We start from the raw sequence: 50030 nt of genomic DNA on the forward strand, positions 1-50030 counted from the left end.
CTGATAACAGTTAACCTGGCAACTAATAAGTATTGGAGATGGTGCGAAGTAAGATTGATAAAAAATGGATAAAGGATTAGATTTAATACAATGTCTTATCACGATTCTAATGATTTGATGAGAGTGTAAAATATTTTGTGTAAATAGAAAAAAGGAAGTCCCTTCTGTAGAATAGAGTTACCACAACACATTCACAGAAAAGAGGACTTCCATATGAACGATTTTACTACAGAAATTCTAAAGACTCTAGCGAACAAAGGCGATTTGAATGAATTATTCCGTGTCCATTTGGAAAAAGCTGTCAATACGCTTCTCAAAACGGAGTTAACGGCTTTCCTCGATTACGAAAAGTACGATCGCATTGGTTTTAACACGGGTAATTCTCGTAACGGCTCCTATGACCGTACGGTCAAGACCGAGTACGGGGAACTTCATCTCCAGATTCCGCGCGACCGCAACGGCGAGTTCAAGCAACAGACTGTTCCTGCTTATAGACGGACGAATGATACCTTAGAGGAGACCGTCATTCACCTCTTCCGAAAAGGTATTACCATGTCGGAAATCGCAGACTTGATTGAGAAAATGTATGGGCATCACTACACGCCCCAAACCATGTCCAATATGACTAAATCATTTACGGAAGAAGTCACTTCATTTAAGGAACATGAGCTTCATGACCGTTATGCCGCTATTTATTTGGACGCAACCTATATCCCTTTAAAGCGGAAAACCGTCGCCAAGGAAGCCATTCATATCGCAGTTGGCATTTGCCCGGACGGTTCAAAGGAAGTGTTGAGCTATGCGATTGCACCAACTGAATCTATCACGATTTGGGAAGAGATTTTAATAGACCTCCAGGAACGTGGCGTGAAAAACGTCCTCCTTTTCATCACGGATGGCTTAAAGGGGATGGCAGGGGCCGTGCAGCGGTTCTACCCCAAAGCCCGTTTTCAACATTGCTGTGTGCACGTTTCCCGTAATATCAGTCACAAAGTGCGTGTCGATGATCGTAAGGAAGTCTGTGATGATTTTAAAATGGTGTATCAAGCGTCATCTAAAAAGGCGGCATTGGAAGCACGTGGTGCTTTTGCGGAAAAATGGAAAACCAGCTATCCAAAAATGGTGGAATCGATCCTTTCGAACGATTACCTGCTCACTTTCTATGATTTCCCATTAGCCATACGCAAGACTATTTACTCTACGAACTTGATTGAATCCTTTAATAAGCAAATCAAGAAATACAGCCACCGCAAGGAACAGTTCCAAAATGAAGAGTCGATGGAACGTTTCTTAGTCTCGTCTTTTGATACTCACAACCAAAAATTCCTAGGTCGCAGTCATAAAGGTTTCCAACAGGCCGAAGGCGAGCTCGAACAAATGCTGAGTCAACCGATGGAGAATTAGAAACAATTTACAGTAGGGAAGAACCATTTACACAAAATTATTGACGCTCCCTGAATAATATCAACTTGACTCTTTTCCTTAATCGAATATTTGTTAGATAAACTTTGATCCGGAATAAGAAAAACCTTTAATTGAGCTTTGGTTGCTGCTGTTCCTCCTATAATTGAATCTTCAATAGCAAATACTCGATCAACATTAACCTTAAGATTTTCTATACTTTTCAAGTAAACTTCCGGATCAGGCTTCATGCGAACTACCTCATCTCCGGTAACAATAGAATCAAAAAAATCATGTAATCCATGTGGCTTAAGTATATTGGTTGCTTGTCTTCTAAATGAAGAAGAGGCTAGCCCTAGTTTGAGATTTTGTTCTTTAGCTTTAGTAAGAACTTCTAACGCATAAGGTTTCAGTTTAATTTCATGTAAATGAGTCTCAATATATTTATCCAATTCTTCAACAAGGAGCTCAAACTCTCTTTTACTTGACAATACAGACTTCAATAAGATCTCTTGAATCCCGGTTAATCCTATACCGTTCCATTTCTGTGTTTGTTCCATACTTAACTCAATATCAAGATTTTTGGCTGCAACGATCCAGCCTTTTTGGTAAACATATTCTGAATCTACTAGAAGACCATCAAGATCAAAAATCAATGCTTCAATCATCCTATCACCTCGAATTTTTGTTATAATTACATAATATTCACTATAAAATTTATTTTTTATTCTAGCTTTAAAACTGATTGACTTCCTGCAGTTTCATTAAAATATTGAATGAATTCCTTTTCACTAAATAACGGGAAATTTTTGGATACATAAATATTTTTAGGCAGTTCTATAATATTACATTCCAATAAAATATCTGAAATAATTTTTATTAATTCTTTTAAAATTCTATCTGCACTATTATCTCCAGCCTTTTTAGAATTGATCACATCCTGAATTTCTATCTCTCTACCATAAAATTTCATTATAGAGAAGTAGACATTCTCAGAATTTAAACTCTGAAACAATACAGATTTTCTAATCGGTTGATAAAAATTTCTTGTAAGTATGATTTCTTCATTTTCTATTGTACATAAGTTAATCCCTTCAGTTCCCCACTTTAAAATAGTAGCCCTTTTCAGAATTTTGAGACTTCTTTCTTAAGAAGAAAAAAATACATGAATGATTGTTTTCTTCTATGGCTATTAAATCATATACATTTTGAATTTTTGGTTTCAAATCATACAACACTTGAATGCCACAGACTTCTTTTGTTTCAAAAATAAATTCAATAGGAAAATTTTGAGAACTTAATTTTTTCAAAATATTATTGACTTCAATCATACGATGTCCTATTTCTATGAATTTCGTCTCAATAGAACGACTAGTTATAAGCTCCATTTTTACAGTTTCTCTCATTACTAAGATAACTAGTAAGATCATACTCTTCTCCTTGTCGTCCTAGCTATTCTTTTACTGCAAAAAAGTATGTCAAAATGAAGGATGTCCCCATACTGATTGCTATACCTATTAAAATATGAATAGTATTCATTGAATTGGCTGCATCAATAAATAATGGTAAAGCAGCGATTCCAGGAGTTGCAAATGCAAATGCAATAACGTTGGTATTCATAACATAAGCCCCTCCTAATCCTGCACCAATCAATGAAAAATAAAATGCGCGTTTATTTTTTAATGTAACTCCATACATTGCTGGTTCAGTTACTCCAAATAATGCTGTGATACCTGTTGAAGCAGCTAAGACTTTAGTATCTTTTTTTCTTGTTTTAATCATAACCGCCAATGTTGCTACCGCTTGAGATAAGTTAGATACTACGCCAATCGGCATAAAGAAATAGTCAAATCCAGATGTTGCGATACTTTGAAGAACACTTGGATAAAAAGCATAATGCATGCCAGTAATAACGATTGGTGCTAATGCAAATCCAAATACCGCTCCAGCAATTGTTCCGTTTGTCGCGAATAACCAAGCAATCCCTCTTTCTAAATAGATGCTGGCATATGAAGCAACAGGTCCTAAAGCAATCAATTGAAGAGGAGCAATAATTAACAAGGTAATCATTGGAACGAGAATCATTGTTAACATGGTGGGAATTCTTTTTTCAAAGAAATTATAAATATGACTTAAGAAATAAGTTCCCACAATAATCGGAAAGAGATTCTTTAAGGATCAGTGAGTAAAAGTGGTGCAAGCGGGAAATCTTTCAGGAAGCCTTTTAGGCTATGGCCGGTAAAAGAGGCTTTCAGCCGAAGAACAAACCTCCAGTTCACACTGGAGGTTTTGATTAGAAAATATTTTAAATGAAAGATGACTACAAGACACATCTCCTTTGTTTCTCAATGATAGGATGTACTAAAAATTTCTATATCCTCTCTTTAAAAAAAGTTAAATCCAAAATTGTGCAAGAACTTTTGAGCAATATGATAAAATTGTTCTTCTTCCATATTCTCAACAAACTGAATATTTCTACCAGCTCTTTCTGTATAATCCAAAGAAAAAACTTGATTTGTGTTCACTTTACTGGAAGCAGAAGGTAAATCAACTGATTGTACAGGAACTAAAAAGGGCCTTTTTTTATCAGTTGTTGTTATCGGACAAACAATAACCATATTAGAACTTATATTATACTCTGTCCGACTTAAAACAAGTGCTGGACGTCTTTTTTTTATTTCGTAGCCTTTAGAAGGATCAAAGTCTATGAATACAATATCTCGTTGCTTGGGACTATATTTCATCAAGTTCTCCTTCTGCTGGCACATAACCTACTTCTAGCTCTGGCATATAGTATTCTCCTGGTTTCACATTTGCAAAGTGATCTTCTACTTTCGGAATAAGCGTAATTGCACCGTTGTCTTTTTTAATGAAAAAAAACTCTTCACCTTCTCGGACTCCTAAAGCACTAGGAATTGTTATCATTATTGAGTTCCCTTGTTTTCTGGCTTTTATTGCTGACATAACATCTCCTCCTCCCTTATATTATACCATGTAATTACTACCATGTACAAAGCTAGACCATTCTTTTTATCAATCCTTCTGCCAGTCAATATACACTACTGAATCCTTACCCTTTTTCAACAACTCAATAATAGTCCCTAGTATCTTAGCATCCATAAAATGATTCATTTATGACGAAAAAAGAACACGGATCCGACGTCAACGACTGTCTAATCCATGTTCTTTTCAAATTCTTTATCTGGCAGCAGCTTCATCTGACTTTTGTCTAAAAATCTAAGGACTTATTTCAATGTGTTTTTCATCATTGCCAACAGTGCTTTGACATCTTCGGGTTTCGTTTCGCCGGTTGCCGAATCAATGATCGAGCTATAAACATGAGGGATGATCTTTTTCACTCCAGCATCGACGGCAATCTGTACGATTTCTTCAAAATTTTCTAAATCGATGCCGCCAGTCGGTTCCAAGTAGAAATCATTGCGCGCACAAGCTTGAGCTACTTCAATGTACTCCTCTTTATGTGTCAGTCCTTTCATCGGGAAATATTTGACAGAGCTTGCGCCCATATCTTTCAGCAAGGCGATCGCTGTGTCTACGGGGATTTCTGCCGCTGCTTCTTTTGAACTCAATGGTCCAGTGGCAATATTGACGTAGCCGACTTTGCCAGTTGGGGAAACCAGTGCATTGACGATCGTTTCTTCTTGTTCCAAGACCGCCCGCGAAGTTCCTGCACCAGTAAAGACTTGATTGACATGCTGTGGCTGTAAAACAGCAGAAAGACGAGAAACCATCGCACTTTGATTAGGATCTCCTGCTCCTAGACCGACAGACAAGGCATTGTTTGTCGCTTCTTGATATTTTTTCATGTCTTCAATGGCTGCTTCATCGCTGTCATAATTTTTAGACAGAACACCTAAAACGACATGCCCTTCTGCTGCCTCGTAGCATTCTTTGGCATTTTCCACGGAATCAGCTAATACGTTTAGACAGATCCGATCTTCTAAATAATTGGGGGTTAATGACATAGTTATTCTCCTTCTTTTTCCATGATTTGTTCAAGTCTTTTCACAATTTTATCCATTTCTTCCGCATTGACCGAACGGACATCGAACTCGATGATGCCATTATTGGCTTGGTATTCTCTAGTATACACCGCAGGATCTTCCATTTTTAATTCCGCAATGACCTCTTTAGCATTTTTCTTACCAGTCACTTTGACACTTGCACGATAAATGTCACGACCAGCACCATCCTGTACGATCACTGCAGACAGTCCATTGATCGTATTGACCGAGTCGATCATTGGTTGCAATCTTTTTTTCATAGATTCTCCGTCTTCACTGCCATTCATCAGATAGTCTTCTACTGCTTGTGTGAAACCTAAAATGTTGTCTTTGCCGATCTTCATCGCACGACCGATCCCTTTGCTTTGTAGGCGAACCCATTCAATGTACTCTTTTTTACCGATAACTAGTCCGGCACTAGGGCCTTCAATGGCTTTCGCTCCAGAATAAATGACTAGATCTGCACCGGCATCGATATATTTGAAGAGATCCTCTTCAGCAGCAGCGTCTACGATCAAAGGTAGCTGATGACGTTGGGCAACTTCTGCAGCCTCTCCTACTGTCAGCATACTTTTTTGGACGGTGTGATGGCTTTTGATATAAAGGATCGCCGCCGTTTGTTCGGTGATCATGATTTCCAGATGTTCGGCCGAGCACATATTGGCGTAACCAGCCTCGACAACAGTCCCACCACCTTGTTCCACCATCACTTCCACTGACGTTCCATAATCAACATTGTGCCCTTTGGGTAAAAGGATCTCTCTTTTTGTGCTCTTCTTTGTATAAGGGTGATACGCATGGTACAAGTCTCCTTGACCAATCACCGCTGCGACTGATTGAGCGATCCCGGCAGAGGCCGAAGAAACGATTTGAGCATCTTCCACTTTTAATAATCGAGCTAAATAGGCCCCTGTCTGGACTGCTAGCTGCTCCATTTCGAAAAAGTGTTCGCCACCAAAACGCTGAGCCGCCAAAACTTCTTCAGAAACTTTGGAGACACCTAAGATCGTCATGCGTCCGGAAGCATTGATGACCTCCTTCAAATCAAATTTTTCGTAGCTAATTGTCATAAAGTCTTCCTCCAATAATTGTTTTTACTGGTTTGATCAGTTGTATAGCTGTCCGGGTATTGCCATTAGAATCTACCAATTCCTTTGTACCCTCGACCAATTCAAAAACGGTGATATCTGCATCAAAACCAGCTGCTAATTTTCCTTTATTTGTTAAATGGAAATTATCTGCAGGAACAGTCGTGACTTTTTCTAAGATCTCTGCCCATGAATAACCGACGACATGTAGTTTTTCCATGGTTGTCGCTAAATCATAGACAGGGCCATTGGTGCGATTGCGAATATAAATATCGGTACTGATCGATGTTGCCTTCATTCCTTCCGCCAACGCTTGTTCAGCCACGTCGAAATTGAAGCTGTCTGTTCCATGTCCAATATCAAAAATAACACCTTTTCGATAGGCTTTCCAGACAAAATCCTTGATCTTGGTGGTTTGCTGATCTACGATCCCATTTGGTTTTCCATTAAAACAATGAGTCAGAACATCACCTTTTTCCATCATGTCCAAGGTTTCAGCCAATTCGGGTGGCGCAGAGCCGATGTGGACCATTAAAGGTAGCTGATTATTTTCTTCTTGTATTTTTTCCGCTAATTCCAGTGGTGTAATACCATTTTCTCCGATCACCGTTTTACTCATACGTGCTTTGATCCCCACGATGAATTCCGGTAGGTCATGGATCGCTTGAGCCACTGATTCCTCCTGAATCTTAGTCAGATCCGCCAATTCATCCTGCTCGACGATTCCCCATTTGGAAATATTTAGTAAAGCATAGACATTGGTTTTGGCCACTTCCGCCAGCTGATGAAAACGTCGAATATTTTCCGCACCTGTCGTGCCAGCATCAATCACGGTGGTCACACCTTTTTCCACACCGATTTGGTCCGGAAAATCATAATATAGACTCATTTCTTCAAAGCAGTGAACATGATCGTCGATCCAACCGGCAGAAAGATACTTCCCTTCGATATCGATCACTTCTTTGTTATCAATCTCTACTTCTGAGGAGACCTCAACGATCTTACCTTCCTGAAAAACAACATCGCAGCGTTCACCAGTGATCAATTTTCCACCTTTTAAAACTGTCTGCTTCATCCTTGCTCCTCCTAATGAAAACATCCTTATCCTCAAAGTTGAGTTTAAGGATGTTTTTATTTATTTGATCTATTTTTATGAAACTGCTACTGGGAAAATTGCGCCAAGGACCATCGCCCCTAAGATCGCGCCCCCAGCAATTGGTTTCTCCCATTTGTAAAAAATGATCGCACCAATCGTTGCGCCAATGCCGATCGGGATAGACGCAGAGGCTGCACTAATAACTAATAAAGGTCCTAAAAACCGTCCCGAGGCATTTCCGGCACCCATCATGATATCAGCTCCGAACGTAGAATTCGACTGATTGATCGTAAACTTACGGATCAGTACAATGATTCCACCTACAATAACACCTAATAAACCACCTGTTAACAGCGCCAGCGGAAAACTTTCTAAGGGAGCTGTTATACCTAAACTTAATAAAATCGCTGGAATCCCGATTCCTAGTCCAGTCAAAATCGAACCACCTAGATCCAAAATACCTACAAGAGATCCCTCTAAAATACGAGCAAACAAGAAGCTAGCACCAAAAGCTGCCGCAGCACCATAAGAACCGCCATCCAATCCAGCTTTCAGCATTGCTACGATCGACACTTCATTGAACGCACCTACGCCATACTCCATATACATGTGGGTCCCAGTAAAGACTGCCGATGCCATCAAACCAACCAAGATTGGAAACGACCAGTCCGCAAACCAAAAACTTTTTGCTTTTTGTTCTTCTGTTAATTCTACTGTCTTCATTTTATGCCCCTCCTTAATTCACTGTGAATAGTTCGTGTAAATTCTCTAACCAGTTCGGAATACCTATGTTGAAGCTTTCGAGCATTTGTAAGTCGAAGCCTCGGAAGAAGCCACTGAAAACAAAGAGTAAGATTGCTGCCGCCAGAATGACTTTCGTCGTACGAGTCCAGCCAGAATCATCGACTCCTTTTCCTACTAAGATTCCCAATACGACACCAGGTACCGCATTGCCCATGATCATTTGCGCAAGTGCTCCAAAAAGTGTTCCCCAGAAACCACTTCTTTTCCCAGCATCGATCGCCGCCAACCAAAACAAAACTGGCATGACGATATTGATCAGTGTCGTAGCAGCGGGTACTAAGACCGCAACTGCTGTTACTTGTAGCGCTTCTGGGATTGCGGCAGCCGTCGTATTCAAGAAGGCAACTAAAGCCATACCCACTACAGCACCCGTGATCCCCATTTTTTGGGGATTATGCATCGTCTGCTCAATATTTTTATTCTTAGTCAGCAAAGCCGCTGCTGCCCAGTTAGGTACCACGCGGTGCGTCACATCCTGTGTAAAGGCTCCCGCTCCTACTGCAGATGCCCAAGCATTGAAGAAAAAACCTAATCCAAATGAAAAATGTGAAGCCGGGTCTCCCTCACAGGCATTCATTTCTCCCAGTGTACGAAACGCACCTAAGCCTTGTGTACTTGGTGCATGGAACATTCTGGCTGCTCCGGCTCCTGCAGCAAATCCCAGCAATCCTCCAATAATCAATGATTTAACCAGTATAATAACAAATTCCACGTTCTTTCCTCCTTTATTTAGTCAAGCGTTTAGAGACAAAGGGAATATCCACGATATCAGGTGAAGCTTCCCTGACTGCTTTAAAGTCGATCGTCTCTGCGTCGATCTGCAATATTTCCACTGTGATACACAACTTCACAACATATTTTTTTCTTTCTCTCGGCATGAAGAAAAAGAAAAAACGTTCGGTATAACTTTTTTCTTCGGCAGAAAGTACAGTGACTGCCTGAGGTTCGATCCGCAGCGTCACATCTGGGCTATCCTTTAAAATCTGTTTTTGAACATTGCCCAAAGCTGTTGAAAATGCAACGACTTTCGTATCCCCTTCTCCTGACACAATCACTTCTTTGATTGATTTTACTGCTGCATTCACAAGACTTCCTCCCTTCTCTTATTGCTTATTCTCCGTATTTTTTTAGATAGGCTTCTGTGATGCGTTTTCCTAACTCTTCTTGGTCCATAAAGCCAAAGCCCAAGACTGTTTTGCCATCACCGACCGCAGTCACACCTTCATCGATCGAACGCATTCCATGACGTTCCGGGTAGCCATACTTTGTCGCTGCTGTCAGCGCACCTGCGCCGCCGCTGCCACAAAACGAAATGCCCAAATCTGCATTTTCCTTTTGCATCACGTCTCCTAAACGCATGTCCGCGCCCATCCCAGGGACCACGATCGCACGCCCACCGGCTGCCTCAACACCTTTTGCAACATTTTGTCCTTTACCTAAACGATCTGCGATTACTACTGTCACCATATTTTCGTCCTCCTATAGTTTTATTTAATTTTGTTTCGCACTCTCAAAATGGATCGATAAAACATACATCTCATCAATGGGAAGCTGCCCCACCGCTTTGACTACTCCATCAGCGATTTCCAATGCCTCTGAAGAGACCTCCGCGAACATTTCAGGATCGACAGCCGGGATCGCATCGACTTCCCTTTCTCGCCGAATCATCTCGTTCAGATGATTGATCAAGACCGTCCACTGTAATTCTGTCGGAAAAATGTTACGCTCTCGTGTGGCTTTTTCGGTATAAAAGATCACCGTTTGCAGCTCGTCGCTATATTTGCTATTGTCAATGAGCTGCTTTGCTTCTTCACTTAGTTTCATATCGCTTCCTCCTTGTAGGTCATAATTCCACATACTGCAACAACGCAATCAGTTCTGCGTGATTTACCGACAGTTCATTTTCTGAAAAAAGCTGCTCTATTTTGATCAACAGCTGATCATTTTTTAAAAGAATCTCCTGATCCACATTGCCTTCCAGCGTGTATTGCGTTTGAAAAATGATACGATGGACCATCAATAACACATGAAGTAGAAATGATTTCTTGTATTCTATTTTCAACTCTCTTCCAAAAATGTTTCGTAATTCTTCATAAATAATATATCCTTTGACGATCGTATCCCGGCTAAGTTCTTCGGAACACTCTGCTGCCCGATCCTGGCGAAAGGCATTGTGGTAACTGATGTGTCCACCTTCCTTTGCCAATAAATACTGCACTGTCGTCTGAATCGTACTGATGTCTTCCTTCGAAGGAATCGCATTGACCTTGATCACTGGACAATGAATGCCCTCGATCGGGAAAATACTAATCACCAAATTCGGTTTTTTCTTACGAATCATCTCTTCGGCATTGAGCACTGAGGCAAAGCCAACGATCTCAACATTAGGAATTTCTTCTTGGATCCTCTGCTGAATCAGATTCGTCACGCCTAAACCTGTCGAACAAACGTAAACGACTTGAACGACTTCACGCTTCTGTTTTTCAAAGGAAACGAGAAAATGCAAGGTAATATAAGCAATGAAGGAATCATTGATCAGGTGATTCAAAACCAAATCTTCCTGCTGGCAAGCATAGCTGATCGCTAAAAATAATTCATTATGCGTTTTGCGAATATCCTCGACAAAAGGATTGTATTCATTGACAAACAAATAGGTTTTTCCTAATCTCAGGGACAGGTGCGCAAACAAATTGGTGAGTAACTGATGATCCTTATCAAAGGGAACCCCTAATTTCTGGGAGACTTCTCGAATCAGTTCCATCGTCAGCTGTAAAATGTCCTGCTGATCATTTGTTTCCATTAGATTGCTTGAAATGAACGTGTATTCATCTTCTAGCAATGGTAAATCGTATTGCTTAAAAACTGATTGCATCAATAGAAAAGGAATATCTCCTATTTTCAGCAGCTCTTCTTTGTATTTCAATAATTTGAAGGAGCCAATGGCATGATTCAACGTGAGGCGGCAAACAGCGATCGCTGTCCGCAAAGAGATCGACAACAGCTCGGCATAATTGAATTGGTTCAGCAAAACGGGGTTTAAAATTTGGGAGAGGGATTGAACAACGTTTCGGTAAATACCTTGAAACTCGGTTCCTTTCCCTATCGAAAATGCTTCTTCTTCCTCTAAGGGATTCAGCAATTGATTCATGATCTTATAAATATCGTATTCGGTTAACTCGATCTGGATCAAATATTCCATCAACAAACGACAATCTTTTTCTTGTCCGACCAAAAGCAGACCTTGTCCACTTCGTCTTTCCAAGACTACCTGGAATCTTTTTAAGAAGATATCGACTTTCTCCAAATCATAAACGATCGTATTCTTGGAAACGTCCAAGCGATCGGCTAAATGAGAAATAGTCAAATACTCCTCGGTCATCAGCAATTCTAAAACGATTCGCTGAGTTCGAGCATCTTGATCTGCATAGATCTCAAAACGTTCTACTTCCAACAATTCATTTTTCAACGTGATTTTTTGGACATTGTTCAGTTCAAACCAGATCCCTTTATTTCGCTGAGAAAACAAGTCGATGTGTTTACGTTTCAACCATTGCCGAATATTATCCAAATCATATTTGATGGTACGAATGCTGACATCAAAAGAATTGGCCAATTCTTTTATCGTAATACTTTTATCCTGTTCAATTAGCTTTAATAGTAGTTGAATCTCTCTTTTTGATAACTGCATTACTTTCAATCTCCTTATGTTCCATACTATACATTTCAATAAAAAGCCTAACAATACAAACTTCTTGCACTTTTTTTAGTGCAAAGCCCTTTGTTTTAAGCACCTTTCTTTTTTGAGAATAAGTGCAGATTGTCTACAATTTTTTAAACAGCTCCCTCTTATTCCCGGTAATCCCTTTAATATCAATGTTATAAAACCTAACATAAACAAAGCGGAAAATCTAACTTTTCTCTAAAAAGTGCAACTATTCTGAAAATAATCATTTTTCATGTCATTAAATATAACATAAAAAAGACGAATCCTCATAGATTCGTCTCTTACTTCTATTTTTTTAGCTCGTCCACTGCTGATAAAGTTGCTCTGCCAATTCCACCGTCTGCAATGTTATTTCTTTTTTCATCACCGGACTCTCTATCAAACCTTTTGCCAAGCAGTCGTTGATATGATCGACTTCATAAACAAATTCGCTGGAACGAGGCCTGTTGATCGTCTCAACTTCCTCTCCTAAGAAAAGTTGAGCAGACTCTGCTTTCCAGAAATCAGGTACAACGATCTTTCCTTTTTCGCCAAAGACCGTCAATTCACTAGACTGCGCCATCTGAGTAGTAATAAAGAAATTAGCTTGCACTTGATTTTTCAACAATAGACTAACGTCACACTGACTATCAGATTCACCCGGTTGCATGACTGCTGTGCCTGCTGCTTCAGCAATTTCCGTATCTAGTACATGTAACACGTATTGCAAAGGATACGCTCCCGCGCCTCGGAACGCACCACCACCCGCCTCTAATGATTTGAACCAACGAATGTGATCAACACTTGGATAAGCTGTGATTGTCCGAATATAGCGAACTTCACCCAAAGCTCCCGATTGGATCGTTTCTTTTACCCAATTAGTCACAGGCAGAAACACCGCTTTTTGTGCCTCCATCAAGAATAATTTTTTCTCCGCTGCTAAAGTAAACAGTTCATCGGCCTCATCCCAGTTTAAAACAAACGGTTTTTCTACTAACACATGCTTTCCAGCAAGTAAAGCTGCTTTGGCTGCTGCATAATGTCCTTTATTATAGGCCGCCACATAAATAACATCGATCGTTTCATCAGCATACAACTCCTCATAGCTTCCATAAGCTGTCGGAATCGCCAGCTCGTCGGCCATTTTTTTAGCTTTAGTCAGTTCTCTCGAAGCAATCGCAGCGACTACCCCATCTTTACTTTCCTTCACTCCTGCAACAAAACGGGGAACAATTTGTGCAGTACTAATAATCCCATAACGAATCGACATATTCTTCTCCTCCTGTTGATTGATCTCCTTTTACCATTGTAACAGATACACCACAAAAATTTCATCCACCGCAAAACAAAAAGGCTAGAGTCCTTGTAAACAAGTTCTCTAACCTTTTTTGAGACAGTACTATGACTAGTAGATGATTCCTTCTCCACAAAAGTTTCATCCGACACCCTGCAAATCCGGCAGGTTGGGTTTCCCCGGTGTGCCTCTGTTTGAGTCGACTAGCAATCGCTAGTCCTCTCGGCTCATCGCATGGGACCTACTTTAACACAGATCACAGAGCTTGGCTAGTCTTTTTATTCGCCTAAGATCGAGCCAACTTTGGTATTGATCAAGTCGATTGCCACATGATTTTCGCCGCCTTCTGGAACGATCACATCGGCATAACGTTTGGTCGGCTCGATAAACTGGTGATACATCGGTTTGACCACCGTCAAATACTGCTCGATGACAGAATCCAACGTTCGGCCCCGCTCCTCCATGTCCCGCTTAATGCGGCGAATAATTCGAATATCATCATCGGTATCCACATAAACTTTGATATCCATCAATTCTCGCAGACGCTCATCTTCCAGAATCAAGATCCCTTCTAAAATAATGACCTCCCGCGGCTCCTGGATCACCGTCTGATTGCTTCTAGTATGGGCAACATAATCATAGATAGGTTTTTCGACCGCTTCGTATTTCAGCAATTTTTCCAAATGTTCGATCAGCAGATCCGTATCAAAAGCAAACGGATGATCGTAATTAGTTGTCAATCGCTCCTCAAAAGACAAATTGCTCTGATCTTTGTAATAGGAATCGTGCTCCAGCATCATGATGGAATGCTCAGGAAAATGACTGAAAATCGCACGACTGACACTCGTTTTTCCACTTCCTGATCCACCGGTCACTCCAATGATGATAGGGTTTTTTTTGGACATCAACTTTACCTCTTTCGTCTCTTTTTGACACTTCTTTTAAATTATAACGAAAAATAAAAAAAATACTAGATAAAGCTTGGTTCAGCTAGCTAAAATACGATAAATTTCTTCTAATGACTGGATATGGAAGGTCGGCTGAATCTCTGAATCTGTCGTTTGCTGGCTCAACCAGATCGTATCGATCCCAGCATTTTTACCTCCTTGAATATCCGAGCTCAAAGAATCACCGATGATCACGGTCTCTTCCTTATCCAGCTGTGGAATGCGAGTAAAGGCATGGTCAAAGAATTCACGTTTCGGCTTTTGATGACCGATCGTCTCTGAAACAAAGATCTCTTTGAAATAAGGAAGCAGCTTAGCATCTGTCAAGCGTTGAAACTGAGTGGCTGCTACACCATTCGTTACTACATAAAGAGACGCTTTCTTGGAAAGATCTTGAATGATCTCCAAGCTGTTGCCCAGCAACTTGTGCCCTTGATTCAAATAATGACGGTAGCTTTTTTCCATCGCCGAGCTATCGACCGCTACTCCCAAACCTTCAAACAATAAGCCAAAACGACCATTTACCACTTCTTCTGAGGTCATGTTGCCTTTTTCGTATTCTTTCCAACGCTGATGATTCAGCGTTTTATAAGTCTGTTCGATCTCAGATGTCAACTCCATACCAACGTCTCTAAACAAGGACTGCAATGCCTGATTTTCAGCATCTTTAAAATCCAATAAAGTATCGTCGACATCAAACAGTAATGTATTATACTTCATAACTCTTCTCCTTTAGCGAAAATACGGCTTTAACTGTAGCAATTCTTCTTGGGTCAAGGGGCGGTACGTACCCGTTGGCAACTCACCTAAAGTTAATGGTCCCATTGCGACTCGTCTCAGATAAATCACTTTTTTCCCTGTCGCCAAGAACATTTTTTTGACTTGATGATATTTCCCTTCTCGAATTGTCAGTCGAACATAACTTTCTTCTAACTTCCTTGAGAGAATCTCCAATTTTGCCGGCTGACAGCTTTCGCCACCATGAAAGGTGATTCCTTCCCCAAACAGAGTCACATCCTCGGCGGTAACTTCTGCGTTGATGATCGCTTCGTATACTTTGGTCACTTTCTTTTTAGGCTGTAATAAATCGTACCCCAGCTGGCCGTTGCTCGTCAATAGAAGCAATCCTTCCGTATCACGATCCAGTCGCCCAACAGCTGATAGATCTACTCGTCGATCCTCGACTCGCAGCTGGTTAAATACTGTCGGTAGCCGATCCTGATTCGCGGTCACGACACCTGAGGGTTTGTTCAACAAATAATAGCGATCATCAGTCAACAGTGTCTGATTGTCGACTTGGATCGTATGAATCGAGCTGTCGACATTTTTATTTTCCTGATAGACTGTTTCGCCATCGACTTGGACTTTGCCCATTAAAAAAAGTCGCTTCATTTGTTTTCTTGACGTCTGTAGCTGTCGTTCGATCAATTTATCTAAACGCATACTATCCCTTTCATGCTTGTTTATTTCATTATAATAATTTTTTTCTAGCTTACACGCTAGTTATTGAGTAAAAGATATCAAAAAGGATGGCAACTATCGTTTCAGCAAACGGACTTTTCTTTTTTGATTAAGAAAGGACACAGAGAAAATTATTGAATTGAAAAACCTCTCCATGCTTACCGACTACTCTCATTTCTTCTTTCCAGTCTACCTGAGCTGAACGTGCGGGATGATGTATCACTCGAATGGTCGCTTGTTGTATTTTGTCTACTTTAGGATGTTTACAAGATTCTCTTACGATCGTATATTTCCCTTCAAACATCAAAAAGAAATAGCTGCCTATTTTTCAAAAAAAGATAATTATGCAATTAGCTTGTTAATCACTAGTTAACTACCTATTTCAAACTCTCTTCGTACCTCTGTCAACAATTCATCAATAAATCCTTCTTGATAAGCACAAGTTTGCTGTTCTTCAATCAATCGAGCAATTATCAATATGGAAGGCTCTGTGATTAAACGTAGTTGTTTAATTCTACGTTCACTAATGTTTACTGGTTGTGCATATTTCTGGAAAATTTCAGTGGTCATTCCGATAGTTTGCAATACTTCTGGGAAGGCTTCTTTTAGACGCTGAGCCATAACAAGTCCTTCTGGATCCATATCTCCAACGTAGTACATTTTGGTTTGTTTTGAAAGCTTTCGCAGCAAGGTCCAGATGGCATAAGTAAACTGTCCACTGGAACAAATGATTGCTATATCTGGTAAAAGATCCACTAAAATAGAATAGACGCCCGAATTTTCGACTATCAGTACTTGGTTGCCTATTTCCGGGAAGATGGTATCCATCCTGCAGATTTCTTTTAAAGGTACATTCCAGCTGCTTCTCTCTTCGCAAGCTCCTTGCCATAAAGCCGATGTCTTGCCTTGGCGAATAGCAGTCAGTCCTCGAATCGCTGCATAATTTTTCACGTCGTCACGTAATAAATAAAATTCACTGAGCAGCTGATGCTTAGCTTCTGTTTGAGAAAAGTATTCTTCACTGTACACAGCTTTTGAAAATATCCTTAGCATTTGGCTTAATAGGGTTCCGGCATCCGTTCCTTCATCGAAAGCGTGAGGATCCCCCGTAATTTGATATGCAAAAACCGGTAACAATGTGTATTCTTTCGGTAATCTGTTTAGAGCTTTCGCCACTTGGTTAAAAATAGTCATGTCCTCAAAAACTTTATCTAACCAAAATAAAAGTTGTGGTTCGGTGAATTGTTCGGTAAAAACAAAATCGATCATATCGAGCTTTTTTTGAAATCGTTCATACTGTTTTTGACGTTTGTATTCTTCATCTGCTCGCAAAATCAATGGTTGCTGATTAACGATTTGAACGAATTCCTCTATCTCCCATGCGACAGAGCTATTTTTTAATGCTGTTGCAAATTCTGACAATTTCAATTGTCTTTTTTTCCCCCATTCCAGATTGGTTATACCAAGTAGGGAGCGCAAAGGATTAGTATCAACTGCCGCAAATTTTTGAAAACCGATAGAACGTCCAAAGTCGCCGTTGCGATAATAACGTTGCGATAATTCTTTGGCAAGTAAGCGAAACACAGGCTGTTTAAAATAATTTTTCAGTTGTGAATTCATACAATCACTCCAAAATAGCTTGGCGTTGATGTCCGTCCCAATAATACTGAATAGTAGTTACTAAGTTAATATTTTGTGGTCGTAATAATTCATAGATCATCAAACTTGAGACTGTGGCATAGTCTCCAAATAGAGCTTGTGAATTCATAATATAGTTAAATTCTAGCTGTTCACAAGCCTTAAATAGTTCAGAAATATTGGCATCATCAATTCCTGCAAAGGCTTCGTCTAGTGTAATAACTTTTGGACAGAAAGCTCCCGCTCCTTTGTAACGAGAATTGACCGCTGCAAACAACGGTAGATACATGGCGATTGCTTTTTCTCCGCCACTAAATTGATTGAACCGTTTATCGCTTAAGACTTGAGCTTGATATCCATCATTGCCGCGTTTGAATTTTAATTCAAATTCAAACCAGTCGCGGTAATCCAATACTTTTGCGATGGCTTGAAACAAGGTGTTGCGATCGTCTTCGTTTTCTTTGACCTGTGCTTGTGCATAGTAAACTTTTTCTTGGAAATGTCTAGAAATCGCTTCTTTATCACTTTCTGATAATAGTTGTGGTTCTTTTTCCAATAAGGCAACAAGTTTTTTTGTACCTAGGTCTTTCTCAGATAAACTACTTAATGGTTTCCAACGAATAGATAAAGATAAACCGGAAGAATTTTTTTGAGCTTTTAAAATTTGATTCATTTGATCAACCCATTGTGCCGATTGTGCGATTCGAGAACGTAAAATATTCCCTACAGATTCTAAAATGATCGTTTTAAATAGTTGCTCGTCCTCTTTACTTAACAAATCTTGCAATATCAGTTTTTGTTGTTCTAATGTATCAACTAGTTCAAACACCGTTTGCTTTTGACCGTCAATCGTAAATCTTGGTACGCTATAGTGATTATAGTTTGAAAAATCACCTAGCTGCTGCTCCTCTTCATTGGAAAGTTCAATACCTACCGATAGTACAAGTTGAGGATTATAGTTTTGTAACTGATCTCGAACAAACTGGAATCGTTGAGTGGTATCTTGTGCATACTTGCGGATTTTCTCAAGATTCAGCTCTCTCCTGTACTCTTTTGCTAATTGTTGCAAGGTTTGTTCCTCTGAAACGACAGGTGCCTCATGTTTAAATAATTCCTGCCACTTTTCTTCCTGATAAGTGACTTGGACTAGTTGTTTTTCAGTTATTTTATATTGTGTTTTTCGTTCGCTGACTATTCCAATTATTTCTTGGATTTGTTGCCGCAATTGCTTACTGGACTGCTTTCGTTCCCATTGCTCCTGCTTGTTTTCCGCCAACCGTTTTTGTAGCTCCTGAACATCCAAAATACTTTGTTGTTCTAAGTTTTCCTGAATGGAACGCTGCTTAAGTATTTCTTCACGCAACAAATCATTGATTTCATGACTGTATTCATCCGCATCTTTTCGGTAAGTTGTAACATAATCTTGGATTTGAACGATTAAACGTGTTTTGTCTTGGATCTTTTCATAAATAACATAAACATCTCGTACATTTTCTTTATAGTTTTTTGCATAATGCAATGCTTCTTCATACACAGTTACACTCAATTTTAAGTTATCGTACTTTGTCAAATACAATAATTCTTGATTTTTTTCATATACCTGCACAGAAATCTCTTGAACTTGAGCTTCTTTTCGCACTTTTTCATCCGTAATTGTCTTGATTGTCAATTGCACAGTATGCATTCTGTCAATGGCTTCATACACCTCTCGTCCAGTCGGTACTTGTCGATACATGTGATCCATCGCTGTTTTTTCGGTTTGCTTGGCTTCAATCTTCAATTCAAGTTGTTCTACTTGATCTTCCAAGTCAGCTATTTCCGCTTGCAAATCGATAATTTTTTGTTTTCGGTAACGTTCTTGACTGATAAAACCAATATAACTTGCTTGATAAGCTTCCGGCATCTGACCGTTTAAGTTACTAATTTTGTAAGAACCATCACTAAAAATCGTTGGTGAGACTTCATTCACATCATCTACTAAAATACTCTGAAGAATATCCATCATTAAAGGTTTCAAGGATGCTTCCATTCCCTGATCAACATCCAAATAATCCGCCAAAGTTGAGGTAAGATACTGAGGAGCAGGTAAAATCTGTTGATCATCTGCCAAAACTAAACCCTCTGCTGAAATTAAGCTGTCCAGTATTCCAGAAGCATACAAGGCTCCTTCTAAATTATTTTTGATTTCTTCCGATAAATTCGGTAAGAAATCTACACTTTTATAAAAGTTTGCTGATAATTGCATCTGATTTTTTAAACGATTGGCTTGACGAGTTGCTCGTTGTTCTATTTCTGGCGTTTTTTGTTGCTGCCATTCTTTGATTTCCGATTGCTTTTCTACAATCTGCTGCTTTGTTTTACTTTTTTCTTGCGCTAAGCGCTCAACAGCTAACTGATTCTGATTAATCGCTGCTTGATAGCTTTGGTGAATTGGTCGCAAAATTTCTTCTTCACGAATGCTTTCTTCCAATAATAACTCCATTTGATACATGATCGCACCGTAGGCTTGTTCAGATACACTAAAGGATACTTGTTGGCGCCATTCGTCAATCGCGTGCTTCCAATGGGTCACTTCAGCAATTCGAATTTGCTGCCACTGACGTAAATCTTTTTCTTGTCCATCTAGTCGCTGCTGAATATCTCCTAATTCTTGTTGATATTCTTTGACTTTCTCTTGTAAGTTTGACATGATTCGCAATAATTGGATGACCGATTCAAAATAACTTTGTTTTTTGTCGATTTCGTTTTTCCAATACGAAAATTCTTCTGGTTTCATTTCTGTTCGCAGTTTTCCAGCAAACTGTTGATCCAGTTCTTCAAATCCTAAGTACTGCTGATATTGCTCATTGTCAATTAATAATTCTTCTAAATCCTGACGCATATCCTCCAAACTGGTTTCTTCTGTTGTTAAATTTGCTTGCTGAATTTGGATTTGTTGCTGTTTTTCTTGTAATACTACTTGCGCTTTGTTTAATCTGGTTTGTACTTTTCCCAATTCCTCTTGTAATTGTTGTCCATATAAAACCAGATTCATTCCTTCATGTTGACTCAAATCCTGAATACTCATCTCCAGGGCTTCCAGCTGTACTTCATTGTCATCGGACATTTGATTTTTCGTTATCAGATCTGTTTCTAATGCTGTGATTTCTTGAGTAAGTCGTTTACAATCATTGACTACACCTTCTTTTTCTTTCACTAAATCGAGCCATTTTGTCGATAATTGTCCAGTAAGTTCCTCGTGCCAGCGTTGATAACCTCGCGCGACATTTCCCAAATCTCGTAATTCATTGGATAAATCTTCCACCCGTTCATGATGTCCATCTAGACGTTCAATCGTTTTGGACAAGGTTAGCAATTCATCTTCTTGTAATTTCGGTAGTGAGTCTCTCAGAATTCCGTAAATAACTGTTGGCCTAAAATCCTTGGATAGTTTTGGACTGCGTAAGTTCATCAGCAGAGCGATCAATTCATCAAATTGCTCCAGTGTTTCAAAGCCAAAAATATGTTGCTTAACATAATGCTTATACGCTCGTTGATTCTCAAATATTTGACCAACACCATCTAAACGGTTTTTGAGTTTTTGCTTGGTTAATGGTGTAAATTCATCTTTTCTTAATTCTTCAAATAACTCAAAATCAAATCCAATACGTTGATTATTCTCAATTGCAAAAAACCACTTGTTCAATTGAGCGCCACGGTTCGCATGCATACCGATCCCAATCGTCAAATACTCTTCGCTTTTTTGTCGCTTGACTTCTAAAAACAAATACCCGATACCATCATCTCTAGTAGATACACCTTTTTCGCCAAGCAAATAATCTTCCATTTTTCTGTCTCTTGAACCAAATGAATCTAAACGGTAAGCACTCGTGTCCCCATCAAACAATACTGGAAATAGACTTTGCATTGTCAAAGATTTCCCTGACCCATTGGTTCCTCGCAACAACATTTTTCCGTCTGCAAATTGAAAAATTTGGTTTTGATAATACCAAAAATTCAGTAAACCCACACGATTTAATACCCATCTACTCATCTTCTAACCTCATTTCTGCGATTAAACGCCCTAATGCAGGGTAAATCTTGACTTTTTCTGGTGTTGCCTCAAATAATCCCCAATCTGACCCTCGCCTTAATATGGCTTGACTTAACTGTTTTTCTGACATTTCTTTAAATTCTTTCGACCAGTAGGACTGGTATGTTTCTTGCAAATCCTTTAGCAACAATTGCCATTCCTCTGAGGTCATTTCACTGATTCCATAGGCTAAATGATCCAGTTCTGCCTGTCGTACTAAGGTAGCTACCTGAATCAAAATTTCATCTACTACTTGACGGCTCGGAAAATTTTCACCTGACCCTTCTCGTTTTTCCGTAGTAAAAGCCGCATAATCCCGATACAATTCGTAAGAAAAAAACAAATTATTTTCCACAAAATCACGCATATAATGATGGTAATTACGCAAGCGTACAAACAATTCTTCATTTTCTGTTCCACGTTTGAGCATTGGCTCCATCATTAAACGTTGATAGAGCATCTGATTGACTTCCAAGTTGCGACTGGCACAAATGTCTTGCCAGTATTCCTCAAAGGAAGAGTATTCTGTGTATGCCATCGGCGCTCTGGATAATAAAGCTCGCGACTGCGCTGTGGTTACGAATAATAACTCCTGATTCTCATTGGATTGTTCAAACGCAACCATTTCCCCTTGAATTTTTTCAATTAAATGAAGCTGCTCCAGTTTCTTTAAGACTCGTACAATACTCGTTCGATGATTGTAATTTGTCCAATCTACATCGATTTCTTCAGGAAACAGCATATCTAAATTACGAATCAATTCATCCAGCATAAAAGGAGTCTCTGATTCAAGTGACTCAACATACGCCATCACACAAGCAAATAACACATAGTCCAGCTGTTCTTTTAATCCAATGTCTCCCATCCAAGCTTCAAGAGTATGAGGACGTTTTAATAACTGGATATACTGAGGACGAACAATCAAACTCATCCCAAAACGCTGTCGTAATTCTTTTTGCAGCTCATTTTGATGGCGACGTAAAAACTGATAATCTTCCAACTGATCTTCCCGAATAATCCAAAATTGATCAAAGAGTAACTGCAGAGCTTTTTGTAAGTCTTCTGGTTTCATAAGCTACTCACTTTCTCTATTTTTACTTTAGGCATTTCAAGGTCTCCATCTTCACAAGGTACGACCACACGCTGATTACGTTCAATCGTTACTTGAATATCATAGTTTAGTTCGGTAGCGATTTTCTGAGTGACCGTTGTTTGTACTTTTTGATTGACAGAAGCATAGGTTGCAATCGCTGAACTCATCCATTTAAGAAAAATCTTCCTTGATTGTGCATCCAAATGATTGATCGTTGAAAAGTCAATAACATTGTCAATAAAATATGATTCGATCTTTTGTTTATAGGCTTCTTGCTTTTCCTGATATGCTTGTAATTGCGCTTTTTGTTGTTCATAATCGATTGTAAAGCTTTTGGCTTTACGTTCTAAACGTGCCCCGCGTCCACGATTATTCAAAAATAGTGTGCTGGCCGGTAATTCCCAACTATCTTGTTTCGTACTTGTTGCTTCACTCGCTTCAGGTACATAGAAATGTCGTGTTTGACTCAATCCGAAAATGGCTGCGTATCTTTTTTGTGCTTCCGCTAAATCTTCTGCCTGCTGAAACCATTTAGCAATTTGCAGATAATCTTTGCGTCTGCTTTGATATTGTTGAACTTCTTGTCCATAAAAATAAATCAAACCAGTAATTTTCGTAATCATTTGATCGGTTTGTTGCATTAGATTTTCATATTCACTCGGTCTGTTCTCTCTTCCTAAGAACCATGTTTTGATCGTTCGTACTTCACCTTGAAATTGTTCTGTGACTTCTTCTTTGGACATTCCGTCAAAAGTAGGAATCTCTAATTCCTTTTGATACAGTTCTTCAATTAATGTCTCTTGATCAATTTGATCGATCTTCGCGACCACAACTTTAAACTGATGGTACAGACTTTGGACTGTCGCAATAAAATTACGCAAATAATTCACAAATCTATCTTTATAAATCAAAAATTGTTCTGCTTTCATTCGGCTATCGACATCTGGGCTTGTAATATAACCAATGTAATTAGCCGTATCTTCGCCAATTTTACGAAATTCTTGTCGTGTCGCCAACCAATTCTCTAAAAGATCGCCCTCGCCGTTGATCAATTGATTTAATAGCTTCAACAGTCTGCGAATTCCTTTTTCATCCAGTGCGCCACGAGTTGCATTTTTCTTATGAGTTAGCTGAAAAACCATTTCTTCAACAATGATCCCCTCATTGGTTATCTGATAGCGAAAATTTTTATTCCGATACTCCTCTATCGACTTAGGACGAATCATTTCTTGTTGACGTTGCAAATTTCCCCAACTGACTAGATTTTCCAAATCTTGATTCAATTCAAATTCCTTATAGCTGACATCGTGTTCACTACGCATATACTCTAATATTTCAGGACGATACAGTACTCCTTGCATCTGACGATGATTTGTATAAAAAAAGCGCATAATTTTACGATAGCGTTCTACATTTTCAACGGTTAAATAATTAGCTGCCCAAATTTTTTTTACCATTTGATGTTCCCTCCACTGAGCATTTTTTAGCCCCCTTAAACGATACTTTTCCACAACGGCTTCTGCAGCATCTGCAACTTTAATATTACCAGCCACATATTTTTCTACTAACTTCATGTATCATCTGAAGTGGTACAGTATCCAAAATCGAATAATTCAAAATAACATTTCAATGTTTCGCACGATCGATTTTAGTCGTATTTTTTTGCTGAATATTTGTAAGCAAACAGACTTGGTTAACTTTTTTTTAGAATGGTTTAATGGCATACATTATATCATATTTTTAGAATCGCTTCTCACCATAAGTGACAATAGTTTTTTATAAAGCTCCGTCCCCACTTGGACTAATTTCATAAGTCACTTTGTTAGAAAAGAAACAGTCCTTAGCGATTCGTTGCTTGCCATGTTTGGACATTATAAGTCACCTGGGTGATAGAGAGAGATCCTATTAAAACGAGTATCATTGAGCTGATAGGAATCCATTCACACGTTCGACACTACTTCACTCCTTGTAGTTCAGTTCAGTTTCCAGCCTTTGTAACTCGATCAGGATGGTTGTACTTCTTTGCATCATTCATCTGCTTGATTTTGATGACTTTTTGACACATTCCCTCACGCTGTAACGGACAGTCTTGTTTATGGTAGAATAAAAGTACACAACCTGGCAAAGAAAAAAGCCATTGTGAATCACTCGAAATTCCTCTAAAGTTAAATTCTCGACAAATTTAGCTGGAGGTAGAAAGGCGTACTCACGATGACTGATATTCATACTATCAAAAATTTACGAAATAATCACAATAAATCAATGAATCCTATCCGAGAAGATTGGGGGGAATTGGCAAACAGCCAAGAGATATGCCGATAAAAAAAGATAGTATCCTTGTTCACTAATTCTGAAATAGATGAAAATTCATTATTTAATATTTGCTCACCTAAAACCTGCTCAACAAACTTCCGATCTGTAAATAATACTGGTCGAGAATTTATCTTAACTAAGTGTCCTTCTCTAAACAATTCGTTTAAATACCTGCTTGCTGTATTTCTTTTTATATTGAATAGTTTACTAATCTCATTTGCCGTAAATGTATTCTCTTCTAAAATTTCTCTTTCATTCTTTAATTGATTTTCTATATGTTTATAGATTATTTCTCTCACTTTTACAACCATTCCTTTCACTTTCCAGCATGGGGCTTTACAACAAGCCTCTCCAAACATCGTTCTAGCTTTTTCTCTACGTATTACTATAAAAGAACTGCACACTTTTATACCGACAGGAAATTTTTATCATTTCTTAACGTATTATGTCATCTATGTTCACTAAAGATTGGCACCGCACTACGTTATCGACAGGAACATAGCAAATTGATTTCTGCCTATCATTGAATATTGGGATACCATAAAAGTTCACTTCCGGAATCCGTTCACACTCTAATTATAAAAGAAAAAACTGCAGATCTCATCCAATTCTTTGGACTTTGTCTACCGTCTGAGATTAGCAGCTGTTTAATTTTTTTCTGACACTAACAAAGGGGGTTGTGACATAAGTAAAAGCAAAACAAAAATATCCGAACAAAATAGAATGAATTTCGCCAAACTTAGGTGAATTTGCGACGAGGCCCAACTGGACCGTAGGAGCAATCTTCTATTGTTCGGATATTTTACTGTTAAACGACTTATGTCACAGGCCCGTCCTCCAAAGCATATAAACTGTGCAATTCTTTGGGGTTCCATGCGAACCATCACACAATAGGGGGGCTCTTCTTTCAAATTTTCCCCAGAGATGATCACTCTTCCTTTAACAGGGACAACCGCAACTTTCAACGTCCCAGCCAAAAGGGCTTTTACCTTCTTTGGTTTGTTGTCCTCTGATTTCTTTTTCTAATTCTTTTTGCTACGCCTTTGCCTCCACAAGAGTCAATTCTTTCGTGAACTTATGTTTATTCCCATTAATTTTGATATGTGTGGGCTCCCTGTCCAAATGTTCCTCAGTGACGCCCCCTATTTTGACCGCTTATTCTAAATATGAGCAAAGATGCCTTTAAACAAGGTGGTTTCTCTAAATTGTCATGCATCATTTTTAATAAATCCAAAGTCCGAGAACCAATGGTAGGCACCGATTTCTTAGTTAGATCAGTTCCAGTATATGCTTCCTTACACTAAATAAAAAAATCCACTGTTTTTATTTGACCTCAAGAGCCCTGTGTCAGGTAATCTAGCTTAAATTTACGCGCACACTCTGTTGAACAAATTATTCAAAATAGTTGACTTCTGCAGTAATTCCACGTATGGTTGAAGAGTAAAGTAAATAAAAGTTCTCACTACACACAGCGTTACAACCTGGTGGAGAAAGATCTAAACAACCTTTCTGGGTAGCTGTGTATTCATAGCTACCCTTTTGCGTGTTCTCAATCACGTACCCACTTAAAAATGTGCATGAGTAACAAAAATTTGCTTAAAAACTACTGTCAAAAGACAGGAAATTTAGGAGGAATTAAGTTATGTCAGTATCATTAGAAGTAAGTAAGAGAGAAGTTCGCCCCCGTTCACTTAGAAACAAATTGCGTCACGAAGGAAAAGTGCCTGCAGTTGTTAATGGCTACAAAGTAGAAAGTACACCTATCGCAGTCACAGCGGCTGAGTTAGAACGTGTATTAAGAGAAAATGGTTTGAATACCGTTTTCACTTTGACGATCGACGGAAAAAAAGTCAATACCTTGATTCAACATTATACATCAGATACCTTTACTGGTAAGTTTACTCACGTTGAGTTCTTATCTGTAAATATGAAAGAAGAAACCGAAGTAGATGCAGAAGTTCTCCTAGTTGGTGAAGCTGTCGGTGTCAAAGCCGGTGGTGTTTTGACACAAAACCTATACAGTGTAACAGTTTCTGCTACACCTGATAAATTACCAGATAATATCGAATTAGATATTTCCGAGTTAGAAATTGGAGATTCTGTCTCCGTCAGCGACATTCCAAAATCTGAAGATTACGAGATTTTAACAGATGCTGAAGAACAAGTCGCTTCTGTCAGCGAACCTCAAGTCGTTGAAGAAGACGAAGAACCAGCGGAAGCAGCTGAACCTGAAGTTATCGGCGAATCTAACGACGAAGAATAAAAAAAGGTTCATAGATCTCGCAAAGCAAGTTTGCTTTGCGAGTTTTTTTATCTTCTATATTAATACAGCATTCCTTTTTCTCTATAGCTTTCATTTGTCCTCTATTTCATTTCTTGATAAGCTGTATTTAACCATACTTTTAAATTCTTCGAAAAAAAGTATGCAGGCAATAAAGAAAGAAGGAAGGAATGCAATGAGATATGGAAAAAATCTATAAGAAAGAAACCGATCAAATCGTTCAAGATTTTGAAACAGATGCAATGAATGGGTTGAGTACAGAAGAAGCTGCCAAACGCTTAGAAAAATACGGCCCGAACGAATTGGATTCCTCTGAGGAAGTTTCACTGATCAAGATCATTTTACAAAATTTAAACAGTGTGATTGTTTATTTACTATTAGGGGCTTCGATTCTCTCCTTTTTAATGAACGACCCTGTTGAAGGAGTAGCTGTATTGATTGCCGTGCTGATCGCTGTCGTTTTTGGCGTCGTTTCGGAATATCAAGCGGCAACCTCCGTGGAGTCTTTGTTGGAACTAGTGACATCAGAAACGGTCGTCATTAGAGAAGGAAAACGGCAAACGATTCCTTCAAGCGAGCTCGTCCCAGGAGATCTGATGTATTTAATCAATGGCAATACGATCAGTGCCGACGGCCGGATCATTGACTCTAGCAATTTCGCCTGTATTGAATCTTCTCTCACCGGCGAAGCAGAATCTGTTGAAAAAAATGCGGATCCTTTGACCGATGAAGAAAGCTTGTCGATCGGAGACCGCGTCAATTGTGTCTTTTCTGGAACAGCTGTCACACGTGGAAATGCTTATGCGATTGTAACAGCTACAGGAATGAAGACAGAGATCGGACATATCAGCGAAATGATGTCTGAAGGTGAACATTCTGAATCACCGTTAAATAAAGAATTGAATCAATTAGGAAAATTACTGATCCTCTTTGCTTTTGTTGCAGCGATCTTAGTGATTCTCATCGGACTGATCCAAGGAAATGAATTGTCGTCTGTCATCCAGATTGCAATCATTTTGGCGATCTCTGCGATTCCTGAAGCCTTACCGGCCGTTTCCACGATCACGCTTGCCCGTGGCATGAGAAAAATGGCCACCCATCAAACAATGGTTAAAACCTTGGCGTCAGTGGAGACTCTCGGTTCTACCGATGTCATCGCCAGCGACAAGACAGGCACTTTGACTGAAAACCAAATGACCGTCGAAAGAGTCTACCTGACCAATGAAGCACAATATACAGTTTCCGGTACAGGCTATTCGACAGAAGGAACCGTCACAAATGACAAAGAACAGCCTGTCAATTTAGAAGAGGATGAAGCATTAAGCGAATTCATCCATGCTGCTTTACTGGCCAGTGAAAGCGAATTGGTCGAAAAAGAAGATGTCAATGAGATCATCGGTGATCCAACAGATGGTTCGGTCGTAGTCTTAGGACATAAATTGTCATTGACCAGAGAAAAACTGGAAAATGCCACCTATACGTTGGAAAAGAAATTTCCTTTTGACTCCGAAAAAAAATATATGATGAATATCTATCAGGAAGACGACCGTTCGCATCTCTTTATCAAAGGTGCTCTGGATGTCCTCATCGAACAGAATCAAAGCAGCGAAGAAAATCAACGATTAGAAGCCATCAACGAAAAGATCGCAGAAGAGGGCTTACGAGTGCTGGCGATTGCTAAAATCTCCGATTATACCGGCGAAGCAGAAGAAGAAGCGATCGAAGCACACATGGCGGAACAAGGACTTACGATATTAGGTCTTGTGGGAATCATCGATCCTCCTAGAAAAGATGTCATCGAATCTGTTGCCTTGACCCAACAGGCAGGGATCAAGGTGAAGATGATCACAGGAGATCATCCCAAAACAGCCAGCGTGATCGCCAAGGAAATTGGAATCGAAGGCTACGAACAGACGATTACTGGAACTGAACTGGATCAGCTTCTCGCGGAAACACCTGATGACTTCTATGAAAAAATCAAAGACATTGCTGTTTTTGCCAGAGTTTCTCCTGAAAACAAACTGCAGATCGTCGAAGCCTATCAAGCAAATGGATTGACTGTTGCGATGACTGGTGACGGTGTTAATGATGCGCCTGCACTAAAAGGAGCAAACATCGGAGTCGCCATGGGGATTCGCGGGACAGAAGTCGCCAAGGATGCTTCGGACATGATTTTAATGGATGATCGGTTTACTTCTATTGTAGAGGCGATCAAAGAAGGCCGCATCATTTTTTCAAATATTAAGAAATTCGTTTATTTCCTTTTTACTTGTAACATGATCGAACTGATTTCCATTTTTCTAGCACTGCTACTGGTACTACCACTTCCACTAAATCCACTTCACATTTTGTGGTTGAATCTGGTTGTCGACAGCTTTCCTGCCTTGTCACTAGCTTTTGAACCAGGCGAAGGCAATATCATGAAGCAAGCCCCTAGAAACAAAAAGGAACGCTTGGTCAATTGGCCCTTCATTCAAAAAATCGGACTTAGCGGGTTGATTATCGGGATCAGTTCTTTCCTCGTTTTCTTGTATTTTTTCCATCATTACGATCAGGTCGAATTGGCTCAAACAGCAGCCTTTACTTCCATGGGTCTAGGACAACTGGCCCATATTGGCAACGTCCGGAAAGAAAATCACTTTGGCTTTTCACCGAAAAATTTTGCTGAAAATAGATACTTATTAGGCGCCTTGGCTATTTCTTTCGCCTTGATTCTCTCAGCCATTTATCTTCCCGGATTAAACGACTTGTTCCATTCGGTTCCTTTACAGCCGATCCACTGGCTGATCATTGTCGCGCAGGTCATCGCCACCACGATCCTCGTTTATCTCGCTAAAAAAGTATTTATCAAACGCGAAAATTAGTCTGAAAAGAGCTGTTGCAGGAATCAAACAATGCAGCAGCCTTTTTGGCTCTGACCTGCTATAATCAAGAAAAAACAAGGAGGCTCTTATGAAACAGATTCAAAGTATCAATTTAATGGAAGACAAAAAGCTGATCGTTCGGCTCAATCTTGCCTCATTGCCACTGATGGTGGTGTTCTTCATTCTCTTTACTGGTGTCTCTTTATTGAAGGATACCTCTACCCAGCATTCTTTTAGTCTGCTTACTTCTTTCTTAGGCTTAGTTCTCTTGTTTCTCCTGATCATCATTCATGAATTGATCCACGGGTTCTTTTTTAAATTGTTCAATCCTGAGGGCAAGGTAAAATTCGGCTTCAAAAATGGCTTGGCCTACGCAACAAGTCCCCATTCTTATTATTCTAAAGGACAGTTCAGCATCATTAGTTTGGCCCCTTTCGTCTTGATCACTTCGTCCTTGATGCTTGTTTTTTTCACTACTGATTGGTTGTCTCCAAGTAGCTTCATCCTTCAAAGCTCGCTACATGCTGCCGCTTGTGTCGGAGATTTTTACTTCATTTACTTACTATTGAAAGCTCCCAAACAGGCACTGATCGAAGACACTGAGCAAGGAATCAATTTTTACTTGAAAGAAGCCTGAGTTCTTGCGTTTGTACTTAGGGAAACGAAACAGTTAAGCGCTTCTATGACAAAGTGACTGGCCAGCGTCCCAGTAGTTTCTAAATTTTTCTTGAATGTCCGACTGGAAGGCTTTCCTTTCTAAGGGTTTACCTCTATAATATAAAGAGTATTTTTTAGGGAAAGAGAGAGCCAATGAAAAAAAATAATGTACTTAAAAATGAAAATAGAATTGATTATGGTGTGATTCTCCCTGTTTTTCTGTTATGCCTGATTGGTTTAGCATCCTTGTATGTCGCGCTTAATCATAGTTTCAATCTGGTGTACTCCGATAATCCGTTACGGGGGGTAATGACACAAGGTTTGTGGTATGTGGTAGGAATCATCGCCGTAGCAGTCATTATGCAGATCAAATCTAAATGGCTGTGGCGCCTGACACCGATCATTTACGGAGCTGGACTGATTGTCATGGGCTTATTGGTCAAATTTTACGATCAGGCTACCGAGGCCCTTACCGGCTCCCGTAACTGGTTCAAATTCGGATCCTTTTCTGTTCAGCCAGCAGAGCTAATGAAGATCGCTATGATCTTAATGCTGGCGCTCGTGGTAACACAGCATAATAGCAAGCACAAAGAAAGAAGCTTAAAAACAGACGGCTTGCTGATTGCTAAGATGTTGGCAGTCACGATCCCCGTGATCGCACTAGTCCTACTTCAACAAGATTTCGGAACGATGCTAGTCTTCCTAGCTATTTTCATGGGCATCTTCTTGATGTCTGGCATATCCTGGAAAATCGTGATCCCCGTAATCATCGCCTTTGTTCTGCTGGGAGCAGGGGTCATCTATCTGGCTTTAAGCGATACAGGACGTGAATTACTCCAGCAAATCGGCGTCCAACCCCATCAATTTGACCGGATCGATTTGTGGCGGGATCCTTTCCTTGATCCACAAGGTCAGATCGCCCGTTCGATCATGGCAATCGGTTCTGGCGGAATGTTTGGTAAAGGCTTTAATGTCAGTGATGTTTATGTTCCGGTTCGAGAATCAGACATGATTTTCTCGATCATTGGTGAAAATTTTGGTTTTATCGGCAGTACCTTTGTCATTCTGTTGTATTTTATTTTGATTTATCGTATGATTCGTGTATGTTTCGATACGAATAATGAGTTCTATGCCTACATTGCCACAGGAATTATCATGATGATTCTGTTCCATGTGTTTGAGAACATTGGCGCAAATATCGGTCTATTGCCTCTGACAGGGATTCCTCTGCCTTTCATCAGCCAAGGGGGTTCCGCTTTATTGAGCAATATGATCGGGATCGGTTTGATACTCTCTATGCGTTATCAAGCAGAAGCTTCACCAAAGACATTGAGAGGATGAAAACAATGTTTACCTTATATTGGTATCCAAAATGCAGTACCTGCAGAGATGCAAAAAAATGGTTAGAGGCTCATGGCCAAACCGTTGAAACTGTAGATATGATCCAGCAGACCCCTGATGCCAAGCTATTAGAGACTTGGGTAAAAGAAAGTGGTTTGCCGCTTCGTCACTTTTTTAATACAAGCGGAATGAAGTATCGCGAATTGGGCTTGAAAGACAAGCTCGACAACTTTACACTAGAAGAGGCCTGTCAGGTCTTGGCAACAGATGGTATGCTGATCAAACGTCCCGTTCTCGTAAAAGACGGACATTTTCTCGTGAACGGATTTAAAGAAAACGATTATAAAGGAGTTCTATAAAATGAAAAAGCCATGCTTAAAGAAAAAAGACAATCTATGGGTACTATTCAACGGTTCTGAGTATGTTGTAGGATTGACGAAAGAAGCACAGGATGACTTAGGGAAAATCACCTTTGCTTCTGTTCCTAAAGTTGGTCAAAGCTATTCTCAAGGGGATACCTTCATAGAGCTAGAAGCAGAAAAAGCCGTCAATGAATACAGCAGTCCCTTAACCGGAATCATTTCTTCAGTCAATGAAAAAATCGATCAATCGATCGACATTTTGAACGATGCTGATGAAATGAATGCCTGGATCATTAGTTTCAAAGGCGTAGATGCTGCTGAGTTTGAAGCATTATAAAAATATAAAAAAAGAGACAAACGCTATTATGATAACGTTTGTCTCTTTTTTTATGCCAGCTATAGGGATCGAACCTACGACCTATGCGTTACGAGTGCATTGCTCTACCAACTGAGCTAAGCTGGCAAAATCACAAAAGATATTATAGAAAAAAATCAGCAATAAGTAAAGCAAAAACTGTCGAAAAAACAGCCTTGAGGAAAAAAATCTGAAAATATGTTATAATAGACACAATGAAGGGGAGGTTTATTAAATATGGCATTTGGTAAATTTGAAACAACCATCGTCCCGTCGCAATTTGGTGAAACATTTAAGGTGAATACACCCGTCGTGTTCAAGCTGAACGATCATCTTGAAACAGGTACCGTCACCAAACAGTTAAAGAACTCAGCTGTCGTTGAAATCGACGAGACGGCTGAAAATCATCAGCTCATGGTTCAAAGTAATGGCGTTGTTATCGTTAATTATAAGCATATGAAGAAAATATAGAAAAACCCCTTAGGAAAAATTTTTCCTAAGGGGTTTCGAATTGTGCCCGCAAACTTTTTTGAACCTTGAATACTCGAAATTTTTGCGACACACCCTAACGGATATAATCCTCCAATTGATCGAGCAATTCATTAAGCTCACTGTTAACATATTCTTTGAAGGAATTCACATTCTTCCGATGATCAGCCAGCAGTATTTTGTACGCGGCTAAAATCGCCGTCGGTTCCAAAGCCGACGTCATTTGTTGATAGTTTCTATAGGCAGAAGTTGAAATTTCCTGCTCTACATTTTTGAAGGGATTCACCCAGTGGTCCGTTGTATGCTCCAGCAACCTAATCAGCTGCAAGTGGTACTTTTGACAAAATGATAGACATTCCAGCGAACGAGCAAATTCTCCACGTTTCCAGACATTGACCCCGAACAACCAAGCGTTGATAAAATTATTCACAACAAAGGTAACCGTTTCCGGTGTCTCTCTTTCTACCACGGTCTCTTCCAATACCTGCAGAGCCTTGCTCAAATGTCCTTTTTTATCGACAAGACACATCTGATCCACATTCGGAAAATAGCCCACCGTAGCAAAAGAATCAACCACATCAATTCGACTGCAGGGCAAGAAATGAAATTCTCCACGAATCAAATTTTTAAAGATGACTACCTCTGTACCATATTCATTAAAAAAATGGGTATAGATAGGATACACCGAGGCCAACCATTCCTTCGTTTTCAATTGCGGATACTCCTTGTCCTCTACAAAAAGATAAAATTCAATATCTGAAAATTCATCTCCTGCATTTTGTGTAAACGAACCATACATCAACATCGAATCAATTCGATCATCTTCCAGCCCTTTATTTTTAAATAGTCCAATCATCTTTTTTTGTTCCAGCATTGTTTTTCATCCTAAAATTTTATTCTTAGTTTAAAAATAATGCTTGTCAAAAACAGCGATACACATTTTGGTTCTCTCCTTTTCGATACTTAAAAAGATGATCGGAGAGGCTCTCCGATCATCTCTAGTTACTATTTTGTACCAAACAAGCGGTCACCAGCATCGCCAAGACCTGGAACGATATAGCCATGATCATTCAAATGATCATCTAAAGCCGCTGTATAGATATCTACATCCGGATGTGCATCTTGCAAGGCTTTTACCCCTTCTGGAGCAGATACAAGACAGACAAATTTGATATTTGATGCCCCACGTTTTTTCAGTGAGTCGATCGCCATGATCGCTGACCCCCCTGTTGCTAGCATCGGATCAACGACTAGCAATTGACGACTGTCAATGTCTTCTGGTAATTTTACGAAATATTCATGTGGCTCCAGTGTTTCTTCATCACGATACATACCAACATGTCCTACTTTGGCAGCCGGGATCAATTCTAGGATGCCATCGACCATTCCCAAGCCAGCACGCAGGATCGGGATGATCGCTACCTTTTTACCTGCTAGCATTTTTTGCGTAGTTTTAGTGATCGGTGTTTCGATCACCACATCTTCGACTGGCATGTCACGAGAGATTTCGTATGCCATCAACATAGCGATTTCGTCCACTACCTCACGAAAAACTTTTGTTCCACATTCTTTATCACGAATAATAGAGACTTTATGTTGGATCAACGGATGATCGATTACTTGAAATTTGCCCATTGTATACTCTCCTTTAAAGGTTTTCTTTTATTGTAATTCAAATGAAAAATTCATACAACTTATCTTGTACATATTCTCAATATTTTTACGAGTATTTTCGAATTTCCGGTGTCTGATAGTTTTCGATAAAGGTTTCGATCTCAGTCAACTCTTCAGCAAACAGGACCGCCTTGCGATCGGTCGCTGTCAGAAATTTTTCTGTGACCATCGAATCAAAAAACGCACGAATCCCCTGATAATAGCCATTGACATCGTAAAAAATACACGGATTGTCATTTTGTCCAACACGTGCCCAAGAAACAGCTTCAACGATCTCTTCCAGTGTTCCCGGTCCGCCAGGCAGAGCAATACAAGCATCGCCAAGCTCCAACATTTTTTGTTTGCGTTCAGACATCGTTTCAACCACCTGCAGCTCTGATAAACGGGGATGTGCGATCTCTCGATCCTTTAAAAAAACCGGAATGATCCCAACTGCTTGACCACCATGAGCCAAGACCGTATCAGCGATCGTCCCCATCAAACCAACTTTTCCACCCCCATAAATCAAGGTATGTTTCTTCTCAGCAATCCATTTTCCCAAGGAGACTGCCGCTTCTTTATAGACTGGCTTCTTTCCTTCACTTGCGCCACAGTAAACAACAATATTCAAACAAATTCCCTCTTTTCTTTCCAATTAATTGTAGTATATCATAGAGAAGCGGCAAGATTGGGTGAGACAATTTGGACAGCAAGGAATATCCACAGAGGATCAGTTCTTTTTACAAAAAGAGAGACTGGTACCAATACAACCCTTTTATTCGTGCCAACTTTTTATCTGAAGAAGTCGGGGAAGTCTGTCGAGCGATCCGAACGATCAAGATTGGGCGAGATCGACCAGATGAAGCCGTCTCTTCATCAGAGAAGCAAATGGCAAATCTAACAGAAGAGTTGGGCGATGTGCTGGACAATCTGTTCATTTTAGCAGACAAATACGACATTTCTCTAGAAGAGATCATGACTGCACATAAAGAAAAACTGATATCACGCTATCAATAGTCCATAAAAAAAAGATCTCTCCAGACTTACTGGAAAGATCTTTTTTTTATGGACTATTTTTTATAAAGAGGATACGCATCCGTCAACTCTTTGACAGCTGCCTTAACTTCTTCTAGAACCTCACCGTTGTCTTTGTTGTCTAATACTTTGATGATCAGTTCTGCTACTGTTTTTGAAGCTTCCTCATCAAAACCACGACTTGTGATCGCTGGTGTTCCAATACGGATACCGCTTGTTTTGAAGGGACTTAGATTTTCAAATGGGATCGAATTTTTATTGACAGTGATGCTGACAGAATCCAGCAGGCGCTCTGCGTCTTTTCCTGTCATTTCAAAACCAGTCACATCGATCAACAATAGATGATTGTCTGTCGCACCAGAAACCAAACGAGCATTCGCTGCCTGATTGAAGACCTTCGCCATCGTCTGTGCATTTTTGATTACCTGTTGCGCATATTCTTTGAATTCTGGATCCAAGGCTTCCTTGAAGGAAATGGCTTTCCCAGCAATAACATGCTCTAGTGGACCACCTTGAATTCCAGGGAAGACATTGCTGTTGATTTTCTTCGCCAGGTCTTCATCATTTGTTAAAACCAATCCTCCGCGAGGACCACGCAGTGTTTTGTGAGTCGTTGTCGTTGTGATATCCGCATAAGGAACTGGATTTGGATGCAGACCTGCTGCAACTAAACCAGCAATATGTGCCATATCGACCATTAATTTCGCACCGACTTCATCGGCGATCTCTTTGAATTTAGCAAAATCGATTGTACGAGAATACGCACTTGCTCCAGCAACGATCAGTTTTGGCTGATGTTTACGTGCCAAGATACGAACCACATCATAATCGATCACTTCAGTAGAAGGATCCACACCGTAGCTGACAAAGTTATAGGTTTTTCCGCTGAAGTTCACCGCAGCACCATGCGTCAAATGTCCTCCTGCAGATAAATCCATTCCTAAAACAGTATCTCCTGCTTCAATCAAAGACAAGTACGCCGCTGTATTCGCCTGAGAACCTGAATGAGGTTGAACATTCGCAAATTTTGCACCAAAAATCTCTTTGGCACGGTCAATCGCTAGACTTTCCACAACATCAACAAATTCGCAACCACCGTAATAACGACGTCCTGGGTACCCTTCTGCATACTTGTTCGTCAAAATGCTTCCTTGAGCGGCCATGACTCCCTCAGAAACAATATTTTCAGAAGCGATCAATTCCAAATTGTTTTGTTGACGCTCTGTCTCATGTTCAATCGCTGTCCATAACTCTTCATCAAATGCTTTATAATCCATTCTACTCATACACCCCTTTACTATGATGTTAGCATTGTATCATAAGAATTCCGAGAAATCTTTAAAAAAAGTTTTGAACACGCATATATTTTCAGTGTTTTCCATAAAATACGCTTTAAAAACGAACAATAAAAAACAGAACTCTCAAAATGTTTGAAAAGAGTCCTGCTTGTGTATTAATTTTCTCCAAAATATTGCTGACCAGCCGCTTTTTTCAAGCGATTCATGTAGGCAACTCCTAATTTTTCTTCAGGAAAAGTTGGTACTAAAATCACATCCAGCTGCAACAAGGATTCGTCTAAACTGCGCAAGCCCGCAAACAATCCTTTGGTCGCGGCCTCGACACTGTCATTTTGAAAAGGGAAGGTCGCTGCCACATCCATTCGTACTTCTTCCATGATAGCAGGTCCGGCCATCACACCTAGCTTCAAGCCTCGTGCTGTAAGAGTAGACACCGCCTGTGACCAATCTGCTTCATGAACCATCAAAACCTTTGTATTGGGAGAGTAATGTTTGTATTTCATCCCGGGAGATCTCGGAACATCACTCTCTTTCGTCAGGTACTGATCTATCAGAACCTCGATGCCTAGGTCTGCTTCCAGCTGCTCTTTGGTGATCGCTCCCGGACGCAAAATCATTGGTGGTTTTGTTGGATCACTGATATCCAAAACCGTCGATTCCACACCGATCGTGGCCGCTCCACCTTCCAAAATCCCCTCGATTTTCCCTTGCAGATCATGAAAAACATGGTCTGCTGTCGTAGGGCTAGGCTTTCCAGAAGTATTTGCACTAGGGCCAACCAATGGCAATTTTGCGGCTCTAAGCAAGGTCAGAGTCTCCTTCTTTTTCGGCATCCGAAAAGAGACTGTTGACAATCCCGCGGAGACCACTGTTGGTAGAGCATTTGGTCTCGTTTTAAAAATCAGCGTCAACGGCCCCGGCCAATAGGTTGCCACAAGTTTCTCTGTCAAAGGATGAAATTCATCCACATATTTTTTTACCTCTTCAAAATCTGCCACATGGACGATCAATGGGTTGTCACTTGGTCGTCCTTTGACTTCAAACACCCGCTTCACAGCTGTTTCTGACAAGGCGTTGGCACCTAAGCCATAAACCGTTTCAGTTGGAAAGGCCACTAAGCCATCTGCTTTGATGATTTCAACAGCGCTTTGTATACTGCTTTCATCTAATCGTTTGGTTTCCACAGTTTATCCACACCCTTTCCTTGGTTTTCTATCGAGTTATCAACATTTCACAGAAACTTATGCACATTTTGTGGATAAGTCGTTTGTCAAGTGTGTCTAACCCTGTGTATTTAGCTCTTCCTGTGAAAATAGTTGATTTATACTCGTTTATCAAGCAAAAACAACGAAAAATCTTTTTTTATCCACAATCTTGTGGATAATCAATAAACTACGATCATCCGATCTTTTCCTGACAGGTCCTGGCAAATAGTCACTGTTTTATCAGGAAAGACCTCTTGAAACATTTTCTGAACGACTTCTCCTTGCTGAAAACCGATCTCTAAAAAGATCTTACCCTTCTCTGCAAGCTTTTGCTGTGCCTGCTTGGCTAAACGTTGATAGATCGCCAAACCGCTATTTTCAGCAAATAAGGCTAGCTTTGGTTCAAACAAGCGAACACTTTCATCCATCCATTCCCATTCCTCTTCGCTGATATACGGTGGATTGGAGATCAGGACATCGATCGGAGCACCGATCGGTTCCAATGTATCCCCCAAGTAAAAATCGACGGCAGCCCTTAAATTCTGGCTGTTGTCTCGAGCTGTTTCCAACGCTTTCGGTGAAATATCTACCGCACTTACCTGCCAATCTGGTCGTTCCAGCTTCAAGGTGATGGCGATCGCACCGGTTCCAGTACCGACATCTACAACCTTTAATGCTTTCTCTGAAGTCATTTGAAGACACTTCTCAACTAATTCTTCGGTTTCTGGACGTGGGATCAAGGTATCCGATGTCACCTTGAAGCGGCGACCGTAAAATTCTTCAAAGCCAGTCAAATACTGGGGAGGATGATTGGTTAGTAGTAGCTCGAGATCAGCTTGGATCTGCTGCTCTTCAGCGACCGAGATCTCCTCTTTCATCCTAAGCAGCCAGTCGGTCTTGGTCCAATTTTTACGTGCCAGAAAAACATACTGGATTGCATAGCCTTCTTTTCCCTGTTCTTCTAAAAAAGAAGAAGCCCATGACAGGACTTCTTGATAAGTTTTAGCCATTTTGCAACTCTTCTAACTTCGATGTTTGATCATACACAATCAATGCGTCGATAATCTCATCCATTTTACCAACTAGAATTTGATCTAATTTTTGAATCGTTAAACCAATTCGATGATCCGTTACTCGGTTTTGCGGGAAGTTATACGTACGGATACGCTCAGAACGATCTCCCGTACCGACTGCTGATTTACGATTTGCATCGTATTCACTTTGCGCTTCCTGTGAGATTTGGTCATAGACACGTGCACGCAAGACTTTCATCGCTTTTTCACGATTTTTCAGCTGAGAACGTTCATCCTGCATCGCCACCACGATCCCAGTTGGAAGGTGAGTCAATCGAACAGCCGAGGCTGTCTTGTTGACGTGCTGTCCACCTGCACCAGAGGCATGATAAATATCTGTACGAATATCTTTATCCGCGATATCGATCTCGACCTCTTCTGCTTCCGGCATGACCACAACTGTTGCGGTTGAGGTATGAATCCGTCCTTGTGATTCTGTTGAAGGAACGCGTTGAACGCGATGGGCGCCACTTTCATATTTCAATTTAGAAAAGACGTTGTCTCCTGTGATCATCATGATCACTTCTTTGTAGCCACCAATTCCTGTCACGTTGGCCTCTAAGACCTCCGTTTTCCAGCCTTGGGACTCTGCATAACGTTGATACATACTGAATAGATCACCGGCAAACAAGGCCGCTTCATCGCCTCCAGCAGCTCCACGGATCTCCATGATGATATTCTTGTCATCGTTAGGATCTTTTGGCAGTAACAAAATCTTGATTTGCTCTTCTAATTCTTCTTTTTCTTTTTTTAACTCAGAAAGCTCTTCTTTTGCCAATTCTGCCATTTCATCGTCCAAATTTTCACCTAGCATTTCTTCTGCGTCAGCGATTCCTTGAACAACTTCTTTGTAACGACGATAAACAGCCACTGTCTCACGGGTATTGGCTTCTTCTTTTGACAATTCCATAAAGCGTTTCGTATCAGAAACGACTTCCGGATCACTCAACAGCTCTCCTAATTCTTCGTAACGGTCTTCGATTGCTTGTAACTGATCGTACATTTATTTTGCTCCTTGTTCTTATTTTGTTTGATAGATGACACATGTCTACTCGACTTCAATCTCACTCATCCATTTGAGTGATCTCTTTGGTTTCGATTTCCGGATGAAAATAATGATGGCGGCAAACAGGATAATAGGCTTCATTGCCTCCAATTTGGACCTGTGCTCCTTCATATACTGGTTTCCCATCGATATAATGCAGATTCATGATAGCTTTTTTATGACAAAACCAACAGATCGTCTTCATCTCTTCGATTTTATCTGCGTACAGCAACAAGTATTTTGAGCCTTCAAACAATTCATTTCTGAAATCGTTCTTCAGTCCAAAAGCCATCACCGGGATTCCCAGTTCATCTACGATTCTTGTAAACGAAAGCACATGTTGTTTCTTCAAAAACTGTGCTTCATCGATCAGGACACAATAGGGTTTGAAATCTAGTTTACGAATCTCTTCAAACACATCAGTCTCCTCAAAAATCGGAATGGCACTCTGTTCCAATCCGATTCTACTGGAAACCTGTCCTAGACCAGAACGCGTATCCAGTCCACTTGTCATCAAAACAACTGGTTTCTTTTGTTCTTCATAATTATGAGCGACTTTTAAGATCTCGATCGATTTCCCACTGTTCATCGCGCCGTACTTAAAAAATAATTGTGCCATGTCGTCATCCTCCGTTTACTCCTTTGATAGTATACTTGAAAATAAGGATTTTTTACAGTATTAAATGCTATATCTCATGAAAAGAAGGCTTCAAAATCAATAAAATTTTCTTGTTCACTACATCCTCTTCCAGGAAAAAAATACTTGTTGTTTGCTCATTCCTCTAAAATTCAGATTTTACATAGGTAGAGAAAGACCTTCGTGAGGATGATACAAGATATCATTATTGTGATTAAAACAACAAAAACACTCTTTTTTAGTCTAAAAAGATAAAAATACTCTTTATTATAAACAAAAAATATTTTTTATTTTTTTCACAAAATGTATTGGCATCGTTTTCTTTCTATGCTAAAATGTGAACAGATGAACAAAAAAACAATTTTTTTAGGAGGAAATTATGAAAAAATCACGTATTGCGACTTTATTGGTTCTAACTAGTTTGACTTTGGCGGCTTGTTCAGCCGACGATCAGGGAGGAACCGAAGCCACAGACAATTCTCAGCCAGCGACTTCTGAAAGTTCAGCTGCGGCAGAAGCACCAGCAGCAGACATCACTATTGCAGATGGTAGCGACACTGGTACAGACGTTCCAGGGGAAGGCACATTAGTTATGCGCCAGTTATATACTGCACCTCACGGAACAAGATCATTTGCAGCTGTGAACGTTATTATGAATGGCGACACGATCGTAAGCTCTCGCTTGGATGAATTCCAATACTTAGACCCTGCTGGATTCACAGGCGTTCCTAACTCTGACGGCGGATTTGGCGAATCTTATCCCGAAGGTGTCGTATTAGCAAGTAAAGAAGTAAATGACGAAGCTTATTCTGCAATGATGGCTGAAAATGCAGGTGCTACTCAGTCTTGGCAAGAAAGCATCGATGCAATCACTGATTTCACTAAAGGCAAAACGGTTGCTGAACTTGAAGAAGCTCTTGGCGAATTGGATGCTTTAGGTGAAGAGGGTAATCCAGCTGATGTCGTATCTGGTGCAACATTCTCTGACACGCAAGGTTACCTGCAATCAATCGTAGACACTGCTAAAAACGGTGCTGTATCAATCGGTGCTGAAACAAATACAACTGAATTAGCAGAAGCACAAGTTTTAGGCGCTCCTCACGGGGATAAATCATTCGCTATCACAACAGTTGCTTTAGATGGTGACACTGTCGTAGCAGCATTCTTGGATGAATTCCAATATGTAGATGCAGCTGACTTTGGCGGAGTACCAAGCTCTGATGCAGACTTTGGCGAAGGTGTAGCTGAAGGACAGGTTCTTGCTTCAAAAATCGCTAATGACGAAGCATACTCTGCAATGATGGCAGAACGCGGTGGCGCAACAAAAGCTTACGCTGAAAACATGCAAACGATCCAAGACTTTGCAATCGGCAAAACAATTGCTGAACTTGAAGAAGCACTTGGCGAATTAGATGCTTTAGGTGAAGATGGCGATCCAGCTGATGTCGTATCTGGTGCAACATTCTCTGATACTCATGGCTACTTACAAGCAATCGTAGAAACTGCTAAAGAAGCTCAATAAGAACGATCAAACCCGCAACGGAAAATCCGTTGCGGGTTTTTTGCTTTCTCAACTATAAAGTAGCGTTGCCAGACCTGCAATCACATATAAATGCACCGGATAAAAGAATTAGAACAGATACTTCACCGCTGGACGACTACTTCCCTTTTCACCATTATACACCGCTAAGATCGGCACGACCGTGATCAATAAAAAATCTGAATTGTAGATCAGCATCAGCAAGGTATCCGACAGATTTCCATAGTTGACAAAATTCAGCAACAACAAAACAAGTGAAAACAGCAACAGACACCCGTTGCGCCGACGGATGTTAGCTACTCCTAAATAACAGATCAACATGAAAGGAATTAGGATGAATCCTCCCTCTGTCAACAAGGCAATCACAGCTAGAAAGAAAATCGCTGTTCCATACAACAGCTTGGATCTCAAACTCGCCGTCTCACTAAAATACTGAATAAAATACAAAATAGAAGTCCCGATAGCTAATGTCAGAAAAATATTGTTATGTACTTGATACGCTTCAGCAAAAACAAAACGATTCAACAGGACATTGCCTAGTTGCATACCTACTCCCGCCAACCATAGTCGAGCTAGATACTTCTCCTGATTTGTTGTATAACGGATCCCCTCTACACACATATAAGCAAAGAAAACACCCACACATCTTGTTAGCACATGAAAAAGCGCAGCTACTTCTGGTGAGACAAAAGGCTGAATATGATCTAAGACCATTAAAAACATCATGGCTAGTTTCAGTTGATTTCGATTGATAAAATTCACTTCCTTCTCTAGTTAGTCAACCATTCAATTATGACATGCTTTCTTAAACAGTAAACGAACAATTTTGTCACGTACACAAATAGACACTCAGAAAAAATTTTTCTGAGTGTCTATGATTTTACATATGGATTGGTAATCCTAGACCGATCTCGGTCGCATCCATGATCGTTTCCGATAAGGTCGGATGTCCGTGGATCGTCAAGGCAATGTCCTCCAAGGTCAAATACAATTCGATCGCCAAGGTGATTTCTGCGATCAGGTCACTGGCACCTATACCGACGATCTGGCCGCCTAGAAGGAGTTCGGTCTCTTCTTCAAAGACCAAACGAACAAAGCCTTCTGTGGCATTTAACGACAAGGCACGACCATTGGCCTGTAAAGGAAAAGTCGCCGTTTTGGCTTGTTTGCCAGCGGCTTTGGCTTCCGCCAGGTTTTGACCCACACTGGCGATCTCGGGATCTGTGAAACAGATCGCTGGGATCCCCCGGTAGTCTTTGGCCACGTTCTTACCACTGATGACTTCTGCCGCAACCTTTCTTCAATGTCACTGACTAATGTGTTTCGACTAACTAAAACGTATTCTGAAAGATAATAAGTAGTGATGTATTCGCTGCTTGTGATTAAAAGTAAAGCTAGAATCGTGCGTCTTTCATCTTGGGACAATCGATAATTCTGAAAAGTTGCATACGCTTTCAAGACTGACTTCAAATCGACTTCTTTTGACATTCTTAGGAATCCAGTGTCATCAATGATTAATTTAGTCGCATGCTTTTTCTCTAAATAAAAATTGATTTCTTTGATGTCGTTTCGAATCGTTTGTTCAGAAACATTAAAAAGTTCTGCATACCTTTGCAAGGTTTCACTTTTTTCTCTAAGGATGTCCAATAAAATTTTGTTGATTCTTCTATTCAATGCAACCACCTCTACATTTCTAATTATCGCTATATTCAGATTTTTCACAAGACCAATCATTTTGATATCGCTTCCAACAAAATTGTGATAGTGGAAAAATAACAGCCATGCTAAACTAATTATTATAATTCAATACCACCTCTAATACAAGAAAAAAATAACATCAAATCAATTGATACAACAGAAAGGAACTTAACTATGAAGGCTTTACGTAAATTAGCGGAAGGCTACAACCAAATGGCTCTAACTGACGTGGGAGAGATTATTCCCGCCAAAAATGAATTGAAATTGCAGGTATTGTATACTGGGATCTGTGGATCTGACATCCATGGATTTAAAGGGGAATATAACAAGCAAATCCCCTTGACACTTGGGCACGAATTCGTTGGAGAGGTCGTTGAGGCTGGTGAAAATGCTTCATTATATAAAGAAGGAGACATTCTTGTTAGTGAAACGACGTTTGAAACTTGTGAAAAATGCACCTATTGTAAACAGCAAGAATACAATCTTTGTTCTCATCGAAAAGGCTTGGGGACACAGGTAGATGGAAGCTTTGCGGAGTTTGTTCTGGTAAAAGAAGCCAGATGCCATCTTATTCCGAAAGAGATCAACACTAAAGTTGCTGCAATGTTGGAGCCGCTTGCTTGCTGTATTCATGCAGTGAAGGAAAAGACCGTGGTCTCTTCAGCAGAAAAAATCGCTGTCTTCGGACCCGGTCCAATCGGGGCATTACTTTCTGCCGTATTAGTTTCTTTAGATATCGAAGTTCTATTGATTGGTACAGCTCGGGACAAAAAAAGACTGGCGTTGGTAAAAGAATTGGGTGTTACACATACTCTGGTGGTACAGGAAGATGATGTGGAAGCCTTTGTTGAGGACTGGACAAATGGAATCGGTGCTGATCAGGTCTTTGAATGTTCCGGTAGCATCCATGCGGTACATCAAGCAATGAAAATCATCAAGAAAAAAGGGATTTTGATTCAAGAAGGACTGTTTGCTACAACAATGAACGCGATCAACATGGATCATCTGATCCATAAAGAAATTTGCTATATCGGTTCGCGGACACAAAAACCAAGTTCATGGCAGTTGGCGATCGAATGGTTGTTAGAAACAAAAATGGATCTGTTGCCTATCGTTTCAGCTGTGCTACCATTGGAAGATTGGGAGGAAGCCTTTCGTTTAGCGATGACTGGCGAAGAATTGAAAGTTCTGATGCAACCTTGAAAGAGAGCCTCTTCTCCAATCAGTGAGAAGAGGTTATTGCTTCATCTTTTTTGTAAAAGAGCTAAAAAACGTTCGCCGTATTTTTCTAATTTGTTTTGTCCTACACCCTTGATCTGTAAAAATTCCAATGAGGTCTGGGGCTGTTTTTCGGCCAGCTCTCGCAAGGTCTTGTCGGAGAAAATCACATACGGTGGTAGCTGCTGCTCTTGGGCCAGTTCTAGTCGAAGTGCTCGTAATTCTTCAAACAGATCATCATCCACCACTAGCTGTTTCACAGTTGCCTGTTTGCGAAAGACTTTTCTCTTTCCTAACAAAACCTCGACACCTTCTGAAGAAAGCGACAATAGGGGATATTGTCCTTCTGATGGAAGCAAATAATGCTCTGCCGTCAGATAATCGATCAGCTGCGTGACTTCTTTTTGCGTCCAATCCTTCATCAACCCATAAGTAGATAGCTGGTCAAAGCGCCATTGTGTGATTTTTTGATCTTTGGAACCTGTCAACACTTTGCCCACCAGTGACTTGCCAAAACGTTCGCCCATTCGCTTGACACAAGACAAGACTTTTTGAGTCTCCAAGGTAACATCAACAGATTCACGGTCATCCAGACAATTGCTGCATTTGCCACAGTCGCTTCCTTGCTCTCCAAAGTAACGCAAGATATAGCTCTGCAAACACATTTGGGTATGGGCATACTGATTCATTTCTCGCAGCTTTAAATATTCGTTCTGTTGGTATTCGATCGTGGATTCAGACTGTTCGATAAAAAATTGTTGGATTTGTAAATCATTGGGCGCATACAGCAAGACCGCCTCACTTGGCAGTCCATCTCGACCAGCTCGCCCCGCTTCCTGATAATAGGATTCTAAATTACCGGGAATCTGTGCGTGGATCACAAAACGAACATTGCTTTTGTTGATCCCCATCCCAAAGGCATTGGTTGCGACCATCACCTGGATCCGATCAAACAGAAAGTCCTCCTGATTTTTAGAGCGTTCCTGTTCCCGCAGGCCGCCATGATAGATTCCCGCTGAAATTTGATGATGCTTCAGCAGATGATGGATTCGTTCGGCTTCCTTACGAGTGCTGGCATAAATGATTCCAGACTGACCTTGATTCATTTTTAGATATTCCAGCAAATAAACATCTTTTTGTTCTTTCACGACTTGGAAAGCCAGATTTTCGCGGGCAAAGCCGGTCTTCACCTGATTTTCAGGCGCGATCGACAATAATTGGCAAATATCTTCGGCTACTTCTGGTGTGGCGGTCGCGGTCAAGGCCACGATCACTGGACGTTCAGCAAAGGAACGAATCGTCTCTGCTAGCTTTAAATAGCTGGGACGAAAATCATGGCCCCATTGTGAAATACAATGGGCTTCATCGACAGCAATCAAATCGATCGAGACATGACGCAATAGCTCGAGAAAGTCCGCTGTTTCCAAGCGCTCTGGTGCCACATAAAGCAGCTTGACTTCTCCTCGGGCAGCCATCCCCAAACGTTGTTGGATCTCTGGGAATTGTAGCGTACTATTGATGTAAGTAGCCGGGATGCCCATTTCATTCAAACTGTCGACCTGATCTTTCATCAAAGAGATCAACGGTGATACTACGAGCGTCAAGCCTTCCAGAACCAATGCAGGCAGCTGGTAGCAGATCGATTTCCCGCCACCGGTCGGCATGATCCCCAATACGTCTTCTTTATTTAAAATAGCTCGGATGATTTCCTCTTGCCCTTTTCGAAAGGTCCGATAGCCAAATTTTTCTTCTAACAATGCAGTTATTCTATTCATACAACGACTCCTATCCATGCTCTATTATACCGAATTCAAACAGTGAGTACAAAAAAAGCTGGCGTAAGTTGTGAAAGCCCACGCTCCCAACAGATAGGAAAAACGCGCTTCCTTGTTTAGGAAACGCGTTTTCTGGAGTCTTTGTATTTTAATCAAATGAATCTAGTTGTCATTCAAATAAATTCGACAGTTTCCGTGACTTGAATCGCTGGATCGATCGACTGGATCACTGGACAATTCGGTGACACCAGCTTCAAACAACGAATCGCTTTGCTTTGATACGTCTCGGCTATTTCTGCATGAAAGCAAATCTGGATCGACTGGATCGGACGGGCGCGACGTTCATCGTCTCTTGTATAATGAACCTCGATTTTTTTCAAAGAAAAGGGAACCTTTGAATTTTCTAAAACAGATTCATAGACATAACCGCCACATGCAGCGACAGCACTTACTAACATTTGGACTGGTGAATAGCCTTGTTCTTTGGCTAAGACCCAATTTCCCTGCGCTGCTGGCAATTCGATTTTATTCTTCCCTTGAACCAGAGTCAGTCTTTCTGTCGTCATTTATTTGCTCCTTACCATACTGGTACGCTTGATCCTTTAGTTACTTCAGCAATGATCTCTTTGACTTCGTCTGTTTGATAGTAGTCAACGATCGTTTGATAAATTTCTTCATCCTTTTCATCTTCTCGCACAGCGATTACATTGTAGTAAGGCTGTGAAGATTCTGCAACAGGTTCTAGATAAATCGCTGTTTCCGTAGGGATATAACCAGCATCTACAGCAACGTTATTATTCACACATGCAATATCCACGTCATCCAAGGCACGAATCGTTTGATTGGCATCTAAGATTTCGAATTGTAGATTTTTGGGATTCGCAGTCACATCATTTACTGAGGGCATCAAGCCAGCTGCTTCATCCAACTCGATCAGACCCGCTGTTTGCAACAGCAATAAGGCACGACTTTCATTAGACACATCGTTCGGGATCGCTACAGTTGCGCCATCCTCTAGCTCAGAAATATCCCCGATTTTATTTGAAAAAATACCTAAAGGATTCAATGATGTATAAGCGATCGTTGTGTTTGAGAAGCCGCCTTCTTCATTGACATTATCCATAAAGATCTCTGTCAAGGTAGAGTGCATATCGATCGAACCATCTTCCAAAGAAGTGATCGGTGCACGATAATCGGTGAATTTCACGATCTCTAAATCGATATTCTCATTTTCCTTCAGCTCTTTTTGTACGTGTTCCCAAGCTTCATTACTTTCGCCAACAACCCCTAGCTTTACAACTCTTGGCTCATCGCCCGAAGCACTTCCACTGTCAGCTGTATTTCCTGAACCGCAAGCACCCAATAGCGCCAGCGCACCTACCGTTAAAATCCCTGATACTACTGTTTTCCATCCTTTTTTCATTGTCATTCTCCTTTATTGTCTTAATGCTTTGTTTTCCCCTAAAAAACAAAAAAGTCCTTTTATCCGCACGACGATGCAGATAAAAGGACGAATTACCGTGGTACCACCTTTTTTCGGAAGTCTCGCTTCCCTTTACCCAACTTTTTGACAAATTGGTGTTCAAGTTAACGATTGAACCAGTCGAAATTGCCTACCTATCGGCAATTTTCCTCAGAGACCATCTTCATCTTCTCACACTTGATCCTTTTCACCGGACAGGATTTCTCTAAAAAAGTCTTCCAAGACTACTCTTCTCTTCTGCGGATAATATTCCAATTTCCTGTACTTTATCGTATCCAAAAAACAGTGTCAATAAAAATGCTTCTTTGGGCTATTCGATCAGCGAGATCTCATTGAGGGGCCAGTATCGAAGAAACGCCTTCCCTTTGATCATCGATTCCTCCACAAAGCCGAATCTGCGACTGTCTTTGGAGATCAGACGGTTGTCTCCCAAAACAAAGTAGCTTCCCTCTGGCACTTCACTATAGAAGTCCTCTGTAAAGGTCTGTGCCAACATTGCAGTCGCTTGGTTTCCTTCGTCATAAGCATACTCCGATTGAAGCCTGTCCTCTGCAAATTTTTGTTGGTAGTCTGCCAAATACGGTTCTTCAACGACCTCGCCATTGATCGTCAGGACATCATTGCTCATTTCAACCGTATCTCCCGGCATGCCAATCACTCGTTTGACAGCTAATTTATCCAGATCATCTGGTTCCTGTGTCGTAATGATATCAAAGCGCTCGACTGTAAACATTTTCAGAGTGATCAGTTTTTGTCCATTGTCCAAGGTTGGATCCATCGAGTGTCCTTTAACTGAAACAGGTGTCACGATGAACAGACGCAAGCTTAAAAATAGTAATACAAAAAAAATAAACAGACCCCAATTTTTAACAAATTCTTTCAAGAGTTTGTGCTCCTCTGCAATATTTTCGTTTAGTATACCATAATTGCTTAAGAGAAGGAAAAACATTCTCCCTACTGTATGTGTCAAATTTTTTGAGGTTGAATAAAAAAGCAGCTGACTTCACTTAAATTTTGTTATTAGTACCTCACTTGCGTTCGGTTTGCCTAGTTATTTCTAATGGAAAAATTTTTTCCATTAGAAAT

At 40.3% G+C, this 50030-nt stretch carries 48 protein-coding genes, 1 tRNA gene, 3 pseudogenes and 1 other annotated feature; of the genes and pseudogenes, 11 read left to right on the top strand and 41 right to left on the bottom strand.

Annotated features, from left to right (window positions below):
* The first annotated feature begins 213 nt into the window (after nucleotides 1-213).
* Nucleotides 214-1404 carry an IS256 family transposase gene (locus ACWODM_RS12355; RefSeq protein WP_455321678.1) on the top strand — a complete coding sequence of 397 codons (1191 nt, stop codon included), beginning with the start codon at nucleotides 214-216 and terminating at the stop codon, nucleotides 1402-1404.
* Here the strand turns inward: ACWODM_RS12355 and ACWODM_RS12360 are convergent.
* The 25 genes and pseudogenes from ACWODM_RS12360 to ACWODM_RS12480 form a co-directional block, all read right to left on the bottom strand.
* The gene (locus tag ACWODM_RS12360) at nucleotides 1401-2069 is read right to left on the bottom strand and encodes an HAD family hydrolase (RefSeq protein ID WP_455321679.1); all 669 of its coding nucleotides are present in this window, start codon (nucleotides 2067-2069) and stop codon (nucleotides 1401-1403) included. The genes ACWODM_RS12355 and ACWODM_RS12360 overlap by 4 nt on opposite strands.
* 56 nt (nucleotides 2070-2125) lie before the next feature.
* Nucleotides 2126-2374: a hypothetical protein gene (locus ACWODM_RS12365; protein WP_455321680.1), complete on the bottom strand. Its 249-nt coding sequence runs from the start codon at nucleotides 2372-2374 to the stop codon at nucleotides 2126-2128.
* A 121-nt stretch (nucleotides 2375-2495) separates the two neighbouring features.
* Nucleotides 2496-2831, bottom strand: coding sequence for a hypothetical protein (locus ACWODM_RS12370; protein WP_455321681.1), 336 nt, complete (start codon nucleotides 2829-2831; stop codon nucleotides 2496-2498).
* A 22-nt stretch (nucleotides 2832-2853) separates the two neighbouring features.
* A complete protein-coding gene (locus ACWODM_RS12375; protein ID WP_455321724.1) occupies nucleotides 2854-3558 on the bottom strand; it encodes a PTS transporter subunit EIIC in 705 nt (234 codons plus the stop codon).
* A gap of 227 nt (nucleotides 3559-3785) precedes the next feature.
* Nucleotides 3786-4145, bottom strand: coding sequence for a type II toxin-antitoxin system PemK/MazF family toxin (locus ACWODM_RS12380; protein WP_455321682.1), 360 nt, complete (start codon nucleotides 4143-4145; stop codon nucleotides 3786-3788).
* Entirely contained in the window at nucleotides 4135-4365 is a 231-nt protein-coding gene (gene mazE / locus ACWODM_RS12385) for a type II toxin-antitoxin system PemI/MazE family antitoxin (RefSeq protein WP_455321683.1), read from the bottom strand. Before mazE ends, ACWODM_RS12380 begins: the two co-directional genes overlap by 11 nt.
* A 281-nt stretch (nucleotides 4366-4646) precedes the next feature.
* Nucleotides 4647-5387: a 2-dehydro-3-deoxy-phosphogluconate aldolase gene (dagF, locus tag ACWODM_RS12390; RefSeq protein WP_455321684.1), complete on the bottom strand. Its 741-nt coding sequence runs from the start codon at nucleotides 5385-5387 to the stop codon at nucleotides 4647-4649.
* A 2-nt stretch (nucleotides 5388-5389) separates the two neighbouring features.
* Nucleotides 5390-6496 carry a DgaE family pyridoxal phosphate-dependent ammonia lyase gene (locus ACWODM_RS12395; RefSeq protein WP_455321685.1) on the bottom strand — a complete coding sequence of 369 codons (1107 nt, stop codon included), beginning with the start codon at nucleotides 6494-6496 and terminating at the stop codon, nucleotides 5390-5392.
* Nucleotides 6486-7589, bottom strand: coding sequence for an amidohydrolase/deacetylase family metallohydrolase (locus ACWODM_RS12400; RefSeq protein ID WP_455321686.1), 1104 nt, complete (start codon nucleotides 7587-7589; stop codon nucleotides 6486-6488). The genes ACWODM_RS12395 and ACWODM_RS12400 overlap by 11 nt, the downstream gene beginning before the upstream one ends.
* A gap of 75 nt (nucleotides 7590-7664) precedes the next feature.
* On the bottom strand, nucleotides 7665-8333 hold the full coding sequence (locus ACWODM_RS12405; RefSeq protein ID WP_455321687.1) for a DUF4310 family protein: 669 nt from the start codon (nucleotides 8331-8333) through the stop codon (nucleotides 7665-7667).
* Nucleotides 8334-8346: 13 nt separating this feature from the next.
* On the bottom strand, nucleotides 8347-9126 hold the full coding sequence (locus ACWODM_RS12410) for a DUF4311 domain-containing protein (RefSeq protein WP_455321688.1): 780 nt from the start codon (nucleotides 9124-9126) through the stop codon (nucleotides 8347-8349).
* A gap of 13 nt (nucleotides 9127-9139) precedes the next feature.
* The gene (locus tag ACWODM_RS12415) at nucleotides 9140-9499 is read right to left on the bottom strand and encodes a DUF4312 family protein (protein ID WP_455321689.1); all 360 of its coding nucleotides are present in this window, start codon (nucleotides 9497-9499) and stop codon (nucleotides 9140-9142) included.
* A 25-nt stretch (nucleotides 9500-9524) separates the two neighbouring features.
* Complete coding sequence (locus ACWODM_RS12420; RefSeq protein WP_455321690.1) at nucleotides 9525-9881, bottom strand: glycine-rich SFCGS family protein; 357 nt, start codon at nucleotides 9879-9881, stop codon at nucleotides 9525-9527.
* Nucleotides 9882-9905: 24 nt separating this feature from the next.
* The gene (locus ACWODM_RS12425; protein ID WP_455321691.1) at nucleotides 9906-10238 is read right to left on the bottom strand and encodes a PRD domain-containing protein; all 333 of its coding nucleotides are present in this window, start codon (nucleotides 10236-10238) and stop codon (nucleotides 9906-9908) included.
* A gap of 19 nt (nucleotides 10239-10257) precedes the next feature.
* Nucleotides 10258-12102 carry a BglG family transcription antiterminator gene (locus ACWODM_RS12430; protein ID WP_455321692.1) on the bottom strand — a complete coding sequence of 615 codons (1845 nt, stop codon included), beginning with the start codon at nucleotides 12100-12102 and terminating at the stop codon, nucleotides 10258-10260.
* 331 nt (nucleotides 12103-12433) lie between these two features.
* The gene (locus tag ACWODM_RS12435; protein ID WP_455321693.1) at nucleotides 12434-13387 is read right to left on the bottom strand and encodes a Gfo/Idh/MocA family protein; all 954 of its coding nucleotides are present in this window, start codon (nucleotides 13385-13387) and stop codon (nucleotides 12434-12436) included.
* A gap of 302 nt (nucleotides 13388-13689) precedes the next feature.
* The gene (udk, locus tag ACWODM_RS12440; RefSeq protein ID WP_455321694.1) at nucleotides 13690-14316 is read right to left on the bottom strand and encodes a uridine kinase; all 627 of its coding nucleotides are present in this window, start codon (nucleotides 14314-14316) and stop codon (nucleotides 13690-13692) included.
* An 81-nt stretch (nucleotides 14317-14397) separates the two neighbouring features.
* Nucleotides 14398-15078, bottom strand: a complete 681-nt coding sequence (locus tag ACWODM_RS12445) for a YjjG family noncanonical pyrimidine nucleotidase (protein ID WP_455321695.1) — start codon at nucleotides 15076-15078, stop codon at nucleotides 14398-14400.
* A 12-nt stretch (nucleotides 15079-15090) separates the two neighbouring features.
* Complete coding sequence (locus tag ACWODM_RS12450) at nucleotides 15091-15801, bottom strand: 16S rRNA pseudouridine(516) synthase (protein ID WP_455321696.1); 711 nt, start codon at nucleotides 15799-15801, stop codon at nucleotides 15091-15093.
* A gap of 387 nt (nucleotides 15802-16188) precedes the next feature.
* On the bottom strand, nucleotides 16189-17439 hold the full coding sequence (locus ACWODM_RS12455) for a TIGR02679 domain-containing protein (protein ID WP_455321697.1): 1251 nt from the start codon (nucleotides 17437-17439) through the stop codon (nucleotides 16189-16191).
* Between the two features lie 4 nt (nucleotides 17440-17443).
* Nucleotides 17444-21490 (bottom strand): TIGR02680 family protein, encoded by a 4047-nt coding sequence (locus tag ACWODM_RS12460; RefSeq protein ID WP_455321698.1) that lies wholly within the window; start codon nucleotides 21488-21490, stop codon nucleotides 17444-17446.
* The gene (locus ACWODM_RS12465; RefSeq protein ID WP_455321699.1) at nucleotides 21483-22601 is read right to left on the bottom strand and encodes a TIGR02678 family protein; all 1119 of its coding nucleotides are present in this window, start codon (nucleotides 22599-22601) and stop codon (nucleotides 21483-21485) included. The genes ACWODM_RS12460 and ACWODM_RS12465 overlap by 8 nt, the downstream gene beginning before the upstream one ends.
* A complete protein-coding gene (locus ACWODM_RS12470; RefSeq protein ID WP_455321700.1) occupies nucleotides 22598-24196 on the bottom strand; it encodes a TIGR02677 family protein in 1599 nt (532 codons plus the stop codon). Before ACWODM_RS12470 ends, ACWODM_RS12465 begins: the two co-directional genes overlap by 4 nt.
* A gap of 675 nt (nucleotides 24197-24871) precedes the next feature.
* Nucleotides 24872-25294, bottom strand: coding sequence for a hypothetical protein (locus ACWODM_RS12475; RefSeq protein WP_455321725.1), 423 nt, complete (start codon nucleotides 25292-25294; stop codon nucleotides 24872-24874).
* Nucleotides 25295-25895: 601 nt separating this feature from the next.
* Nucleotides 25896-26143: pseudogene (locus tag ACWODM_RS12480) on the bottom strand (IS5/IS1182 family transposase); the annotation flags it as partial.
* Between the two features lie 434 nt (nucleotides 26144-26577).
* On the opposite strand from ACWODM_RS12480, the gene ACWODM_RS12485 reads away from it, so the two are divergent.
* From ACWODM_RS12485 to ACWODM_RS12510, 6 genes are all read left to right on the top strand, one after another.
* The gene (locus tag ACWODM_RS12485; protein ID WP_455321701.1) at nucleotides 26578-27198 is read left to right on the top strand and encodes a 50S ribosomal protein L25/general stress protein Ctc; all 621 of its coding nucleotides are present in this window, start codon (nucleotides 26578-26580) and stop codon (nucleotides 27196-27198) included.
* Nucleotides 27199-27398: 200 nt separating this feature from the next.
* A complete protein-coding gene (locus ACWODM_RS12490; RefSeq protein ID WP_455321702.1) occupies nucleotides 27399-30080 on the top strand; it encodes a cation-translocating P-type ATPase in 2682 nt (893 codons plus the stop codon).
* An 88-nt stretch (nucleotides 30081-30168) separates the two neighbouring features.
* Nucleotides 30169-30717, top strand: coding sequence for a DUF3267 domain-containing protein (locus ACWODM_RS12495; RefSeq protein ID WP_455321703.1), 549 nt, complete (start codon nucleotides 30169-30171; stop codon nucleotides 30715-30717).
* Nucleotides 30718-30890: 173 nt separating this feature from the next.
* Complete coding sequence (locus ACWODM_RS12500) at nucleotides 30891-32078, top strand: FtsW/RodA/SpoVE family cell cycle protein (protein WP_455321704.1); 1188 nt, start codon at nucleotides 30891-30893, stop codon at nucleotides 32076-32078.
* Nucleotides 32079-32083: 5 nt separating this feature from the next.
* Nucleotides 32084-32437, top strand: a complete 354-nt coding sequence (locus ACWODM_RS12505) for an arsenate reductase family protein (protein ID WP_455321705.1) — start codon at nucleotides 32084-32086, stop codon at nucleotides 32435-32437.
* A gap of 1 nt (nucleotide 32438) precedes the next feature.
* The gene (locus ACWODM_RS12510) at nucleotides 32439-32777 is read left to right on the top strand and encodes a glycine cleavage system protein H (RefSeq protein WP_455321706.1); all 339 of its coding nucleotides are present in this window, start codon (nucleotides 32439-32441) and stop codon (nucleotides 32775-32777) included.
* A gap of 53 nt (nucleotides 32778-32830) precedes the next feature.
* Here the strand turns inward: ACWODM_RS12510 and ACWODM_RS12515 are convergent.
* Nucleotides 32831-32903: transfer RNA gene (locus ACWODM_RS12515), tRNA-Thr, on the bottom strand.
* 129 nt (nucleotides 32904-33032) lie between these two features.
* Here ACWODM_RS12515 and ACWODM_RS12520 point away from each other — a divergent pair.
* Nucleotides 33033-33266: a hypothetical protein gene (locus ACWODM_RS12520; protein WP_455321707.1), complete on the top strand. Its 234-nt coding sequence runs from the start codon at nucleotides 33033-33035 to the stop codon at nucleotides 33264-33266.
* Between the two features lie 94 nt (nucleotides 33267-33360).
* On the opposite strand, the gene ACWODM_RS12525 is transcribed toward ACWODM_RS12520, so the two are convergent.
* The 3 genes from ACWODM_RS12525 to ACWODM_RS12535 form a co-directional block, all read right to left on the bottom strand.
* Entirely contained in the window at nucleotides 33361-34158 is a 798-nt protein-coding gene (locus ACWODM_RS12525) for an aminoglycoside 6-adenylyltransferase (RefSeq protein WP_455321708.1), read from the bottom strand.
* 131 nt (nucleotides 34159-34289) lie between these two features.
* Nucleotides 34290-34919 (bottom strand): uracil phosphoribosyltransferase, encoded by a 630-nt coding sequence (gene upp, locus ACWODM_RS12530; protein ID WP_455321709.1) that lies wholly within the window; start codon nucleotides 34917-34919, stop codon nucleotides 34290-34292.
* An 85-nt stretch (nucleotides 34920-35004) separates the two neighbouring features.
* Complete coding sequence (locus tag ACWODM_RS12535) at nucleotides 35005-35568, bottom strand: LOG family protein (RefSeq protein WP_455321710.1); 564 nt, start codon at nucleotides 35566-35568, stop codon at nucleotides 35005-35007.
* A 71-nt stretch (nucleotides 35569-35639) separates the two neighbouring features.
* Here ACWODM_RS12535 and ACWODM_RS12540 point away from each other — a divergent pair, with 71 nt between their 5' ends.
* Nucleotides 35640-35954, top strand: a complete 315-nt coding sequence (locus ACWODM_RS12540; protein WP_455321711.1) for a MazG nucleotide pyrophosphohydrolase domain-containing protein — start codon at nucleotides 35640-35642, stop codon at nucleotides 35952-35954.
* 53 nt (nucleotides 35955-36007) lie between these two features.
* Here the strand turns inward: ACWODM_RS12540 and glyA are convergent, their stop codons facing one another.
* From glyA to ACWODM_RS12565, 5 genes are all read right to left on the bottom strand, one after another.
* Nucleotides 36008-37249 (bottom strand): serine hydroxymethyltransferase, encoded by a 1242-nt coding sequence (gene glyA, locus ACWODM_RS12545; RefSeq protein WP_455321712.1) that lies wholly within the window; start codon nucleotides 37247-37249, stop codon nucleotides 36008-36010.
* Nucleotides 37250-37425: 176 nt separating this feature from the next.
* Nucleotides 37426-38454 carry an L-threonylcarbamoyladenylate synthase gene (locus tag ACWODM_RS12550; protein WP_455321713.1) on the bottom strand — a complete coding sequence of 343 codons (1029 nt, stop codon included), beginning with the start codon at nucleotides 38452-38454 and terminating at the stop codon, nucleotides 37426-37428.
* A gap of 200 nt (nucleotides 38455-38654) precedes the next feature.
* A complete protein-coding gene (prmC, locus tag ACWODM_RS12555; protein WP_455321714.1) occupies nucleotides 38655-39485 on the bottom strand; it encodes a peptide chain release factor N(5)-glutamine methyltransferase in 831 nt (276 codons plus the stop codon).
* Nucleotides 39478-40551, bottom strand: coding sequence for a peptide chain release factor 1 (gene prfA / locus ACWODM_RS12560; protein ID WP_455321715.1), 1074 nt, complete (start codon nucleotides 40549-40551; stop codon nucleotides 39478-39480). The genes prmC and prfA overlap by 8 nt, the downstream gene beginning before the upstream one ends.
* Before the next feature lie 61 nt (nucleotides 40552-40612).
* A complete protein-coding gene (locus ACWODM_RS12565) occupies nucleotides 40613-41212 on the bottom strand; it encodes a thymidine kinase (protein WP_455321716.1) in 600 nt (199 codons plus the stop codon).
* A 397-nt stretch (nucleotides 41213-41609) separates the two neighbouring features.
* Here ACWODM_RS12565 and ACWODM_RS12570 point away from each other — a divergent pair, with 397 nt between their 5' ends.
* The gene (locus ACWODM_RS12570) at nucleotides 41610-42752 is read left to right on the top strand and encodes a peptidoglycan-binding protein (protein WP_455321717.1); all 1143 of its coding nucleotides are present in this window, start codon (nucleotides 41610-41612) and stop codon (nucleotides 42750-42752) included.
* A 108-nt stretch (nucleotides 42753-42860) separates the two neighbouring features.
* Here the strand turns inward: ACWODM_RS12570 and ACWODM_RS12575 are convergent, their stop codons facing one another.
* The 3 genes and pseudogenes from ACWODM_RS12575 to ACWODM_RS12585 form a co-directional block, all read right to left on the bottom strand.
* A complete protein-coding gene (locus ACWODM_RS12575) occupies nucleotides 42861-43532 on the bottom strand; it encodes a TraX family protein (RefSeq protein WP_455321718.1) in 672 nt (223 codons plus the stop codon).
* A 118-nt stretch (nucleotides 43533-43650) separates the two neighbouring features.
* Nucleotides 43651-44067 (bottom strand): annotated as a pseudogene (locus tag ACWODM_RS12580) (dihydrolipoyl dehydrogenase); the annotation flags it as partial.
* Nucleotides 44068-44333: 266 nt separating this feature from the next.
* Nucleotides 44334-44504, bottom strand: a pseudogene (locus tag ACWODM_RS12585) (DeoR family transcriptional regulator); the annotation flags it as partial.
* Nucleotides 44505-44642: 138 nt separating this feature from the next.
* On the opposite strand from ACWODM_RS12585, the gene ACWODM_RS12590 reads away from it, so the two are divergent.
* Nucleotides 44643-45671, top strand: a complete 1029-nt coding sequence (locus tag ACWODM_RS12590; protein WP_455321719.1) for an alcohol dehydrogenase catalytic domain-containing protein — start codon at nucleotides 44643-44645, stop codon at nucleotides 45669-45671.
* Nucleotides 45672-45712: 41 nt separating this feature from the next.
* Here ACWODM_RS12590 and recQ read toward each other — a convergent pair whose 3' ends face one another.
* From recQ to lepB, 4 genes are all read right to left on the bottom strand, one after another.
* Entirely contained in the window at nucleotides 45713-47461 is a 1749-nt protein-coding gene (gene recQ, locus ACWODM_RS12595; RefSeq protein ID WP_455321720.1) for a DNA helicase RecQ, read from the bottom strand.
* Nucleotides 47462-47634: 173 nt separating this feature from the next.
* Nucleotides 47635-48027 (bottom strand): OsmC family protein, encoded by a 393-nt coding sequence (locus ACWODM_RS12600; RefSeq protein ID WP_455321721.1) that lies wholly within the window; start codon nucleotides 48025-48027, stop codon nucleotides 47635-47637.
* Between the two features lie 11 nt (nucleotides 48028-48038).
* Complete coding sequence (locus ACWODM_RS12605) at nucleotides 48039-48884, bottom strand: MetQ/NlpA family ABC transporter substrate-binding protein (protein ID WP_455321722.1); 846 nt, start codon at nucleotides 48882-48884, stop codon at nucleotides 48039-48041.
* Nucleotides 48885-48964: 80 nt separating this feature from the next.
* Nucleotides 48965-49193 (bottom strand) — a binding site (T-box leader).
* A 61-nt stretch (nucleotides 49194-49254) separates the two neighbouring features.
* A complete protein-coding gene (gene lepB, locus ACWODM_RS12610) occupies nucleotides 49255-49827 on the bottom strand; it encodes a signal peptidase I (protein WP_455321723.1) in 573 nt (190 codons plus the stop codon).
* Between the last annotated feature and the right edge of the window lie 203 nt (nucleotides 49828-50030).

It is taken from the genome of Enterococcus olivae, assembly GCF_053760925.1.

Coding starts and splice junctions, on each gene's coding strand:
- recQ (WP_455321720.1), bottom strand. CDS start 47,461: ATGAATAGAATAACTGCATTGTTAGAAGAAAAATTTGGCTATCGGACC.
- ACWODM_RS12525 (WP_455321708.1), bottom strand. CDS start 34,158: ATGCTGGAACAAAAAAAGATGATTGGACTATTTAAAAATAAAGGGCTG.
- ACWODM_RS12600 (WP_455321721.1), bottom strand. CDS start 48,027: ATGACGACAGAAAGACTGACTCTGGTTCAAGGGAAGAATAAAATCGAA.
- ACWODM_RS12495 (WP_455321703.1), top strand. CDS start 30,169: ATGAAACAGATTCAAAGTATCAATTTAATGGAAGACAAAAAGCTGATC.
- udk (WP_455321694.1), bottom strand. CDS start 14,316: ATGTCCAAAAAAAACCCTATCATCATTGGAGTGACCGGTGGATCAGGA.
- ACWODM_RS12455 (WP_455321697.1), bottom strand. CDS start 17,439: ATGAATTCACAACTGAAAAATTATTTTAAACAGCCTGTGTTTCGCTTA.
- prfA (WP_455321715.1), bottom strand. CDS start 40,551: ATGTACGATCAGTTACAAGCAATCGAAGACCGTTACGAAGAATTAGGA.
- ACWODM_RS12420 (WP_455321690.1), bottom strand. CDS start 9,881: ATGGTGACAGTAGTAATCGCAGATCGTTTAGGTAAAGGACAAAATGTT.
- ACWODM_RS12400 (WP_455321686.1), bottom strand. CDS start 7,589: ATGAAGCAGACAGTTTTAAAAGGTGGAAAATTGATCACTGGTGAACGC.
- ACWODM_RS12565 (WP_455321716.1), bottom strand. CDS start 41,212: ATGGCACAATTATTTTTTAAGTACGGCGCGATGAACAGTGGGAAATCG.
- glyA (WP_455321712.1), bottom strand. CDS start 37,249: ATGGATTATAAAGCATTTGATGAAGAGTTATGGACAGCGATTGAACAT.
- ACWODM_RS12425 (WP_455321691.1), bottom strand. CDS start 10,238: ATGAAACTAAGTGAAGAAGCAAAGCAGCTCATTGACAATAGCAAATAT.
- ACWODM_RS12355 (WP_455321678.1), top strand. CDS start 214: ATGAACGATTTTACTACAGAAATTCTAAAGACTCTAGCGAACAAAGGC.
- ACWODM_RS12380 (WP_455321682.1), bottom strand. CDS start 4,145: ATGAAATATAGTCCCAAGCAACGAGATATTGTATTCATAGACTTTGAT.
- ACWODM_RS12470 (WP_455321700.1), bottom strand. CDS start 24,196: ATGAAGTTAGTAGAAAAATATGTGGCTGGTAATATTAAAGTTGCAGAT.
- ACWODM_RS12365 (WP_455321680.1), bottom strand. CDS start 2,374: ATGAAATTTTATGGTAGAGAGATAGAAATTCAGGATGTGATCAATTCT.
- ACWODM_RS12520 (WP_455321707.1), top strand. CDS start 33,033: ATGGCATTTGGTAAATTTGAAACAACCATCGTCCCGTCGCAATTTGGT.
- dagF (WP_455321684.1), bottom strand. CDS start 5,387: ATGTCATTAACCCCCAATTATTTAGAAGATCGGATCTGTCTAAACGTA.
- ACWODM_RS12465 (WP_455321699.1), bottom strand. CDS start 22,601: ATGAAACCAGAAGACTTACAAAAAGCTCTGCAGTTACTCTTTGATCAA.
- upp (WP_455321709.1), bottom strand. CDS start 34,919: ATGGGCAAATTTCAAGTAATCGATCATCCGTTGATCCAACATAAAGTC.
- ACWODM_RS12570 (WP_455321717.1), top strand. CDS start 41,610: ATGAAAAAATCACGTATTGCGACTTTATTGGTTCTAACTAGTTTGACT.
- ACWODM_RS12405 (WP_455321687.1), bottom strand. CDS start 8,333: ATGAAGACAGTAGAATTAACAGAAGAACAAAAAGCAAAAAGTTTTTGG.
- ACWODM_RS12475 (WP_455321725.1), bottom strand. CDS start 25,294: ATGTTTGGAGAGGCTTGTTGTAAAGCCCCATGCTGGAAAGTGAAAGGA.
- prmC (WP_455321714.1), bottom strand. CDS start 39,485: ATGGCTAAAACTTATCAAGAAGTCCTGTCATGGGCTTCTTCTTTTTTA.
- ACWODM_RS12510 (WP_455321706.1), top strand. CDS start 32,439: ATGAAAAAGCCATGCTTAAAGAAAAAAGACAATCTATGGGTACTATTC.
- ACWODM_RS12605 (WP_455321722.1), bottom strand. CDS start 48,884: ATGAAAAAAGGATGGAAAACAGTAGTATCAGGGATTTTAACGGTAGGT.
- ACWODM_RS12590 (WP_455321719.1), top strand. CDS start 44,643: ATGAAGGCTTTACGTAAATTAGCGGAAGGCTACAACCAAATGGCTCTA.
- ACWODM_RS12370 (WP_455321681.1), bottom strand. CDS start 2,831: ATGATCTTACTAGTTATCTTAGTAATGAGAGAAACTGTAAAAATGGAG.
- ACWODM_RS12360 (WP_455321679.1), bottom strand. CDS start 2,069: ATGATTGAAGCATTGATTTTTGATCTTGATGGTCTTCTAGTAGATTCA.
- ACWODM_RS12445 (WP_455321695.1), bottom strand. CDS start 15,078: ATGAAGTATAATACATTACTGTTTGATGTCGACGATACTTTATTGGAT.
- ACWODM_RS12500 (WP_455321704.1), top strand. CDS start 30,891: ATGAAAAAAAATAATGTACTTAAAAATGAAAATAGAATTGATTATGGT.
- mazE (WP_455321683.1), bottom strand. CDS start 4,365: ATGTCAGCAATAAAAGCCAGAAAACAAGGGAACTCAATAATGATAACA.
- ACWODM_RS12450 (WP_455321696.1), bottom strand. CDS start 15,801: ATGCGTTTAGATAAATTGATCGAACGACAGCTACAGACGTCAAGAAAA.
- ACWODM_RS12485 (WP_455321701.1), top strand. CDS start 26,578: ATGTCAGTATCATTAGAAGTAAGTAAGAGAGAAGTTCGCCCCCGTTCA.
- ACWODM_RS12460 (WP_455321698.1), bottom strand. CDS start 21,490: ATGAGTAGATGGGTATTAAATCGTGTGGGTTTACTGAATTTTTGGTAT.
- ACWODM_RS12430 (WP_455321692.1), bottom strand. CDS start 12,102: ATGCAGTTATCAAAAAGAGAGATTCAACTACTATTAAAGCTAATTGAA.
- ACWODM_RS12435 (WP_455321693.1), bottom strand. CDS start 13,387: ATGTCGATTCGTTATGGGATTATTAGTACTGCACAAATTGTTCCCCGT.
- ACWODM_RS12505 (WP_455321705.1), top strand. CDS start 32,084: ATGTTTACCTTATATTGGTATCCAAAATGCAGTACCTGCAGAGATGCA.
- ACWODM_RS12395 (WP_455321685.1), bottom strand. CDS start 6,496: ATGACAATTAGCTACGAAAAATTTGATTTGAAGGAGGTCATCAATGCT.
- ACWODM_RS12490 (WP_455321702.1), top strand. CDS start 27,399: ATGGAAAAAATCTATAAGAAAGAAACCGATCAAATCGTTCAAGATTTT.